42 protein-coding genes are annotated in these 50,039 nt (G+C 64.6%); 25 read left to right on the top strand and 17 right to left on the bottom strand.

Annotated elements, in window-relative coordinates; all coding sequences use genetic code 11:
• Positions 1-127: 127 nt before the first annotated feature.
• Complete coding sequence (locus BH683_RS02370) at positions 128-3,121, bottom strand: UPF0182 family protein (protein ID WP_084834662.1); 2,994 nt, start codon at positions 3,119-3,121, stop codon at positions 128-130.
• A 269-nt stretch (positions 3,122-3,390) separates the two neighbouring features.
• Between BH683_RS02370 and BH683_RS02365 the strand changes: the two genes are divergently transcribed.
• Positions 3,391-4,005, top strand: a complete 615-nt coding sequence (locus BH683_RS02365) for a PPA1309 family protein (protein ID WP_246833151.1) — start codon at positions 3,391-3,393, stop codon at positions 4,003-4,005.
• Positions 4,006-4,027: 22 nt separating this feature from the next.
• On the opposite strand, the gene BH683_RS02360 is transcribed toward BH683_RS02365, so the two are convergent.
• Positions 4,028-5,062 carry a PDZ domain-containing protein gene (locus tag BH683_RS02360; protein WP_084834670.1) on the bottom strand — a complete coding sequence of 345 codons (1,035 nt, stop codon included), beginning with the start codon at positions 5,060-5,062 and terminating at the stop codon, positions 4,028-4,030.
• A 217-nt stretch (positions 5,063-5,279) separates the two neighbouring features.
• Here BH683_RS02360 and BH683_RS02355 point away from each other — a divergent pair, with 217 nt between their 5' ends.
• From BH683_RS02355 to BH683_RS02345, 3 genes are all read left to right on the top strand, one after another.
• Positions 5,280-6,650 carry a zinc-dependent metalloprotease gene (locus BH683_RS02355; RefSeq protein ID WP_084834669.1) on the top strand — a complete coding sequence of 457 codons (1,371 nt, stop codon included), beginning with the start codon at positions 5,280-5,282 and terminating at the stop codon, positions 6,648-6,650.
• Positions 6,651-6,754: 104 nt separating this feature from the next.
• Positions 6,755-7,654 carry a hypothetical protein gene (locus tag BH683_RS02350; protein ID WP_084834660.1) on the top strand — a complete coding sequence of 300 codons (900 nt, stop codon included), beginning with the start codon at positions 6,755-6,757 and terminating at the stop codon, positions 7,652-7,654.
• Between the two features lie 33 nt (positions 7,655-7,687).
• The gene (locus tag BH683_RS02345; RefSeq protein WP_084834659.1) at positions 7,688-9,004 is read left to right on the top strand and encodes an AarF/UbiB family protein; all 1,317 of its coding nucleotides are present in this window, start codon (positions 7,688-7,690) and stop codon (positions 9,002-9,004) included.
• Between the two features lie 79 nt (positions 9,005-9,083).
• Here the strand turns inward: BH683_RS02345 and BH683_RS02340 are convergent, their stop codons facing one another.
• Positions 9,084-9,374, bottom strand: coding sequence for a WhiB family transcriptional regulator (locus BH683_RS02340; protein ID WP_168186946.1), 291 nt, complete (start codon positions 9,372-9,374; stop codon positions 9,084-9,086).
• Between the two features lie 558 nt (positions 9,375-9,932).
• Positions 9,933-12,008 carry an ATP-dependent DNA helicase UvrD2 gene (locus BH683_RS02330; protein ID WP_084834657.1) on the bottom strand — a complete coding sequence of 692 codons (2,076 nt, stop codon included), beginning with the start codon at positions 12,006-12,008 and terminating at the stop codon, positions 9,933-9,935.
• Positions 12,009-12,503: 495 nt separating this feature from the next.
• On the opposite strand from BH683_RS02330, the gene BH683_RS02325 reads away from it, so the two are divergent.
• The gene (locus BH683_RS02325; protein WP_084834656.1) at positions 12,504-12,728 is read left to right on the top strand and encodes a mycoredoxin; all 225 of its coding nucleotides are present in this window, start codon (positions 12,504-12,506) and stop codon (positions 12,726-12,728) included.
• Here BH683_RS02325 and nudC read toward each other — a convergent pair.
• Both nudC and BH683_RS02315 read right to left on the bottom strand, forming a co-directional pair.
• Complete coding sequence (gene nudC / locus BH683_RS02320; protein WP_084834655.1) at positions 12,725-13,663, bottom strand: NAD(+) diphosphatase; 939 nt, start codon at positions 13,661-13,663, stop codon at positions 12,725-12,727. The genes BH683_RS02325 and nudC overlap by 4 nt on opposite strands.
• Positions 13,664-13,727: 64 nt before the next feature.
• Positions 13,728-14,798, bottom strand: a complete 1,071-nt coding sequence (locus tag BH683_RS02315; protein ID WP_084834654.1) for a potassium channel protein — start codon at positions 14,796-14,798, stop codon at positions 13,728-13,730.
• Between the two features lie 113 nt (positions 14,799-14,911).
• Between BH683_RS02315 and BH683_RS02310 the strand changes: the two genes are divergently transcribed.
• The 6 genes from BH683_RS02310 to BH683_RS02285 all read left to right on the top strand — a co-directional run bounded on the left by BH683_RS02310 (position 14,912) and on the right by BH683_RS02285 (position 19,103).
• A complete protein-coding gene (locus tag BH683_RS02310; protein WP_084834667.1) occupies positions 14,912-15,313 on the top strand; it encodes a hypothetical protein in 402 nt (133 codons plus the stop codon).
• Positions 15,314-15,436: 123 nt separating this feature from the next.
• The gene (locus BH683_RS02305) at positions 15,437-16,066 is read left to right on the top strand and encodes a DUF4178 domain-containing protein (protein WP_084834653.1); all 630 of its coding nucleotides are present in this window, start codon (positions 15,437-15,439) and stop codon (positions 16,064-16,066) included.
• Positions 16,067-16,068: 2 nt separating this feature from the next.
• On the top strand, positions 16,069-16,557 hold the full coding sequence (locus BH683_RS02300; RefSeq protein WP_084834652.1) for a DUF2617 family protein: 489 nt from the start codon (positions 16,069-16,071) through the stop codon (positions 16,555-16,557).
• 2 nt (positions 16,558-16,559) lie between these two features.
• Positions 16,560-17,075, top strand: coding sequence for a DUF4247 domain-containing protein (locus tag BH683_RS02295; protein ID WP_084834666.1), 516 nt, complete (start codon positions 16,560-16,562; stop codon positions 17,073-17,075).
• Positions 17,076-17,117: 42 nt separating this feature from the next.
• Positions 17,118-17,531 (top strand): DUF350 domain-containing protein, encoded by a 414-nt coding sequence (locus tag BH683_RS02290; RefSeq protein ID WP_084834665.1) that lies wholly within the window; start codon positions 17,118-17,120, stop codon positions 17,529-17,531.
• A 30-nt stretch (positions 17,532-17,561) separates the two neighbouring features.
• Positions 17,562-19,103: a polyamine aminopropyltransferase gene (locus BH683_RS02285; RefSeq protein ID WP_084834651.1), complete on the top strand. Its 1,542-nt coding sequence runs from the start codon at positions 17,562-17,564 to the stop codon at positions 19,101-19,103.
• A gap of 31 nt (positions 19,104-19,134) precedes the next feature.
• Here BH683_RS02285 and BH683_RS02280 read toward each other — a convergent pair whose 3' ends face one another.
• Positions 19,135-22,512 carry a UvrD-helicase domain-containing protein gene (locus tag BH683_RS02280; RefSeq protein WP_084834650.1) on the bottom strand — a complete coding sequence of 1,126 codons (3,378 nt, stop codon included), beginning with the start codon at positions 22,510-22,512 and terminating at the stop codon, positions 19,135-19,137.
• Entirely contained in the window at positions 22,505-25,813 is a 3,309-nt protein-coding gene (locus tag BH683_RS02275; RefSeq protein WP_084834664.1) for an ATP-dependent DNA helicase, read from the bottom strand. Before BH683_RS02275 ends, BH683_RS02280 begins: the two co-directional genes overlap by 8 nt.
• A gap of 133 nt (positions 25,814-25,946) precedes the next feature.
• Here BH683_RS02275 and BH683_RS02270 point away from each other — a divergent pair, with 133 nt between their 5' ends.
• From BH683_RS02270 to BH683_RS02255, 4 genes are all read left to right on the top strand, one after another.
• Positions 25,947-26,726, top strand: coding sequence for an alpha/beta fold hydrolase (locus tag BH683_RS02270; protein WP_084834649.1), 780 nt, complete (start codon positions 25,947-25,949; stop codon positions 26,724-26,726).
• Positions 26,727-26,739: 13 nt separating this feature from the next.
• Positions 26,740-27,045 carry an MGMT family protein gene (locus tag BH683_RS02265; RefSeq protein ID WP_084834648.1) on the top strand — a complete coding sequence of 102 codons (306 nt, stop codon included), beginning with the start codon at positions 26,740-26,742 and terminating at the stop codon, positions 27,043-27,045.
• A 141-nt stretch (positions 27,046-27,186) separates the two neighbouring features.
• Positions 27,187-28,473: an acyl-CoA dehydrogenase family protein gene (locus BH683_RS02260; RefSeq protein ID WP_084834647.1), complete on the top strand. Its 1,287-nt coding sequence runs from the start codon at positions 27,187-27,189 to the stop codon at positions 28,471-28,473.
• 2 nt (positions 28,474-28,475) lie between these two features.
• A complete protein-coding gene (locus BH683_RS02255; protein WP_084834646.1) occupies positions 28,476-29,834 on the top strand; it encodes a phosphotransferase family protein in 1,359 nt (452 codons plus the stop codon).
• 5 nt (positions 29,835-29,839) lie between these two features.
• Here the strand turns inward: BH683_RS02255 and BH683_RS02250 are convergent, their stop codons facing one another.
• Genes BH683_RS02250 through BH683_RS02240 form a run of 3 tightly spaced genes read right to left on the bottom strand, consistent with a single transcriptional unit; the run spans position 29,840 to position 33,580 of the window.
• Positions 29,840-31,264: an NAD(P)/FAD-dependent oxidoreductase gene (locus BH683_RS02250; protein ID WP_084834645.1), complete on the bottom strand. Its 1,425-nt coding sequence runs from the start codon at positions 31,262-31,264 to the stop codon at positions 29,840-29,842.
• Between the two features lie 28 nt (positions 31,265-31,292).
• Entirely contained in the window at positions 31,293-32,810 is a 1,518-nt protein-coding gene (gene glpK, locus BH683_RS02245; RefSeq protein ID WP_084834644.1) for a glycerol kinase GlpK, read from the bottom strand.
• The gene (locus tag BH683_RS02240; protein WP_084834643.1) at positions 32,807-33,580 is read right to left on the bottom strand and encodes an IclR family transcriptional regulator; all 774 of its coding nucleotides are present in this window, start codon (positions 33,578-33,580) and stop codon (positions 32,807-32,809) included. Before BH683_RS02240 ends, glpK (BH683_RS02245) begins: the two co-directional genes overlap by 4 nt.
• Before the next feature lie 141 nt (positions 33,581-33,721).
• On the opposite strand from BH683_RS02240, the gene glpK (BH683_RS02235) reads away from it, so the two are divergent.
• Genes glpK (BH683_RS02235) through BH683_RS02225 form a run of 3 tightly spaced genes read left to right on the top strand, consistent with a single transcriptional unit; the run spans position 33,722 to position 37,765 of the window.
• Positions 33,722-35,236, top strand: coding sequence for a glycerol kinase GlpK (gene glpK / locus BH683_RS02235; protein WP_084834642.1), 1,515 nt, complete (start codon positions 33,722-33,724; stop codon positions 35,234-35,236).
• Between the two features lie 49 nt (positions 35,237-35,285).
• Positions 35,286-37,022, top strand: a complete 1,737-nt coding sequence (locus tag BH683_RS02230; protein WP_084834641.1) for a glycerol-3-phosphate dehydrogenase/oxidase — start codon at positions 35,286-35,288, stop codon at positions 37,020-37,022.
• Positions 37,019-37,765, top strand: coding sequence for an MIP/aquaporin family protein (locus BH683_RS02225; RefSeq protein WP_084834640.1), 747 nt, complete (start codon positions 37,019-37,021; stop codon positions 37,763-37,765). The genes BH683_RS02230 and BH683_RS02225 overlap by 4 nt, the downstream gene beginning before the upstream one ends.
• Before the next feature lie 180 nt (positions 37,766-37,945).
• On the opposite strand, the gene BH683_RS02220 is transcribed toward BH683_RS02225, so the two are convergent.
• The 3 genes from BH683_RS02220 to BH683_RS02210 all read right to left on the bottom strand — a co-directional run bounded on the left by BH683_RS02220 (position 37,946) and on the right by BH683_RS02210 (position 40,428).
• A complete protein-coding gene (locus BH683_RS02220) occupies positions 37,946-39,202 on the bottom strand; it encodes an alanine--glyoxylate aminotransferase family protein (RefSeq protein ID WP_084834639.1) in 1,257 nt (418 codons plus the stop codon).
• Positions 39,203-39,490: 288 nt separating this feature from the next.
• Entirely contained in the window at positions 39,491-39,949 is a 459-nt protein-coding gene (locus tag BH683_RS02215) for a DUF3237 domain-containing protein (RefSeq protein ID WP_084834638.1), read from the bottom strand.
• Complete coding sequence (locus tag BH683_RS02210; RefSeq protein ID WP_084834637.1) at positions 39,946-40,428, bottom strand: nuclear transport factor 2 family protein; 483 nt, start codon at positions 40,426-40,428, stop codon at positions 39,946-39,948. The genes BH683_RS02215 and BH683_RS02210 overlap by 4 nt, the downstream gene beginning before the upstream one ends.
• Positions 40,429-40,701: 273 nt before the next feature.
• Here BH683_RS02210 and BH683_RS02205 point away from each other — a divergent pair, with 273 nt between their 5' ends.
• The gene (locus BH683_RS02205) at positions 40,702-41,736 is read left to right on the top strand and encodes an NADP-dependent oxidoreductase (RefSeq protein WP_084834636.1); all 1,035 of its coding nucleotides are present in this window, start codon (positions 40,702-40,704) and stop codon (positions 41,734-41,736) included.
• 122 nt (positions 41,737-41,858) lie between these two features.
• On the opposite strand, the gene BH683_RS02200 is transcribed toward BH683_RS02205, so the two are convergent.
• Both BH683_RS02200 and BH683_RS29205 read right to left on the bottom strand, forming a co-directional pair.
• Entirely contained in the window at positions 41,859-42,794 is a 936-nt protein-coding gene (locus BH683_RS02200) for an alpha/beta hydrolase (RefSeq protein ID WP_084834635.1), read from the bottom strand.
• Complete coding sequence (locus tag BH683_RS29205) at positions 42,791-42,937, bottom strand: DUF3237 family protein (protein WP_143695954.1); 147 nt, start codon at positions 42,935-42,937, stop codon at positions 42,791-42,793. Before BH683_RS29205 ends, BH683_RS02200 begins: the two co-directional genes overlap by 4 nt.
• Positions 42,938-43,244: 307 nt before the next feature.
• On the opposite strand from BH683_RS29205, the gene BH683_RS02195 reads away from it, so the two are divergent.
• From BH683_RS02195 to BH683_RS02180, 4 genes are all read left to right on the top strand, one after another.
• Positions 43,245-43,808: a cupin domain-containing protein gene (locus tag BH683_RS02195; RefSeq protein WP_084834634.1), complete on the top strand. Its 564-nt coding sequence runs from the start codon at positions 43,245-43,247 to the stop codon at positions 43,806-43,808.
• Between the two features lie 47 nt (positions 43,809-43,855).
• Positions 43,856-45,361: a CoA-acylating methylmalonate-semialdehyde dehydrogenase gene (locus BH683_RS02190; RefSeq protein ID WP_084834633.1), complete on the top strand. Its 1,506-nt coding sequence runs from the start codon at positions 43,856-43,858 to the stop codon at positions 45,359-45,361.
• A gap of 19 nt (positions 45,362-45,380) precedes the next feature.
• The gene (locus tag BH683_RS02185; protein ID WP_210405148.1) at positions 45,381-45,821 is read left to right on the top strand and encodes a VOC family protein; all 441 of its coding nucleotides are present in this window, start codon (positions 45,381-45,383) and stop codon (positions 45,819-45,821) included.
• A gap of 171 nt (positions 45,822-45,992) precedes the next feature.
• On the top strand, positions 45,993-46,862 hold the full coding sequence (locus BH683_RS02180) for a mycofactocin-coupled SDR family oxidoreductase (protein ID WP_210405147.1): 870 nt from the start codon (positions 45,993-45,995) through the stop codon (positions 46,860-46,862).
• A gap of 114 nt (positions 46,863-46,976) precedes the next feature.
• On the opposite strand, the gene BH683_RS02175 is transcribed toward BH683_RS02180, so the two are convergent.
• Positions 46,977-47,639: a TetR/AcrR family transcriptional regulator gene (locus BH683_RS02175; RefSeq protein WP_084834631.1), complete on the bottom strand. Its 663-nt coding sequence runs from the start codon at positions 47,637-47,639 to the stop codon at positions 46,977-46,979.
• A gap of 345 nt (positions 47,640-47,984) precedes the next feature.
• On the opposite strand from BH683_RS02175, the gene BH683_RS02170 reads away from it, so the two are divergent.
• Both BH683_RS02170 and BH683_RS02165 read left to right on the top strand, forming a co-directional pair.
• On the top strand, positions 47,985-49,475 hold the full coding sequence (locus BH683_RS02170; protein WP_084834630.1) for a long-chain fatty acid--CoA ligase: 1,491 nt from the start codon (positions 47,985-47,987) through the stop codon (positions 49,473-49,475).
• Positions 49,476-49,562: 87 nt separating this feature from the next.
• A partial coding sequence (locus BH683_RS02165; protein WP_210405146.1) for an acyl-CoA dehydrogenase family protein occupies positions 49,563-50,039 on the top strand: 477 nt, incomplete at its 3' end.

The following is a 50,039-nucleotide window of genomic DNA, read 5'->3' as shown; positions in this document are numbered from 1 at the left end:
TTATGAGCCCAGCGAGCTACCGAGCTGCTCCACCCCGCGGCGGTGAACACAACGTTACAGGCGGGCGCATCCGATCTGCAAATCGCTCGCCTGTAACGCCGCTCACCTACCTTGAGCTGCGTAAACGCTAACTCGTCGGTAATGCCTCATATTCTTCGACCGCCGCTTGCAGGTCAGTCTGGGCCTGTCCGTAGGCGGTGAAGTTGCCCGTCCGCAACGCTTCCTGCATCGCACTCAGCGCAGCGTCCATCTTCTGGACAGCCGCGTCCCGCGCAGGAGATGCGGGAACCGCGGGAGCGTTGCCGTTGGCCGGCGGTTGAGCTTGCCCCTGCTGTTCAGTTTGACCCGGAATCGGCTGCTGCCCTTCGGGCGGCGAGCCTTCGGCGCCAGGCACCTGGGTCACCCGTGATGGATCGATCCCCACCCCGGCCAGAGCACCCGCAACGGTCGGCGCATAGCCGATCTTGCCGTCGTACCGCACGATGACACGGAACAGCCTTGGGAACGTGCCCGCGGTGCTCTTCGCCTGTGCGTACATGGGCACCACGTTCAGGATTCCGTTGTCACCCACCGGGAGCGTCAGCAGGTTACCGAATGTCACGTCCGCCGTGTTCTCGAGATTCTTTCGACTCTCGGCCACGCGCCCGTCGGTCTCCATCGCGCTGAACACCTGTTTCGGTCCCTCACGCTGTGGCGTCGCCGGCAGGTCCTTGACGGTGATCCGGCCGTAGTTGCCAGGGTCCGACGACACCGTCAGGTAAGACGCCATGAACTCCTGTTTCAAGACGTTCAGCACTGCGGTGAGCTGGAAGGACGGCCTTCCGGTCTCGGGATCAGATGCCACGAAGTAGTACGGCGGCTGATCGAGTCCCTGCGTGACTGCGGCGCTGTCGGTCGGATCGCTCGGAACCGACCAGAACGCGTCGCCCTGGAAGAACGTCTGCGGGTTGTCGACGTGGTACTTGGTCAACAGCTCGCGCTGGATCTTGAACAGGTCCTCCGGATACCGGACGTGCTCCTTCAGATCGTCGAGTTTGTCGAACTCCGACTTCGGTTCCACGCTGCCGGGGAAGACCTTCATCCAGGTCTTGAGGACCGGATCCTGATCGTCGAACTGGTAGAGCTTGACCTCACCGGAGTACGCATCGACCGTCGCCTTCACGGAGTTGCGTACGTACGACACCTGTTTGTTGACCTGGGTTCGGCCGGTCTGGCCCTGATTCAGTTGCTGTGCATCGGTTGTCGCATCTTCCAGCGACGTCGACTGCGCGTACGGGAACGCGTCAAGCGTGGTGTAGCCGTCGACGATCCACTTGATCGATCCGTCGTCCATCACGGCCGGATAGGTCTTCGAATCGACGGTCAGCCAGGGCGCTGCCTTCTCCACGCGGTCTCGGGGATCGCGGTTGTAGATGATCTTCGAGTCTTTGTTGATAGCACCCGACAACAGCAGGTTCCGCTCGGTGTACTTCACCGCGTACGCGAACTTGTTGAACCAGTTGGACAGTGGCACACCGGCTTCACCGGAGTACGTGTAGGTCGAATCCGGGGTGTCGAACTCGCGGCTCTCCCCGTTGTCCGAACCGACGATCGCGTAGTCGGGGTTCACCTTGGAGATGAGCTCGCCGAAGTAGATACGCGGCTGCGTCACCTTGATGGGCGCGTTCGCCTTGTAATCGTCGCTTTCGTAATTCCTGAGATCGCTCACATAGAACACCGGTTCGCCACCGCCGCTGGCGACGTCGTCGACGTTCGACACAGCTTCGTTGACCTGGTTCGCAGGCGCGGCGATGAAACCGTTGCCGTGCGTGTACACGGTGTGCTTGTTCAGCCAGTTCTGCTGGTTGGCCTCGAAACGGCTCGGATCGAGCTCACGTGCGGCGACGACGAAGTCACGCATCTGGCCATCGACCTCATACCGGTCGAGGGCGAGCTGCGAGGGGAATCCGTAGAAGTTCTGCTGGCGCTGCACCTGGGTGAACGCCGGCGAGATGATGTTGGGGTCCAAGATGCGGATGTTCGACAAGGTCGGCTCGTCCGCGTCGACCAACTGCTGGTTGACCGGTTCGGCGGTCCAGTTGTCGTCGTAGGTCACTCGATCGGGCCCGATCCCGTACGCCTGCTTCGTGGCCGCGATGTTGCGGCCGATGAACTCGGCCTCTTTCTCCGCGGCGTTCGGCTTGACCGAGAACTGCTCCATCGCGGCCGGCCAGCCGACGCCGATCACGAGTGCGGACAGCAGCATCATGGCTGTTGCAAGCGCGGGGATTCGCAGGTCCCGCAGGATGATCCCGGCGAAGAACGCCACCGCACAGATCACGGCGATCGCCATCAGGATCAGTTTCGACGGCAGCACCGCATTGATGTCGGTGTAACTCGCACCGGTGAAGATCTCTTGCTTACGCGTACTGGAGAGCAAGGTGTATCTGTCGAGCCAGTACGCCGCCGCCTTGAGCAACAGGAACGTGCCCGCGATGACCGCCAGCTGGATTCGCGCCGCGTTGGTCAAGGTGCCGCCGCGGCCGGCCAGCCTGATCCCACCGAAGATGTAGTGGGTCACCAGGCTGACGATGAAGGCGATGACCACGACGACGAACAGGAAGTTCAGCACGAAGCGGTAGAACGGCAGATCGAACGCATAGAACCCGACGTCGAGGTTGAACTCGGGGTCCTTGATGCCGAAACTCTCGCCGTGCAAGAACATCTGCACGGTCGACCACGAGCCCTGCGCGACGAGGCCTGCGAGGAGACCGACCAGCACTGTCGGGATGATCGTGAACCAGCGGATGCGGCTCATCACCAGCGTGCGGTAGCGCGCGATGGGGTCGCCTGGGCCACTGGTCGGCACGAACACGGGCCGACTGCGATAGGCCAGCCACAGCGCGCCGAAGATGATCAGCCCGGCGACGACGCCGCAGATGCCGAACAACGCGACCCGCGTCCAGATGATCTTGCTGAAGACGGACCGATAACCGATGTCGTCGAACCACAGCCAATCGGTGTAGATCGAGATGAACCGCGGACCCACCAACAGGACCACGAGAACGATGACGGCCGTTGCGATCAGCGCCTTACTGCGCCGCGACAGCGATGGCATTGCTGCCGGACCACGGATACCCACGAGTGTTACTCCATAATTTTATGCCGGAGCACCGCAACCGGACTTGACCAACACTTTACTTTGCGGCGCCCCGCAGCCTGTGCTGGGCGGTCGAAGGCGGTCAGACGAGTCAGGTTCGACACAACTTTGCGCATTCGCCTAGAACAGTACCGATTGCTACCTGAGAGCCGCCCGCAGCTTGTGTAGCCTGTGCCGGATCATCCGGGCCGGGGGCCTGCGCAGATGGTGGCTACATCGGAAACACCGCGATAGATGCCACTATGTGTGTTGTGACCGAATCGCAACCACCTGTGCTCTCCCCCGACGCGTTGGGCAGCGCGATCCGCGAGGTCGTCGAGTTCGTCGACGCGGCCGGATGGGGCCAACCCCCGCAGTTGTTCGCCCTGGTGCCGACGTCCCTCCTGGCTGATACCCAGCCCGACTGGGTGGACGAGCACGACACCTCTGAGCTGACACTGATCGAACAGGCGCCGCTGCCGGTCTCCCCCGACAGCGGCATGGCCGAGCTCGAACACGTACTCGCCACCACCAGCTGGCCTGCGGAGGTGGCGGGATGCGCGTTGGTGCAGGAGATCATCGTTCTGCCACCCGAAGCCGAGGACGATCTCGACGACGCGTTGGGTCCGCTGCTGGCCGATCCCGACTCCGCCGACCAAGCTGCCCGCAGCGCAGCGGCCGCACATCCGGAGAGCCGCCAGGCCCGGCTCGCGGCCGCGGTGCTGCGTGATGGGCGCAATCTGAGCCTGTTGCAGCTGGCACCGGGGGTCGACGACGTCGAAGCCGACGACGACGCTCCGATCGAACTGCTCTCGCACCCCAACATGGCACCGAATCTCGTCCTGGCGCTCGCGGCGACCCTGGAGAACACCCCCGACGAGGAGTGAGCCAGGTCAGCAGGCCTGCCACTCAACAGCTGGGCGGGGTGCGGCCCTCTCGCAGATCGGCCAGCCCCGCGATGGCGTCATCGAGGGTGTCGACCCGCACCAGCGTCAGACCGTCGGGTGTATCGGATTTCGCTTCGGCGCAGTTGCCGGACGGTACGAGAAATGCGCTGGCCCCGGCCTCCCGGGCTGCCTGCATCTTGTGGGTGATGCCGCCGATCTCGCCGACGTCGCCTGACGAGTCGATCGTGCCGGTACCGGCGATGAACTCGCCGCCGTTCAGCTCGCCCGGGCTCAGTTTGTCGATGATTGCCAGCGTGAGCATCAGACCCGCTGACGGTCCGCCGATCTCGCCGACGTCGAAGGAGATGTCGAGATCGGGGTCACCGTTCTGCTCCGACAACGAGATTCCCAGATACCCCTTCTGTGCGTCGTCGGGGTTGGGCGCCAAGGTGACCGTCGCCGTGGCGGGCTCGCCGGCACGCAGGACATCGAGGGTCACCTCGGTACCGGGCGCGAGGGCGGCAACTGCTTCGCGCAGGGCCACCGAGGTCTCCACCGGTTTCCCGTTCACCGCGGTGATGTCGTCGTCGGGCTGCAGTTGTCCGGCGGACGGACCCTTGTCGTCGACTCCTGCCACGACCAGGTCGAGGGGGCGCCCCAGAAAGGCAAGGGCCGCAATGGTCGCCGAGTTCTCCGAACCCGTCATCTGCTGACGGTTCTCCTGGCTGACCTCTTCGTTGGACTTGCCGGGTGGATACACCCGATCGCGCGGTTGCAGCTCGTCGTCTCCGGACAGCCACAACCCGATCGCCTGGAACAGCGTCAGACCGTCCGTCACCGAGACGGTGGTCAGGTTGAGATTGCCGGTCGTCGGGTCGGTGGGTTCACCTTCGATCGCCACGACCTGCCGATCGTCGACCGATCCCAGGGTGTTGACCGTCGGTCCGGGGCCCAGCGCCACGTAGGGCACTCGGACGAGGGTGCCGAGGAGCACGAACACGACGAGGAAGGCCAACGCGACGAACAGCGTTGCGATACGCCGATAACCCGGTGCGATCCTCCAGCGACGACCCTCGCGAGTCGGCCTGTCCTGTGTCGTGGATTCCTGCCCGTGCTCGGGCCCCGGATCAACAGACTGCTCTTTCACGTCGCCCAGCGTAGAGGTTCGGCGTCGACGACCGATTCACGCTCACCCCGGCAGTGCCGGTCGGCTTTCGCGGAGAGCGGATGAGTTCGATCCGAAATGCGACCCGACCGCCGGTACCGTGGAGGTCATGAATGACTTGCCTTTCGGATTCTCGGCCGCTTCCGGTGATGACGGGGACGGTGACTCGTCCGGCAAGAAGCCCGGCGACTTCGACCCCAACCAGCTGGGTCAGATGCTGTCGCAACTCGGTCAGATGCTCTCCGGCATGGGCGCCGGAATGGGCACCGGGGCCGGGGGCGAACCGGTGAACTACCAGGTGGCCACCCAACTGGCGCGCCAGCAGATCGGTAAGCACAGTCCCGTCAGCGACCGGGAGACCTCTGCGGTCACCGACTCGGTGCGTTTGGCCGAGGTCTGGCTCGACAATGTCACGACGCTGCCCGCCGGCGTCAGCGCGACCGAGGCATGGACCTCCGTGGAATGGCTGGAGAAGACGCTTCCGGTCTGGAAGACGCTGTGCAATCCGGTGGCCGAACAAATCGCCGGAACCTGGACCAAGAATCTCCCCGAAGAGGCGCGAGAACTCGCCGGACCCATGATGGGGATGGTCAGCCAGATGGGGAGCATGGCCTTCGGCACCCAACTCGGTCAGGGGCTCGGTCAGCTCGCCAAAGAGGTGTTGACCTCCACCGACATCGGCCTTCCGCTGGCCCCCTCCGGCATGGCCGTGTTGCTGCCCGAGGCCGTTGCTGCCTTCAGCGACGGGCTCGAGCAGCCGAGCCAGGAGATCATCGTCTTCCTCGCCGCCAGAGAAGCCGCGCACGTGCGCCTGTTCACCCACGTTCCGTGGCTGAAGCAACGATTGCTCTCCACGGTCGAGGAGTACGCGCGCGGCATCAGCATCGACTTCTCGGGGATCCAGGACGCTGCCGCCGGCATCGACCCGACCGCGCTGCTGTCGGATCCGAGCAAGCTCCAAGACCTCATGGCCGGTGGCGCAGCGTTCGAACCGAAAACCTCCCCCGCTCAGGAACACGCCCTCGCCCGTCTGGAAACAATCCTGGCCCTGATCGAGGGCTGGGTGGAAACCGTTGTTTCCCAGGCGCTCTCGGACCGGATCCCCTCCGTGGGTGCGCTCACGGAGACGATGCGCCGACGCCGCGCCACCGGCGGTCCGGCAGAAGAGACGTTCGCCACGCTGATCGGGTTGGAGCTGCGTCCCCGCAAGCTGCGCGAGGCCGCCGACCTGTGGTCCAAACTCCTCGAGTCGTCGGATATCGAGACCCGCGACGGCGTGTGGGCTCACCCCGATCTCGTCCCCGACGCCGACGATCTCGACCATCCTGCGGCGTTCATCGACCGAGTCATAGGCGGCGGCGTCGATCCTTTCGACGACCCGATCGCCCAGCTCGAGAAGACCATCGCCGACGAAGCGGAGAAACGCGGGGAAAAGCCGGGAAACACCGGTGACGACGAGGGCGGGAAGCCGACCGCCTGATTTCTCGGTAGCCGCCGGTCTTCGCAGCTCAGTGCCGATGCGGGCTGTGGATAACCACGGTGCGATGTGCGCGGCACGGGATTGCGCCCTGATTGGGTGACGTCATGGCCGTCACCACCTCCTTCCCTGTGCTCCGTCCCGGCGTCGCAGTCCTCGTCAGGCCCGGTGGACGCATCCAGGTGGGCTGCGACCCGGACACGGCGATCATCGTCGAACCGTCCGAGCGCGTGAACTCCGCCCGGCTCGCGAGGCTGCTGCGATCGATGACGAGCGGGCGACCACCGACGGAGGTCGAGGTCGCGGCCACCGAAGCAGGTCTGTCCGGGCCCGAGCTGGCTGAGCTGCTCGACAACCTCGTCGTCGCCGGCGTGGCGCATCGGGAGTGCGCCGGATCGTCCACCCGGCTACGGGTGCGGGTCCACGGCTCGGGGCCGCTGGCAATCGCGATCTCAGGCGCTCTAGACGGAGCCGGAGTCGACCTCGCGCGATCAGTGCGCAGACCTTCACTCATCGACACCGAGGACCACGATCCAATGGTCCATCAGGACCGGGTGTCGGCCTGGGCGACAGACCTGGTGATGCTGACCGACTACCTCACGCACGACCCGTGGCTGGTGTCGAGCCTCATGCGTCATCGCATTCCTCACCTCATGGTGCGACTGCGTGACGGCGTGGGGGTCATCGGTCCGCTGGTGCTGCCCGGCCTGACGAGCTGCCTGCACTGCGCCGATCATCACCGCACCGACCAGGATCGCGACTGGCCGACCGTCAGCGCGCAACTGCTGGGAACCTGTGGGTGGGCCGGCTCTGCCACCATCGCCGGGACCGTCGCCGTCGCGACAGCGCAAATCGAACAAATCGCCGCGCTTTCTCGCTCGGGCCAGGTGGACCCGCCCCCGCCATCGACCCTGAACACCACGATCGAATTCCGGGCAAACCCGTCATCGATGGTGGTACGGCACTGGCCACCGCATCCGCTTTGCGGCTGCCGGTCAGCCTGGTGAACTAAGCTCGGGACATTGGAAAGGGGAAACTCAATGGCTGAGATCACACGAGGTGGGGCACGCAGAAATGCGAAACTCGCTTCGCTTCCGCTCGGGGTGGCCGGAAGGGCGGCCTCCGGCTTCGGTAAGAGACTCGCGGGTGGGGACCGAGACGAGATAGCCGCCGACATGATGGAGAAGACCGCGGAACAGCTGTTCGCCGTTCTCGGCGAACTCAAGGGCGGCGCGATGAAGGTCGGGCAGGCGCTCTCGATCATGGAAGCCGCGATCCCGGAAGAGTTCGGAGAACCGTTCCGCGATGCATTGACGAAGCTGCAGGCGGAAGCACCGCCGCTGCCCGCAGCCAAGGTTCACGGCGTGCTCGACAACCAGCTCGGGACCAAGTGGCGCGAACGGTTCAAGGAGTTCTCCGACGAACCGGCAGCGTCGGCGTCCATCGGTCAGGTGCACAAGGCACTGTGGCACGACGGCCGCGAGGTGGCGGTGAAGGTGCAGTACCCGGGCGCCGACCACGCTCTGAAGGCCGATCTCAAGACCATGTCCCGGATGACCGGCCTGCTCAAACGCCTTTCCCCGGGAACTGACGTCAAGTCCATGATGGACGAGCTGATCGAACGCACCGAGGACGAACTGAACTACACCAAGGAGGCCAACAACCAACGGGCCTTCGCCAAGGCGTTCGCGGACGATCCCGATTTCGTGGTACCGAAGGTGGTCGCGTCGGCGCCCAAAGTGGTTGTCTCCGAATGGATCACCGGCATCCCGATGTCGAAGGTGATCAGAGAGGGCACGGTCGAGGAACGTAACGCCGCGGCCGCCAAGATGACCGAGTTCGAGGTGAGCTCGCCGAGCCGGGTCGGTCTCGTACACGGAGATCCGCACCCGGGGAACTTCCAGTTCCAGGCCGACGGCCGGATGGCCATCCTCGACTTCGGCGCCGTCGGCCACTATCCCGACGGCCTCCCCGCGGCCACCGGACCGATTCTGCGACTGTGCCGGGACAAGAAGTACGACCAGCTCAAAGAAGAGATGGTGCGAGCCAACTTCATCCAGCGCTCGCACCAGGACAAGGTGACTCCGCAAGATCTCGAGGCGTATCTGCGGCCCTACGTCGATCCGCTCTACAGCGAGTCGTTCCACTTCACCCGCAAGTGGTTGCAGAGGGCGGCAGGAGCAGCATCGGACCCTCGCGGTGATGTCTACAAGACCTCACGAAACCTGAACTGCCCCAAAGAATATGTGATGGTCTTCCGAGTCCTCGGAGGCTGCGTGGGGATCGCCGCACAACTCGATGCCGAGGCGCCCTACCGGGCGATCATGGAACGGTGGGTCACCGGCCTCGCAGAGTGATCCGGCTCTCACACCGATACAAGCGGGCGGATACGAGACTTCTCTCGTATCCGCCCGTTTCGTATCCCTACGGTCGCTGTCATGCAGCCTGGTTCTTCCGCGGCCGGCCACGAGGACGCTTGCGGGCGATCACGACACCTTGGTCGAAGATCTCGCCACCCCACACGCCCCACGGTTCGCGTCGGTCGAGCGCCTCGGCGAGGCATTCCCGTCGCAGCGGGCAGTCGACGCACAGCGCCTTTGCCTGCTCGAGGTCACCTGGGTTCTCCGAAAACCACAGGTCTGCGTCCGCGAACTGGCACGGAAGTTCCATTTTGGCGATGTCCAGTGCGAGACCGCCGCCGATACACGACTCGAGTAACTCGGTCATCAGTATTCCTCCACTGTCGAATGTGCTTGTCGGATGTTGTGTTTGAGACCCGGGCACTTCAGTGGTGGTGGAACGGACAGATGTTCCTAGAACACAAAAGAGGCCACGGGTTCGCTGTCGCGATTCGCCGTGGCCTCGAATGGAGTCTGAATTAGGTCAGATCAACACTCTGTCCACGGGGAACGCTGAGCGGTTTACCGCCGAAATCGCTGGTTTGGGAGCCAGAAATTCCGGCTTCACGGCGACTGCGCGATGATGCGCTTGTCCGGTTCGGGGGCGCTGGGCGAGGGGCAGCGTCCGATGCCACGAACCGCATGCCATGCCGGCATGTTCGACAGCGCTCTCGGCGGTGGTGAACAAATCGTTCATCGGGCCTCTCCCCTTCCTTGCAATCGCGTGCACATTCAGTGCGTGGTGTGGCTGGTGGGCCGATCGAGCAGATCGATGCGACCCCCGCCGTCTTGTTGTCCACAGTAAACGTGGGCGTCCAGATCGCACAACCTATTTTTGACCTGCAGTTTCTCGGATTCCTCGGTCGCCGATCCATCCGGCGTCGAGCTATCCCGTCCCGATGTCCCGGACGAGCGCGAGGACGTCTTCACCGTACTGGTCGAGTTTCTTCGCCCCGATGCCCGGAATCGCCACCAGTGCAGGCACATCGCCGGGCTGTTGCTCGGCGATCGCGATCAGGGTGTTGTCCGAGAAGACCACGTACGCCGGGACCTTCTGTTCCTTTGCGCGACCGGAGCGCCATTCCTTGAGCGCAACCAACAGACCTTCGTCCAGGTCGGAGGGGCAACCCTCGCACCGGCCGAGCAGGGACGCGGTCTTGCCGAGCAACGGCTTGCCGCAGACCCGGCACCGCGGTCCTGACTTCTTGCGTTTCGGTTCCGCGATCCGGGACGCCGGCGAGTTCTCCGGAACCAGATCGACCAGGAACCGCGAGCGCCGCCGAGACGCCCGGCCACCCTCGTTGCGTGACAGAGCCCAGGACATCTGCAAGTGTTCGCGAGCGCGTGTGACGCCGACGTAGAGCAGCCTGCGTTCCTCCTCGATCGCGTCATCGCCTGCCTTGACGGCCTGGTTGATCGGCAGTGATCCGTCGACGAGCCCGACGAGGAACACCGCATCCCACTCGAGCCCCTTCGCGGCGTGCAGCGACGAGAGCGTCACACCCTGCACGGTCGGTGGGTGCCGAGCCTCCGATCGCGCGGACAGCTCGCGCGCGACCTCGGTCAGGGTCAGTTCCGCGTCCTCGGTCAGCATGTCTTCGGTCATCTTCTGCAAAGCCAGCAGCGACTCCCACCGCTCCCGCGCCTGTGCACCTGCGGGCGGTTCGTCGGTGAGCCCCAGTGGCACCAGGATCGCGCGCAGGAGGGTCACCGTGTCGGCGTCGGCGGGCAGATCGTCGCGTGCTGCGGTCTGGTTGATCGACCGCATGGCCTGCCGGATCTCAGCCCGCGAGAAGAACGCCTCGCCACCACGCACCTGGTACGGGATTCCCGCGGCGGTCAGCGCCTGCTCATGGGCTTCGGACTGGGCGTTGATCCGGTAGAGGATGGCGATCTCCGAGCCCGGAACTCCCTGCGCCATCAGCCGTTTGATCGACCTGGCGACCGCGGTGGCCTCGGCGGGCTCATCCGCGTACTCGGCGAAATCCGGCTCGGGCCCGCTGGGGCGTTGCCCGATGAGTTGCAGACGGGTGCCCGCGATTCTGCCGTGCGCCGCGCCGATGACCCGGTTGGCCAGGCTCACGACCTCCGGGGTGGACCGGTAGTCACGCTCGAGGCGCACCACCATGGCCTCGGGAAAGCGCCGGGAGAAGTCGAGGAGGTAGCTCGGGGTGGCGCCGGTGAACGAGTAGATCGTCTGATTGGCGTCGCCGACGACGGTCAGGTCGTCCCGCTCCCCGACCCAGGCGTTGAGCAAGGCTTGCTGGGCGGGTGTGACGTCTTGGTATTCGTCGACGACAAAGCACCGATAGCGGTCGCGGAACTCCTCCGCGAGCACCGGGTGATCGTCGAGAATCGCACGGGTCATCAAGAGCAGATCGTCGAAATCGAGGAGCTGATCTCCCGACGAGGACACCTTGAGTTGCTCGTATCGCTCGTACACGGCAGCGACCTGCTCGGCGGGCAAAGGCGCTTCCCTGCGCGATTTGGCGACCATCGCCGGATACTCGGCGGGCCCGATGAGCGAACCCTTGGCCCATTCGATCTCCGAGATCAGGTCACGCAGCGTATCCGTGGTGGTCGGTGCGCCCGCAGATCTGGCGGCGCGCGAGACCACGGGGAACTTGTTGTCGAGCAGTTCCCACTGGTTCTCACCGATGGCCTGCGGCCAGAAGTAACGGAGTTGCCGCAGCGCAGCAGCATGGAACGTCAAAGCCTGCACCGCATTTCCCTGGCCCGAGATTCCGAGGGAACGCAGTCGAGTGCGCATCTCACCGGCGGCGCGGGCGGTGAACGTCACCGCGAGGACCTGACTCGCGCGGACATGACCGTCGCCCACCAGATGGGCGATGCGACGGGTGATCGTGCGGGTCTTACCGGTTCCCGCGCCGGCCAGCACGCAGACCGGTCCGCGGGGCGCCAGCACGGCGGCCTGCTGTTGAGGGTCCAGTGAGGCGTTCATGGCACCAGTATTCCAACGGCTGCCGACAGAGCTGACCCGGCGGGTCAAGCGCCGCACACAAGACGCCATTTACGGCCCGCTCGGCGGCATAATTGCCACGCTGAACAGCAGGCCACCAAGGGACGGTGAGCAGAGCGAACTCGCCCCGCCCGCGTGCGGCCCGCGTGTTCTGGACGAGGGAGCGAGGGAGCGCAGCGACTGAGCCGACTGAGGAAGAGCACGCGATAAAGGGCCGCACGCCCCGCGTAGCGAAGCGGAGCGAGACAACACAGCCGGCGAGGCAAACAACAAACCTGCCCACAGCAAGAGCACGCTCGACGCACACAAGAGCACGCTCAGCGCACGCAAAGGCACGCTCAGCGCACGTAAAGGCACGCTCGACCTCCACAAGAGCCCGCTCGACGCACGCAAAGGCCCGCTCGACAACTCCATCAGGAACACCTGACCCCACCGTGGTGTTATGTAAGCGTGACTACGGAGAACGCGACTTTGACCATGTACACCACCACCTGGTGCGGCTACTGCAAGCGCCTCAAGATGGGCCTCAAAGGCCAGGGCATCGAGTGGGTGGAGATCGACATCGAGCAGGATCCCGCCGCCGCGGATTTCGTCGGCAGCGTGAACGGTGGCAACCATGTGGTCCCCACCGTCAAGTTCGCCGATGGCAGCACGGCGACCAACCCCACCGTCGCGGACGTGCGCAAGAAGCTGGGTGTCTAACCCTGGTCTCGGGTGACCTGATCGGGGGCCGGGGTATAGGCCCAGGCCCTGATCAGGGCACTGGCGATGGAAATGGACCCGGGCAGACGTAGTCGGGCGTCGTCGACGATGGGTTTGCCGTCCGAACCCATCCACTCTTCTTGGGCTTCGATGGCCGTGATCACCTCGTCGCGGTCGAACCACTCGGCGGCCGCGATCTCGCCGTCGATGAAATCGAGGGGTTGATCCGGGTCTGCGGTCACCTCGAAGCCGAGCATGAGCGACCGCGGGAACGGCCACGGCTGGGAGCCCACGTACATCGGATCCCAGGTGTCGAGCCCGACCTCTTCGTGCACCTCACGCAACACGCACTGCTCGAGAGACTCCCCCGGCTCGACGAATCCGGCCAGTGTCGAGAACCAGCGATCGGGCCATTGCGCCTGCCTGCCGAGCAAGATGCGGTCGGCGCCGTCATGGACGACGGTGATGATCGCCGGGTCCGTGCGCGGGAACTCTTCTTTGCCGCTGATCGTGTTACGCCGGACCCATCCGCCCTTGGCCGGCTCGGTGCGCGCCCCGTCGACCGGTGAGAACCGGGCGTTGTCATGCCAATTGAGGACGCCGAGCGCCGTCGAGAGAATGCCCGCTTCGTTCGCGCCGAGGAGTTGCGCACCGCGGCGCGGGTCGTCCTTCGGTCCGTCGATGATGTCGAAGCGCATCGCCCACATATCGCGCCCCTCTTCGGGGTGCAGACCGAGGAACACCGCTTCCGGCGGCGGTTCGTCGGCGGCGTCCAGGGCCATGATCCAGCCGAGGCCGTCCTCCCCCACCGGATAGCGGCCGGACGGATCGATCTGGAGCAGTAGCGCATCAGGCCACTTGGCCTTCAGCCGCTGCTCGTCGTGCCTGATCTCGTCGGCACGGTCGTACACGGCCCGCGACAACATCGGTGGCATCTCGAACTCAAAGCGCGGCAATCGGTTTCCTCCTGATGGTGCGCGGCAGATGGAGCGGTGGGGACTAGTCCGGCGGGCCTTGCCGAACGTACAGCAATCGGTCACCGTTCTCGATGGCGTCGACCTTGCTGTCGTCGACGCGGTGCAGCTTGCCGTCGCGTACCACGCCGAGGACGATTTCAGGCAGATGCCGAGGCGAACCGCCGACCTCTTCGGGTTCGACGTCCCGTTCGGCGATGGCGAATCCCTCGTCGGGTGTCAGCAGGTCCTCGATCACCTGCACGACAGTGGGTGTGCTGGTGGCCAGTCCGAGCAGGCGGCCCGCGGTTTCGGAGCTGACGACCACGGAGTCGGCGCCGGATTGCCGGATCAGGTGGGTGTTCTCTGCCTCTCGGATGGAGGCCACGATCTTCGCCTTGGGTGCCAGTTCCCGCGCTGTCAGCGTCGCCAGCACCGCCGTGTCGTCGCGGTTGGTGGCGACCACGATGGCCGACGCGTGCTGGGTGCCGGCCAGGCGAAGTACGTCCGAGCGGGTCGCGTCGCCGCGAACCGTCACCAGCCCCTTGGCGGCCGCGTTGTCGAGGACCGTCTGATCGCCGTCGACGACAACGATTTCCGAGGGCTTCTGGCCGTCGGCGATCATCGCCTTCACCGCGGTCTTGCCTTTGGTTCCATAACCGATCACCACAGTGTGGTTACGCACTTTGCTCCTCCAACGCTGGATCTTGAGTGCCTGCCGCGAACGCTCGGTCAGTACCTCGAGGGTGGTACCGACCAAGACGATCAGGAACATCACCCGCAGTGGCGTGATCACGAGCACGTTGATCAGCCGGGCCGACGGCGTGTACGGCGTGATGTCACCGTATCCGGTCGTCGAGAGCGACACCGTCGCGTAGTAGAGGCAGTCGAGAAACGACAGCTCATTGTCCTGCACGTCCCGATATCCGTCACGGTCGAGATAGACGATGAACACTGCGGCGAACAATGCGATGAGCGCGTAGATGACGCGCTTGCTGATCGCGCGTCCAGGGCTCTCCTGCATCGATGGGATGCGCACGACCCCGACCAATGCGTGGTCGGGCATATCCGTCAGTTCATCGTCCTTGAAGCGCCGGCGTAGCCGCCCGCCCGCCATCAATGCCTCCCCGCACGGCCACCGAGGTGGAGCCGCAGTATTTGCTGTCGCACAGTTGGCGACTGTAGCCCTTTTCGGCAGCGGCGGGCGAGGTGATCGTGCAAGGTGTACCCATGAGCAAGCGTGAGCACAAGTTGCGGCAGTTGGTATTTCCCGGCGAGAACAAGCTGGCCGAGCGGATGGGGGCGGCGCTGGTCGGCATGGGGGTGTTGCATTTCGTGGCGCCCGCACCGTTCGACGGGATCATTCCGCCAGAACTCCCCGGTTCGCCGCGCGCCTACACGTATGGATCCGGGGTGGCGGAAGTCGCCGTCGGGGCGGCGATGCTCGCGCCGAGCACTCGCCGGTATGCCGGCCTCGCGTCGGTCCTGCTGTTCATCGGCGTCTACCCCGGCAACATCAACATGGTCCGGATGTTCAAGGACAAGCCGCTGCCCTTCCGCATCGCCGCCTGGGGGCGTCTGCCCCTGCAGTTCCCGATGATCTGGGCCGGCTGGAAGGTCTGGAAGGCGTAGCCGGTCGATTCCGGCCTCTGCGCTGCTGCACGCGAAGGTCGGCAGCGCACGCGCCGGGTCATGTGTCCGTTGTTCGGGCCATGCGTCCGTGTCTAGCCGCGTCGTGTTGGATAGGTTCTTCGCATGGAAGCACTGCTGATCATCATCATCGCCATTCTCGCGATCATCGCGGTGGTGCTGGTGTTCAACGTCATAGCGAACCGGCGTGAGCGCCAGGCACGCGAGGTGCAGGGCGTGCGGGACCGTGCCTATGCGCCGCGTGACCCCTTTTCCTCGGCCGACGACGACGCGGTGCGCGGGGACCCCCGCACCCTCAAGCCCGGCGACCTGGTCGAGGTTCGGGGTGAGACGTTCGCGGTCCGCGGGACGCTGACCCTGTCGCAGAGTGGTTTCTCGTGGACCGAGAACTTCCTGGACACCGGAACCGGCCGTAAGGCATGGGTGTCGGTGGAAGAAGATCCCGACCTCGAGGTCGTCCTCTGGGAAGAACTCTCTGGAGTGACCGCGACCCCCGGCCCGGACACCGTCGACGTCGAGGGCCGCCGATACACCTCTGACGAGGCCGGGTCGGCCCGGTTCAGTTCTCTCGGCACCACCGGGCTGGCGACGGGGAACATGTCCTATCACGACTACGCCGCCGGCGATGATCGGCTGTCGTTCGAAGACTTCGGCTCCGGCTGGGAGTGCGCCCGCGGTCAAGTACTCGCTCGCGCCGAGTACCGCATCTTTCCCGCCGACACCGGACCGAGCTGACCATGCAGTCCATTCTCGCGGTGCCGTACGCAGACACCGGGGCCGATCAACTCTCGCTGTCGTTCGACGAGCCGTTGCTCCCGGCACTGTCCAGTGTGTACTGCGCCTTCGAACGTGTCGGTGTCACACTGCGTTTGCTCGGTGCGAGCCACCAGGTCAGCGTCGTGAATGCAGACACCGAGATCGTGGAGACGCTGGCCTGTCTCCCAGGGCGCTCCCCGGCCTTGCCTCCGAGCATCGACACCGGGAGCATCTCCTTCCGCTCGCGCATCGAGCGGCACGATGCCGCCTCGCTCACCACGCTGACCGCACAGGTGTCGAGCCGGGCCGCCGGGCCGGATTCGTTGATCGGGCACTACCCGGGCCACCCCAACGCCTTCACGGCGATCATCGCCACCGACCTCGGGCACCGGGCGCGGTGGGATACCTGGCATGCGTATCCGCAGACCGGTGATGTGGTCATCACCTCGAGCGTGTTCGAGGCAGCGTGATGATGGCCTCGCAGCACTCCGCCGGGGGCTACGACCGGCGGCCGCTGAACCGGATACGCAACGGGATCATCGCGGTCATCGTGCTCATCGCCGTTGCTCTGCTGGCCTTTTCCTGTGTCTCTGGTACATCAGGCGCCACCGATGCCCGCGCCTACATCCAGCAGAGCTACAACCGTGAGTCGAGCCTCGACGAGTCCTCCGTCGATGCCTACGTCGCCGATGGCACGCCCGAACAGGTGGCGGACGAGATCAGCGCGGTAGCGCAGCCGGTGGACCGGCGTACGGCCTCCGACACCACGACCGGGTCCAGCACCTCCGGACTGTTCTTGCAGTATCCGGACTACCTCGTCGGATTGTTCCCGTACGAGGACAACAAGACTCGCGTGATGCTCAGCGACGATTACGAATCCGGCTACCGGCACTACAGCGGATACGTCGGCCCTCTCTGGGTGTCGCGTCCGAACTACTCCGGTGGCGGCTCCGACTATCGCGGTGGCGGCGGCGGTTCCGGAAAATAGCGCTTCAACAACAGCTGGGAGGCAACAGTGGAGTGGGAAATCATGCGGGACAATTTCGCATCGGCCGCGGCATACAGCTGCGTCGGTGTGTTGTTGATGCTCGTGAGCTTCATCGCGGTGGACGTGGTGACGCCGGGCAAACTGCGGCAACAGGTCTGGATCGATCGCAACCGAAACGCCTGCATCCTGGTCGCCAGCAACGCGTTCTCGGTGGCGATCATCATCGTCGCGGCGATCACGGCCAGCCAGGGCGGTCTCGTCGAGGGACTGGTGTACACGGCGATATACACCCTGCTCGGAATCCTCATCATGGCACTGACGTTCGTGTTGCTGGACGCGCTCTCGCCCGGTGACCTCGGCGAGGTGCTGATGGAGGACAAACCCCACCCAGCGGTGTGGGTATCGGCCACCGTCCACGTCGGCACCGGTCTGATCATCGCCGCGTCGCTGCTGTAGCTCGGCCAGTTGACCACCTCCATCACGCCCATGCCACCGCTGCGGCGGGCGGCACGATCTGCGCTGCTCGCAGTGGTGTTCATCTGCGCGGCGTGCGGACTCGTCTACGAGCTCGCATTGGTCACGCTCGGCTCGTACCTGATCGGCAACACGGCCACGCAGGCCGCAATCGTGTTGTCGGTCATGGTGTTCGCGATGGGCATCGGATCCTTGGCCGCCAAACCGCTCCAGAATCACGCGGCCGTCGGTTTCGCCGTCATCGAGCTCGTTCTCGCGCTGCTCGGTGGACTGTCGGTGCTGATCCTGTACGGCGCGTTCGCGTACATGTCGCTCTACACCCAGTCGCTGATTGTCGTGGCGTTCCTGCTCGGGTTGTTGATCGGCGCCGAGATCCCTCTGCTGATGGTGATGCTGCAGCGCATTCGCGCACAATCGGCGGGCTCGGCGGTCGCCGACCTGTTCGCTGCCGACTACGTCGGCGCGCTGGTGGGCGGTCTGGCATTCCCGTTCCTGCTGCTGCCCTTCCTCGGTCAGATCCGGGGCGCGTTGGTGGTCGGGATGATCAACGCGGTCGCGGGGGCAGCGCTGGTTCTGGTCGTGTTCGGACGCGACCTCGGGCGCCTGCAGAGGGTGGCCGTCGGCGCAGGATCTGTCGGGGTGATAGCGGTGCTGGTGGCAGCGATGTTCTACGCGAGCACCTTCGAGGTCAACGCCAGGCAGGCACTGTATCGGGACCCGATCGTGCTCGCCGTCCGGACCACGATCCAGGACATCGTGATGACCAGCCGTTCCCTTCCCGGCAACGGCTCCGACACCAGGCTCTACCTCAACGGCGATCTCCAGTTCTCCAGCGTCGACGAGTACCGCTATCACGAAGCCCTCGTTCACCCCGCGCTCGCCGAGAAGCGGGAGCGGGTGCTGATCCTGGGTGGTGGCGACGGCCTGGCGTTGCGGGAAGTGCTGAAGTACACCGACGTACGGTCCGTGCAGCTGGTCGAACTGGACCCACGGATGACCGAGTTGGCGGCCACCGACCCGAGACTGACCGCGCTCAACCGTAATTCCCTTGCCGACGAGCGGGTGTCCGTGGTGAACGAGGACGCGTTCAAATGGCTTCGGCACAACGCCGAGATGTACGACGCCGTGATCGTCGACATGCCGGATCCCGATGAAACAGCTACGGCCAAGCTGTATTCGGTCGAGTTCTACGGCCTCATCCGCGCCCACCTGGCGCCCGGGGCCAGGCTCGTCGTGCAGGCCGGCTCACCGTATTTCGCTCCACGTTCCTTCTGGTGCATCGGCCAGACCATCGCCGAGGCGGGGATCACCACCGAGGCGTACCACGTCGATGTGCCCTCGTTCGGCGACTGGGGTTTCTTCCTCGGGGCCGCAGGCGACAGACCCCCGGCAGTCGAGGTCGACCCGGCAATTCCCCTGCGTTTCCTCTCGCCCGAGGAATTGGTGGCAGCTCGTACGTTTCCGCTTGATCGGCCGCCACTGCGGATGCCTGCGTCGACGCTGATGCAACCGCGAATTCTCGAGTACTCGCAATCAGAGTGGTCGGCGTACTGACGTCGCCTGGCCCGTCACCCCGAATTCCGCGTCATCCCGGGTTCACCTGCGACCATTTCTCCCGGCGGATCAGGGCAGCCAGCTGGGCACGATCCGGGAGGTTCGCAGGTTCCAGCGTGGTGTTGGACCGGACGTAGTGGAATGCGGCCCGCACCTTCGACAGCTCGGTGCCGGTCAACTCCGCCCAGGCCAACCGGTACGCAGCGAGCTGGACGAAGACCGAATGCTCCTGTGCAGCAGTGGGCCTGGCGCCCGTCTTCCAGTCGACGACGGTGTACCCGCCGTCGGGTTCGGAGAACACCGCATCCATCCGGCCCCGGATGATCGTGTCGGCGATGACCGTCTCGAACGGCACCTCGACCTCGATCGGGTTCCTGGACGCCCAGGCGGACCGCAGGAACTGCTCGCGCAAGACCTCGAGGTCGGCGTCCGATCCGCCCTCGGCATCGGCGGCGCCGGGGAGCTCGTCGATGTCGAGCAGTCGGGTGGCGCCGAACCTGCGCTCGACCCAGGCGTGAAAGGCAGTTCCCCGCCGCGCCAGCGGATTCGGCTTGAACGGCAACGGCCGCCGCAGCCGCCGGGCGAAGGCGTCTTCGTCCTTGTCGAGTTCGACGAGTTGGCTGACCGACAGGTGCTGCGGCATCGTCACCTCGATCTCGGTTCCGTATTCGCCTGCGCGTTCGGCGAGCAGCACCGCCAGATCGTTCGCCCAGTCGCGGACCTGGGGATCTTCTTCCAGCAAGGTCGGCTCGCCGTCCTCCCCCATGTCGAACAAAGCCGGCTCACCCCGCGACCGCAGTGCCGCCCGGACCAGGTCTGCGCCGCGTTCGGTCCCCGCGCGACGGGCTCCGAGCGGATCGGCAGGCCAGGGCACCCCGGTCGTCAGCATCGCCAGCGGGTTCTCGGCCCCTTCCTCGGGTGCGTCCGCCCACCCCGCGATGGTCATCCCGGGTGCGCCGTCGGAGGAGGTCTCGATCAACCGGCAGGCGATGTCGTGCAGTTCGGTCAGGAAGATGGACGGGCCCCGCGGTTTGTCGCCGCTGTCAGACCAGTGGTGACCGGAGATGAGCAGCGCCCGTTTCGTTCTGGTCAGTGCCACGTAGAGGAGCCGGCGATCCTCCTCCAACTTGCGGTTGCGCAGGGCTTCCTTGTGGCCGTCGATCGCCTCCTCGAGTTCTTTGCGGTTCTCGAGGTCCCCGAGATCGAGCGGCGGGAATCCCTCCGCCCCGACACGCTCGGCCAGATCGCCGCGCAACTCGGGCGGTAGTTCACGAGCACTGCCGAGCCAGGTGCCGTCGACCTTGCCTCCGGGAAAGATGTTGGCACACAGGTGTGGGATGACCACCACATCCCACTCGAGGCCCTTCGCCGCATGTACGGTGAGGATCTGCACGCGGTCCTCGGCGATCTCCACCTTGCCCGGTTCGAGCCCCTTCTCGATGTCGGCAGCCGATTCCAGGAAGGCCAGCAGGCCGGGCAGCGTGGCCGCGGACCGTTCGGTGTAGTCGGCGACATACTCGGCGAATGCGTCGAGATGTTCCCGCCCGGTGATGTTTCCACGCAGGTCGCGGGCCCGGATCTGGGCCTCGACGTCGACGCCGGTGACGCGTTCGACTTCTGCGACGAGCTCGGGCAACGGTTGCCCGATCCGCGCCCGCAGGACCGTCAACTGATGGCCGAAAGACTTGATCCGGCGATACCCGTCCGGCGAATACCGCTGTGCCGGTCCGGGATCGGCCAGTGCGTCCCCGAGCCCGGCCTGATCGACGGTCTCCGTCGGCACCGCAGAATCGAGTGCACTGTCGAGCTCCTCGAGACTGGTCATCGCACCGGTGACGATGTTGGTCCCGGCCGCGAGGTCGCGCGCCCTGGCCCAGAGCGCCGCGAGATCTCGCGCGCCGATCCGCCAGCGCGGCCCGGTCAGCAGTCGCACTGCGGCGGTGCCGGCCATCGGATCGGCCATCAGCCGCAACATGGCGACCACGTCCTGCACTTCGGGCACGCCGAGCAGACCACCGATACCGACAACTTCGGCCGCGATGCCGCGGTCGGTCAGCTCCGCCGCCAGCGGAGCCGAGTCCTCGTTGCGGCGTACCAGGATCGCCACCGTGGGCGGGACGTCACCGGCCGCGTTGTACTCCCGTTCGATCTGGTCGACGATCCAGGCACGCTCCTGGACCACCGTCTCGGTCAGGGCAAGGTCGATGGTGCCCGCAGGCGCGTCATCACGTGGCCGCAGGATGCTCACCGGGACACCGCGACGCCGGAGTTCCTCGGACGCGGCGTTGGCCATGTCGAGCGCATAGCGGGCATTACGCCAGCTGGTCAGCAGTTCGAGTCGCTGCGCCTGTGTGCCGTCGCTGCACCGGAAGTCGGTGGTGAAACGAGGCAGGTTGGCCGCGGAGGCACCGCGCCACCCGTAGATCGACTGGATCGGGTCCCCGACCGCCGTCACGGCTATGCCGCTGCCCGAGAGAACCCCTGGCGGCGTACCGAAGAGGTGCGAGAGCAGAACACGCTGAGAGTGCCCGGTGTCCTGGTACTCGTCGAGCAGTACCGCACCGATGGCGGCGCGTTCGGTCTCGGCCACTTCCGGATGGGTCGCAACGAGTTTCGCTGCCAGCGACATCTGACTGCCGAAGTCGAGGACGTTGGCGTCGCGCATGGTCTGACCGAGCGCGGCGACCAGCGGGATCAGCTCACGCCGCTCATCGATGACGGCTTGAATGCTCCGGAGTTTCTGAGGAGGCTCGGGACGTTGTCTGCCGGTGGGCGGCAAGGTGTTGATGAGTTCGTACAGATCGTCACCGGCCGCGGCGAGCTGGTCGAGGCCGACGAGGTGCTCGGACAGTTCCCCGTAGAGCTTGAGTACCGATTCGGTCACTCCACCAGGGGTTTTGGGGGTGTTGAGATCGTCCGACCATCCGGCCACCACCGAGAAGGCAAGTTGCCAGAGCTCGGTCTCGCTGAGCAGGGTCGCCGAGGGTTCCACCGGCAGCAGGAGCCCGTAGTCGGCGATCAAACGGCCCGCGTATGCGTGGTACGTGCTGACCTGCGGGTCGGCGGACCGCAATTGGGCACGCAGGGTGCCCTCGGGGTCCCAGCGACCCATCGCCGACGACCCGGCGAGCATCGACAATCGTCTACGGATACGCGCTGCGAGCTCTTGCGCCGCCTTGCGGGTGAACGTCAGCCCCAGGACGCCGTCGGGCTCGACGAGCCGGTTGGCGACCAGCCACACCACCCGCGACGCCATCGTCTCGGTCTTGCCCGCACCGGCGCCCGCGACCACGAGCACCGGCTCCATCGGCGCCTCGATGACCTCGACCTGTTCGTCGGTGGGTGGCGGCAGGGCCAGAGCACCGGCCAGGACGCGCGCAGAGATCCTGGTGGTCGTCGCGTCAGCCATCGGTCACCGTCCGCCCTTCGAGCTGGGCGGGACAACTCGACTTGAGCGAGCAGTGCCCGCACCCGTCGTTGACGGTCGCCACGAAGTTCGGTCCGATGCTGCGGTGTGCGGCGGCGCGGACCACGGCGAGCCATTGGTCGACCTGCTCGGGACCCAAGGGTTCCTGATCTCGCTGAGCTGCACCGGTTTTACCGTTCGAGTTGTTGACGTAGACGAGTGCGCCGCCGCCCGGTTCCACCGGCCCCAGCTCAGGCACGCCACCGAGACTCAATGCAAGCTGATAGGTGGCCAGCTGCGCGTGATCCTGACCGGCCTGCACCGAGATGGTGCTCTTGCCCGTTTTGACGTCGACGACGACCGGACGACCCTGGGAGTCCTTCTCGAGCCGGTCGATGCGTCCGCGCAGACGGACTTCGGGCATGTCGATGATCTCGCCCTCCGGATCGGCCACCCGGGCGGCCTCGATACGTGCGTCCACGTCCATCTCGACGCCGACCTCCGTCAGCCCGCTGCGCGAGAGTTTGAGCCACTGACGGAAATTGGTGAGCATCTCCTCGGTGCGTTCGAGTTCGCGCCGGGAGAACCACGGCGCACCGACGTCGACCTGATCCCACACGCGCCGCAGCGCGGCCGTCACGTCATCGGGTGGGATCTTCCCCGCCACGGCCTGCACCAGCGTGTGTACGAGCGTGCCGGCGACGGCGGGTTTGGAATCGCCGTCGCGGCCCCCGTACCGTTCCAGCATCCAGCGGAGGGAGCACGCACCGAGCGCTTCGACGCTGGATGGCGAAAGAGTCAGCGGCCCGGATGATTCCGACCACAGCGGAATGTCGGAGCTCGGTCCGGCGAGGCCGTACCACTCGTCGGGGTGCGCGCCGGGGACTCCGGCGTCCGCGAGTTCGGCGAGCATATCCGCGGCCGCCTGCGTACGCGGCCCGGGTTCGCCCGGCGAGGCGCACACTTCGGCGCGCAACGCCGCCACCAGTGAGGACAGCGACAGCACCCGCCGCAGCCCTGGTTCGATCGGGAGTTCCAGCTCGGTGGGCTCGGCGTCGGGATCATCGAGGTCACCACCGACCACCGCGGCGAGTTCGCCGACGAAGCGTGACGGAGCCGCATCGCCGCTACCGTCATCGACCGCGCTCACCATCAACCGGCCCCGGGCCCGGCTGCACGCGACGAGCAGTAGCCGGCGTTCTTCTGCCAACGCCATCGCGGTCCTGGAGATCGTGTCGAGCGCGTCGGCGTCGACCCCGTCGAGCAGATCCACCAATTGCCCGGTCCCGAGGATGCTTCCACGACTGCGCAGACTCGGCCACAACCCGTCCTGTACGCCTGCGACGGCCACCACCTCCCACTCCCGGCCTGCCGCCGCGTGCGCCGACAGAACGGTCACCGCATCCGAGGTCGACTGCGCCATCCTCGATTCGGTGGGTATCTGCAGTGCGCTGAGGTAGTCGACGAACCCGCCCAGGGTGGCCGCGGGCAGACTGTCGGCGAAGTTGGCGGCGGCGTCGAACAAAGCGACCATCGCATCGAGATCTCGATCGGCCTGCGCGCCGCCGGGGCCGTGGTCACGGCGCATCACCTGATTCGACCAACGCTGCCCGAGGCCGGTGGCCTGCCAGGCCTCCCACAAGATCTCTTCGATGCTGCGGCGCGCGGCATCGGCCGTCCGGGCGGCATCGATGACTGCCAACACCCTTGTCAGCGGTCGCTTCTCGATGTCGGTGAGGCCGTCGAGGTAGTCGGTCACATCGAGCTGATCCGGCGCTTCTGCGGTCTCCGATCCGCTCACCAGGTCGGCGATCACGGTGCCGGAGTCGCGGTCACGACCGGTCTCGGTCTCGATGCGCCGCACCCCGCGACGCAGTCGCCGCAGCGCCGCAGGGTCGGCGCCACCGATCGGACCCGCGAGCAGTTCGAGCACCTCGGCCGGTTCGAGCGGTCCGTCCACCGCGCGCAGCGCCAGCAACATCGCAGCCACCGACCGCTGCCGCGCCAGCGGGATCTCGCTCGCCGGGGTCATGACGGGGACCCCCGCCGAGCGCAGCGCCCTCCGCAGTGGTGCCATCGCCCGCGGTACCGAACGCACGATGACCGCCATCGACGACCACGGCACGTCGTCGTACAGATGCGCGCGACGCATCATGTCCGCGATGGCGGTGGCTTCTTTCGCGGCGGAACCATAGATACGGACAACCGGCGCAGGAGCGTCGGGGGCGTCTGCCTCTGAACGACGCCGCCGCGGACCCGGGAGCCGGGCCGCAATTGATCCCCCGAGATCGCTGATGGGCTTGGTCGAACGAAAATTGTTGTCCAGGAGAACGTCCCGATCCGGATCAGCGATGTCGTCGAGGAATCGGGAGCTCGCGCCACGGAAGCTGTAGATCGATTGATCACCGTCGCCCGCGATGACCGCCTGCGCGGCTCCGGCACCGATCAGGCGGACCAGCGTCGCCGCCTGGGGATCGAGGTGCTGAGCGTCGTCGACCAGCAGATAACGCACCCTGGCGCGCTCACTGCGGAGCAACTCCGGATCGGTCGCGAACGCCGTGAGGGCGGAACCCACCAGTTCGGCGGCATCCACAGCAGGCGCTGTGGCCTGCGGGGCCTCCAAACCGACGGCACCCCGCAGCAGCCCTCCCTGCTCGTACTGCCGGTAGGCCTTGCCGACGGCCTGCCACTCGGGGCGTTTGTGCGTGCGCCCCAGCGCGATGAGATCTTCCGGGCCCACCCCTCGCTCGGCTGCGCGCATCATCATGTCGCGCAGCGCCTGAGCAAAGCCGTTGGTGCCCAATGCCGGCCGCAATCGCTCCGGCCAGTACTCGGCTCCGTCCTCGATGTCGCCCGCGAGCAGCTCGCGCAGGACGGCGTCCTGCTCGGCGCCGGTGATCAGCCGAGGCGGCGGGTTGTCATGTGCGGCGGCCTGCAGCCGCAGGACAGCAAAGGCATAGGAGTGAATCGTCCGGACGATCGGCTCTCGGGTCGCCCGCGGAGCGCGTCCGGTTGCACCCGGTGTCTGGGCGAGCAGCCGGGCCGTGATCTGCTCACGAAGTTCGGTGGCCGCTCGCCGGCCGGAGGCGAGGACCAGAATCGACTCGGGGTCGATGTCCGGATTGCTCAATCGCGCAACCGCGATGTCGACGATCAGCGACGTCTTGCCGGTGCCGGCTGCCCCGTGTACCCGGACAGGGCGGAACCCTGGAGGCGTCTCGGTCACTCCGTCGATGAGCTGGGCTGCCGCCGGGGGCCAGCTGCGTGTGGGTGCCGGCACGACCGGCGCCGACACCAGCCGCATCGTCAATGCGGGCACACCCACTCCTTTCCTTGGCTACGACGATGGTGTCACGGAGGACCGACACGGCCGTTCGCGCGGCGTCGGGTCGGTCTCGGCAGGGCCGCTCGGCCGGCGGTCAGGCACGATTGTCGTCATGTCTACGTTGAACGTCGAGGTGTTCGGACCGGCAGATGGCCCGTCGGTGCTTGCAGTGCACGGGCTGACCGGACACGGTAAACGCTGGGTAGACCTGGCCGCGGCGCTTCCGCAGGCCGGGATCGTCGCACCCGACCTGCTCGGTCACGGCTGGTCGCCGTTCACCCCACCGTGGTCCATCGAGGCGCAGGTCGACGCGCTCGCGGACGTGGTCGAGGAGTACATCGCCGGACCTGTGGTGGTCGTCGCCCACTCATACGGCGGCGCACTCGCGCTGCACCTGTCCCGGCGGATGCCGGACCGCTTCCGGCGCCTGATCCTGCTCGACCCCGCCATCGGCCTCGAACCACAGTGGCTGGCAGACGTGGCGACCAGCTACATGTCGCACTACGACTACCCCGACGAGGCGGCGGCACGGGAGGGCAAACTCGGCGAATCGTGGGCGGAACTGGCGCCGGAGGTCTTGGATCGCGAAATCGCCGATCACCTGATCGACGTCGGCGATCGGGTCAACTGGCGCATCCACCCGGGAATGGTCGTGACCACCTGGAATGAGTTGAGTCGCCCATTCGTGCTGCCGCCGGCAGACCTTCCGGTCGATCTCGTCCAGGCGATGCACGTGCAGCCGCCCTATGTCACCGCCGACTTCCGCGCGGCCCTCTCGGCTCAGCAGGGCGACCTCCTGACAATCTTCGAGGAGGACTGCGGTCACATGGTGCCGTTCGCCCGGCCAGAACTCACGGCGAAACTCGTGTCGGAAGCGCTGGCCGGACAGTAAAGTCGGGCTGATCATGGCGCAGATCACCGAAGAACAGGTCGAACGGGTTCGCGAGATCGTCGCCTCGGTACCGGTGGGCACGGTGACCACGTATGGGGATGTGGCAGCTGCGGCGGGACTCTCGAGTGCCCGCATCGTCGGCTGGATCATGCGCACCGACTCCGCCGACCTCCCCTGGCACCGAGTGATCGCGGTCAGCGGCAAACCCGCCCCACATCTGCGGACCACACAGCTCGAAAATCTCCGGGCCGAAGGAGTGCCCGTCTTCGACGGTCGCGTCGACATGAAGGTCGCGCGCGTCGATCTCGATGAGGTGTGAGTCCGAAGAGCCTCGCAAACAGGTGGGACGTCGGATGTTGGTCATCAATCGGACAGGTCTCATCGATTCGCACATCGGACGTCGCTCAACGGATACGGTCGTGCTGAACGATTGTTCAGAGCAACCGGAGAGAGGCCATCGATGGACTACAACCTGCCCGAGGACATCACCGAGATCCTGCGGGAGATCGACGAGTTCATCGACGCCGAAATCCGGCCGCTGCAGGAGTCCGACGACAACAACCGGTTCTTCGATCATCGGCGGGAGTGGGCGCGTACCGACTTCGAGGGCGGCGGCGTGCCACGGCAGGACTGGGAAGAGTTGCTCGGTGAGATGCGCAGGCGTGCGGATGCGGCCGGTTGGCTGCGCTATGGCCTGCCGGCGCAGGTCGGCGGCCGCGACGGTTCGAGTTTCGACATGGCCATCATCCGAGAACACCTCGCCCACAAAGGATTGGGTCTGCACAACGACCTACAGAACGAGTCCTCGATCGTCGGAAACTTTCCTTTCGCCCACATGCTCATGAACTTCGGCACCACCGAACAACAGGACGAGTTCCTCGAGCCGATGATCCGCGGGGAGGCACGGATCGGATTCGGACTCACCGAACCAGACCACGGCAGCGACGCCACCTGGATGGAGACCACTGCCCGCAAGGTGGGCGATTCCTGGATCATCAACGGCGGCAAACGCTTCAACTCCGGCATGCACAACGCCACCCACGATGTCGTCTTCGCCCGAACCTCGGGTAACGACGGCGACGCCCGCGGCATCACCGCGTTCTTCGTGCCCACCGATCGACCCGGCTTCTCCGTCGACTTCCAGTGGTGGACCTTCAACATGCCCACCGACCACGCCGAAGTGACCATCACCGACGTCGAGGTGCCGGACTCCGCGATCTTCGGCGCCGAAGGCGAAGGTCTCGCGGTGGCGCAGTCCTTTGTGCACGAGAACCGGATCCGGCAGGCCGCCTCCGGCGTCGGCGCAGCTCAGTACTGTATCGACCAGAGCGTCGAATATGCCCGAAGCAGAAACACTTTCGGCGCGCCACTGGCGACCCGGCAGGCAATCCAGTTCCCGCTCGTCGAACTGCACACCGAAGCCGAACTCGTCCGCGGCCTGGTCCGCAAGACCGCGTGGGAACTCGACCGCATCCCCCACATGCAGATCAGCGACCGCGTCTCCATGTGCAACTACCGCGCGAATCGCCTGGTGTGCGACGCCGCCGATCAGGCCATCCAGGTCCATGGCGGCATGGGATACACCCGCCACATGCCGTTCGAACACATCTACCGCCACCACCGCCGCTACCGCATCACCGAAGGTTCCGACGAGGTACAGATCCGCAAGATCGCCGGGTACCTCTTCGGCTTCGCCGGACCGGGCAAGCGTCGCTCGGGCGGCGCCGCCGACGCGGGCGATCAGTAGGCATGATCGATCAGAGCGAGATGGCCCGTCTGCTGGCTGCACGACTGACCGAAGTGTCCGGACACGACACGCAGGTCACCGACCTCGTCCGCCTGACAGGCGGCGCCAACAGCGAGACCTGGTCATTCGTGGCAACCACCGCCGGTGGCGCACGCCGGCTGATACTTCGGCGGCAACCGGGTGATCCAAACGGGCCACTCGGGATGGCTCGCGAGTCCAGTGTCATCGCGGCAGCCGAGCGAGCAGGCATCGCCGTGCCCAAGCTGGTGGACTTCGCGAGCGCGGACAGCACGCTGGGCGCCCAGTACCTGATCTGCGAACACATCGACGGTGAGACGATTCCGCGAAAGTTGCTGCGCGACGAACGATTCGCACAGGCCCGACGCGGTATGGCCGCGCAGCTCGGCCGAACCCTCGCCCAGATCCACGCAATCCCAACCGACTCCGTGCCGGAGCTGCGGACCGTACCGGCCGGCGGCGTCGAGGATCTCCGGGAGCGATATCTCGAACTCGACGTCCCGTCCGCGGTCACCGAGATCGCCCTGGCCTGGCTGACCGCGCATCAACCCGACCCCGTTGCCGAGGCGGTGGTCCACGGCGACTTCCGGAACGGAAACCTCATAGTCGCCGAATCGGGCCTGGCGGCTGTGATCGACTGGGAGCTCGCCCATATCGGCGATCCACGCGAGGACCTCGGCTGGCTGCTCGTGAAGTGCTGGCGATTCGGCACCGAACCCGAGGCCGGGGGTTTCGGCAGCATCGACGAGCTCCTGGACGGGTACGCCGAGGTGGCCGGACATCGGCCGGATGTGGACGCGGTGCGCTGGTGGCAGCTCTATCGCACGGTGTGGTGGAGCATCGGCTGCGCCCAGATGGTCGCTCGACACCTCTCCGGCAAAGAGCGCTCGGTGGAGCTGGCGACGATCGGACGTCGGGTGTGCGAACAGGAACACGATGCGTTGCTGCTGCTGGGATACCCTGCCGACCCGGAAACACCCGCTCCACTCCCGCAGAACGAGGCCGATCTGCATGGCCGTCCCACGGCCGCCGAACTGGTCGATGCGGTCGCCGAGTTCCTGCGCGACTCCGTGGTGCCCGGCCCCGACCGCGAGGTGGGGTTCAAAGCCCGCGTTGCTGCCAACGCGCTGGACATCGTCGGCCGCGAGCTGACAATCGGCAAGGGTCAAGTCCAGGCCGACCGAGAACGATTCGAAGCACTCGGCTTTCGCTCCGAGACCGACGTGGCGCTGGCCATCCGAACCGGAAAGATCGCGGCCACCGACCCCGCGATGACTGCAGCAGTCCGGGCATCGGTCACCGATCGCCTGGCGGTCGCCAATCCCCGCTATCTGGCTCAGTAGTCAGGTCATGCGTCGAGGTTCGCCCGCTCCTTCAGCGCCGACGTCGCGGCGTTGAATCCACACAGTCCGTGAGCCCCCGCTCCTGGCGGGGTGGCAGCCGAACAGAGGTACACACCGTCGATACCCGTGAAGTAAGGGTTGAAGGCCAGGCGCGGCCGAAAGACCAGCCGCCACGGTGTATTCGCCCCTGTCACCACGTCACCGCCGACAAAGTTCTGATTGTCCGCCTCGATGCGTGCCACCGAACGGACACGTTTCGCAACGACACGGCTACCGAAACCTGGTGCGAAGCGCTCGATCTGGGCTTCGATTGCCGCGGTGGCGTCACCCGTCCATCCCGACGGCACGTGTGCGTACAGATCGATCGGATGGACATCCCCGTTGGATCTCCCGGGATCGGCGAGGTACTGCTGGCCGACCAGCACGAATGGTCGACTCGGCATGACCCCACGGTAGACGTCGCGCTCGGCTGCGGCGATGTCGTCGAAGCTGCCGCCGACGTGCACGGTGCCTGCCGACCGCGACGCGGCGTCGGCCCACGGGATGCCCTCGCGCACCGCGTATGAGATCTGAAAGGCCGCTGGTCCGTGCCGAAAGCGGCGATACGCCCGGCTGATTCGACTCGGCATGGCAGCACCCGCGATCTCGGCGGCAGCGCCGGGTGCGGTGTCGAGCATGACGATATCCGGCGAATCGAGGTCCGCCAGCGACCGCACCTGCACACCGGTCTCGATACTTCCGCCCAGGTCGACCAGCGCTGCCGCCATCGCTGTGGAGATGGCTCCCGATCCTCCCTCTGCCACTGCCCAGCCATAGGTGTGCGCGGCGGAACCGAGCGCCACTCCGATGGCCGCAGACCCCACTGTTCCGAACGGTCGAAACGCATGGGCGGCAACACCGCCGAAGAGCGCTCGGGCTTCCTCGGTGGGAAACAGCCGGGCCAGCAGGGATGCAGGCATGGCGGCGAATGCACCGAACCGGGCCAGTTTGATCGGATGCGCGGGAACATGAAGGATCGGCTTGGTGAAGTCGGTGCTGATGTCCGCGAATCGATCCGACACCGCGCCGAACACCCGGTTCCACGCAGGCCCGGCGGCGCCCAGCTCATCGGCGGTGCGCGACGCCGAGCGATACGCCCCGACCCCACGTCCGCCGTCGAGGGGATGTGAATACTCGATGTCGGGCGATCTCCACGTCAACCCGTGACGGCTGAGGTCAACGCTGCGCGTGAAGGCATTGTCGAGGGCAAGCGGGTGCGCGAACGAGCACTCGTCGTGCAGCACGCCGGTGTCGGTGTAGTCGCCGCTGCGGGCGCCACCACCGATGACCGGAGCCGCCTCGAGGACCCGGACCCGCACGCCGGCGGCCGCCAGGGTTACCGCGGCCGAAAGCCCGTTGGGACCGCTACCCACGACCACTGCGTTCGTCATCCGTCCACCCCTTTACGCTCGTCCCCGCTCAGGCCGGGTCCCACTGCGACGCCAGCTCGACGGCCATGGACCAGTTCGCGACCCGGCGTTCGCGATCGGCAGGGTCGATGCTCGGCTGCCAGACCGCGCCGGTGTGCCAATTGCGACGCAACTGTTGCTCATCGGTCCACAGACCCACACTGAAACCGGCGGCGTACGCGGCCCCGAGCGCGACGGCCTCGGCCATCTGCGGACGCTTGACCGTCACATCGCAGATGTCGGCGATGGTCTGCATCAAGGTGTTGTTGGCCGTCATGCCGCCGTCGACCACAACTTCGGTCAACGACATCTCTACGCCTGCCGCAGCCAGGTCGTCATTGAGCGCCGCGACCATCGACCTGGCGGCAAAAGCGTTGGTTTCGAGCGCTGCCCGCGCCAGATGACCCCGCGTGATGTACGACGTCAGACCCACGATGAGTCCTCGGCTCGCGGACACCCAGTGCGGCGCATGCAATCCCGAGAATGCCGGGACAATGTAGCAGCCACCGTTGTCATCGACGGTCGACGCCAGGGTCTCGATCTCGGCCGGGGTGCCGATGATGCCGAGATTTTCCCTGATCCACTCGACCAGTGCACCGGCCGTCGGATTCGATCCCTCCAGTGCGTAGCGGATCGGTTGGCCGTCCATCTGGAAGGCCACGGTGGTGATCAGACCGTGTCTGGATCGGACCAGAGTCGTACCGGTGTTGAAGAGCAGGAACCCTCCGGTGCCGAGCGTGTATTTGGACTCACCGGCCTTCAACGCCGTCTGTCCCACCAGGGCAGCCTGCTGGTCTCCGATCATCGCGCTGATCGGAATTCCTGGGACCGGGGACACCGTTGCCCCCACCTTGCTCAACGACGGCCTGATCTCGGGCAGGATCTCGGCGGGAATGTCGAACATCTCGAGCAGGTGCGGATCCCACTGCGCGGTTTCGATGTTCATCAGCATGGTGCGGCTCGCGTTGGTGGGATCGGTGAGGTGGAGCCCTCCGTCCACCCCGCCGGTGAGGTTCCACACGAGCCAGCTGTCCATCGTCCCGAACAGGACAGTGCCCTGGGCGGCCGCCGCGCGAGATCCGGGGCATGCGTCGAGTAGCCAGCTCAGGCGCGGCGCGCTGAAATAATTGGAGAGCGGTGCCCCGGTCCGGTGCTCGACGTCGGCCCCGATCCCCTGTGCCCGCAGCGACTCGACCATCTCGGTGGTCCGGGTGTCCTGCCACACGATCGCCCGATGTAGCGGGATGCCGGTCGTTCGGTCCCAGATCACCGTGGTCTCACGCTGATTGGTGATACCCAACCCCACCAGCTGGCTCGCGTCGATACCGCCCGAGGCCAGGGCCTCCGGGATCAACCGCTCCACCAGATTCCAGATCTCGAGCGCGTCGTGCTCGACCCAGCCGGGCTCGGGAAAATGCTGTGTGTGCTTGCGCTGGGCCATCGACACCATGACGCCCCCGCGGTCGTAGATGATGCACCGCGTCGAACTCGTTCCCTGATCGATTGCCGCAACGTACCTGGTGGTCATGACAGCTGCCCGTGACCCATCGCACGGGAGATCGAGCGCGCCGATCCGATGATGTTGTCCAACAGGGGTGCACGCGGTACGCCGCCCCGTCCACACAGCTCGTCGATCGCACCCGAGACACCCACCGCAGCCATCACGACTCCGCCCTGATCGCGAACGGGCGCAGCGATCGTCGCCACCTCCGGGTCGAGATCACCACAGCCGCACGCCCATCCCCTGTCCCGGACCTCGGCGAGTTCGTGAGCCAGTTCGGCGCCGTCGGTGATCGTGCGGTGCGTGTGACGATCGAGTCCGCTCGCGACGAGCTCCCGGGCGAGACGCACATCGAACGCGAGGTGGATTCGGCCCAGCGCCGTCGCGTGCGCGGGCACGATCTGACCGGTTCGCAGCGACGCGAGTCCGTCGCCGCTCGCCGACAGTACGTCGTGCACGATCCGCACCTGCTTGCCTTGGAGCACGCTGATCTGCGTCGCCATCGCTGTCCTGGCCGCGAGAGCGTCGGTCCAATTCATAGCCCGGGCGCGAACCTCGTTGAGATCCCAGCGGTTCTTCCGCGCCCCGAAGGGGTCGTCGGCAAGCCAGTATCCGGCGGTATCCGGCGTCTGCTCGACGGCGCCGACAGCGACCAGGGTGCGCACCAGTCCATGCGCCGTCGTCTTGGCCAGGCCGAGTGTCGATGCGATCTCTGCCAGACCCACGGGCTCGGACCGAGTCGCCAGCAGATGCAACACCGCGGTCGCGCGCTCTACCGACTGGATCAGACCTGGCACTCTTCGGACGCTACTCCCACTGCGATCGGTGCGTTCGACATTGTCGAACGGACGCCCTCCTCAGCGGTTGGCTGCATGCATAACGTGGATTGCGGATGAGATACGCATCACCCTCAGGACCCTTCGACGAAGCAGGGATACATGACGAAATACATCGGTGCCATCGATCAGGGAACCACCAGTACCCGGTTCATGATCTTCGACCACGCGGGCAACGAGGTCGCCCGCCACCAGCTCGAACACGAGCAGATCATGCCGCAGGCAGGCTGGGTGGAACACGATCCGATCGAGATCTGGGAGCGCACATCCTCGGTGCTGCAGAACGGTCTCCGCAAGAAGAACCTGAAGGCCGGCGACCTCGCAGCGCTCGGGATCACCAACCAGCGTGAGACCACTGTGGTCTGGAACAAGCACACCGGTAGGCCGTACTACAACGCGATCGTCTGGCAGGACACCCGCACCGACAAGATCGCGTCAGCGCTCGAGCGCTCCGGCGCCGGCGACACCATCCGCACCAAGGCAGGCATCCCGCCCGCCACCTACTTCGCAGCCGGCAAGGCGCAATGGATCCTGGAGAACGTCGACGGCGTGCGGGCCGACGCCGAGAACGGTGACGCCCTGTTCGGCACAATCGACACCTGGGTGATCTGGAATCTGACCGGCGGCGTCAATGGTGGTGTGCACGTCACCGACGTCACCAACGCGAGCCGCACCATGCTGATGGATCTCGAGACCCTGGACTGGGACGACGAGCTCATCGCACTCTTCGGCATCCCCAGGCAGATGCTCCCCACGATCGCGCCATCGTCGCCCACGGAACCCTACGGTCACACCACCACGACCGGCCCGCTCGCCGGGGAGGTACCGATCGCGAGTGCGCTCGGTGACCAGCAGGCCGCGATGGTCGGCCAGGTCTGCTTCTCGGCCGGGCAGGCCAAGAACACCTACGGCACCGGAAACTTCTTGCTGCTCAACACCGGCGAGAAGCTGGTCCGCTCGGACAACGGCCTGCTCACCACCGTCTGCTACCAATTCGGTTCGCAGGCACCGGTCTACGCGCTGGAAGGATCGATCGCCGTGACCGGCTCGGCGGTGCAGTGGTTGCGCGATCAGCTCGGCATCATCTCTGGTGCGGCACAGAGCGAGTCACTGGCGAAAGAGGTCGCAGACAACGGCGGAGTCTATTTCGTCCCGGCGTTCTCCGGCCTGTTCGCCCCGTACTGGCGGTCGGACGCCCGCGGAGCGATCGTCGGCTTGTCCCGCTTCAACAACAACGCTCACATCGCGCGGGCGACATTGGAGTCGATCTGTTACCAGAGCCGCGACGTCGCCGATGCGATGGAGAAGGACTCCGGAGTGAAGCTGGAGGTCTTACGCGTCGACGGTGGGGTCACCGCCAACTCCCTGTGCATGCAGATCCAGTCCGACGTCCTGGGCATCCCGGTCAGCAGGCCGGTCGTTGCCGAGACCACGGCGCTGGGCGCTGCCTACGCGGCCGGGCTCTCCATCGGGTTCTGGGAATCGACCGAGGAGCTGGAAACCCACTGGAAGGAAGATCGCCGGTGGGAGCCCGAGTGGTCCGAAGAAGTGCGGGCCGAGAAGTACGGACTCTGGCAGAAAGCCGTCACCCGCACGCTCGACTGGGTCGACGTGTGACCGGCCGCCCCGAACTCGTTCCATCCCTTTCGAACTCGAGGAGAACCTCATGACATTGCAACCACTCGCGATCAGCCCCGAATCGCGGCGCGCCGCACTGGAATCCATGACCGAAGGCGAGCTCGACGTGCTGGTCATCGGCGCAGGTGTGGTCGGCGCCGGAGCCGCCCTCGACGCCGCCACCCGCGGGTTGCGCGTCGGCATGGTGGAAGCCATCGACTACGCGGCCGGTACATCGAGCCGGTCGTCGAAGCTCTTTCACGGCGGACTGCGCTACCTCAAACAATTGAACTTCTCACTCGTCTTCGAGGCGCTGCGAGAGCGGAAGTTGATGCTGAACACCATCGCCCCGCATCTGGTGCGGCCGGTGGAGTTCATCTTCCCCCTCGTCACGCCTGCCTACGACCGCGCCTACGCCGGTGCAGGTATCGGTTTCTACGACCTGCTGGGCGCAGGTCGCGGTGTTCCCCACCACCTTCGGCACATCGGCAAGCGCCGGACCTTCGACATCTTCCCCGGCGCCAAGCGTGGCAAGATCCGCGGCGGCGTCCTGTTCTACGAGGGACAGGTCGACGATGCCCGGCACACGATGATGCTCGCGCGGACCGCGGCGAGCTACGGAGCACTGTGCGCCTCGAGTGCCCGGGTGTCCCGCTACCTGCGCGAAGGCGACCGCGTCGTCGGTGCCCGCATAGAGGACCTGGAATCCGGTGAACACGTGGACGTCCGCGCCAAGCACGTGGTCAACGCCGCAGGTGTGTGGACCGACGAGCTGCAAGAGATCCTCGGCGAGAAGGGCAAGATGCGCGTCAAGGCATCGAAGGGCGTCCACATCGTCGTCCCCCGCGACCGCATCGACTCCGCGGTCGGGCTCATCACGGAGACCGAGAAGAGCCTGCTGTTCGTCATCCCGTGCCCGTGGAGCGAGGACTTCTGGATCATCGGCACCACCGACACCGAATGGAATCTCGACCTGGCCCACCCTGCGGCGAGCAGTGCCGACCTCGACTACATCCTTGCCGAGGTCAACGTCATGCTCGAGAAACCCCTTGTGCGCGATGACATCGTCGGCGTCTATGCCGGGCTGCGCCCGCTCCTGGCCGGCGAGTCAGATCAGACCAGCAAGCTGTCGCGCGAACACGCCGTCGTCTCGGCCGCGCCGGGTCTGACCGTGATCGCCGGTGGCAAGTACACCACCTACCGGGTGATGGCGGAAGACGCCATCGACGCCGCGGTCGACGGTGTGCGCGGCGTGGAACCCTCACGTACGGCAAGCGTCCCGCTCGTCGGCGCAGATGGCTTCGACGACCTGTGGGAGGCACGGGTGCGCTTGGCCAACGAGCACCGCCTGCCGGTGAAGACGATCGCGCACCTCCTGCGCCGCTACGGCAGTGCGATCAACGAGATCTTCGAGATCATCGCTTCCGACCCGGAGCTGGGAAAGCCGCTGGCCACCACCGACGACCGCTACCTCGGCGCCGAGATCCTTTATGCGGTCACCCATGAAGGTGCCCTGCACCTCGTCGACATCCTGGCGCGCCGCACCCGCGTCTCCATCGAGACGGCCGACCGGGGCAAGAGCGCCGCGGTCGAGGTCGCGGACATCGTTGCGGCAACCCTCGGATGGGACGACGCGCAGCGGCAGCGCGAGATCGAGAACTACTGCGCCCGTGTCGATGCCGAGATCGAGTCCCAGCGGCAGCCCGATGACCAGACTGCGGATGCGGCTCGCATGGGCGCACCCGGCGTTCGTGGATCGGCGGACGTCGCGGACGTATCGGCATGACTCCCACCGATGCTCAGATCTGGCTCTGGGAGATCGTCGGTACCGCGGTCCTGATCCTGCTCGGTGCAGGCGTCGTCGCCGGTAACCAGTTGCTCAAATCGACGGTCCACAAAGGTGGCCCGTTGATGATCAACATCGGCTGGGGCTTCGCAGTGTTCGCCGGTGCTTCGATTGCCTGGAAGTCCGGCGCCCACCTCAACCCTGCGGTCACGTTGGGGCTGGCGGTCGCCGACAAGACCGAGTGGTCGCAGGTTCCGATCTACATCTGCGCGCAGTTCATCGGCGCCTTCATCGGGGCGATGTTGTGCTACCTGGCATTCAAGAAGAACTTCGACGTCGAACCGCATCCTGAGGACACCCGCGGGATCTTCTGTACCGGACCGCAGGTGAAGAACTACTTCTGGAACGTGGTCACCGAGGTGATCGGAACTTTCGTCCTCGTGTTCTGGATCCTGCAATCACCCGCGATCTCGGGAAGTGGTGACACACTCGACCTCGGCAACTCCGGACTCGGTTACGCCGGTGTGGCATTCGTCGTCCTCGTCATCGGCAACAGCCTCGGTGGCCCCACCGGGTACGCGATCAATCCGGCGCGCGATCTGGCACCGCGCATCGCGTACGCCCTGATGCCGATCAAGGGCAAGGGCAGCCGCGAGTGGAACTACTCGTGGGTCCCGGTCGTCGGTCCGGTGATCGGCGGCATCCTGGCCGGATTACTGTTCGCCGTGACCAAGAACGTCTGACCCCCGACACCGAAAATGGTGGGTTTTGGCGAGGAAAACCCCAGGTGGGCCTCACCAGAACCCACCATTTTCGGGGTCATCGGATACAGGTGGGAGCCCTTTTCCGATACAACGAAATCGAGTTGGCGCCGACTGCTTCTGCAAGTAGACGTCCGGATACAAGATGTCCAGGGATACAGATCAAGGCTTCGCAGATATGTAGTGATGGATGGCTGCATCGCTGCCGCCACCAACGGGGACCTTGACCCCGTGGCGGCGGAGCACCGACTCCAGGGACGTCAGCGTGGTCAGGACCGCGTCGCGACGAGCGTTGTAACCCATTGTTCCGATCCGCCAGATCCGTCCGTGGAGAGGCCCGAACGACGTACCGATCTCGATGCCGTAGTCAGTGAGCAGGTCGGCGCGTACCGCCTCGCCGTGCACCCCTTCCGGAATCTGCACTCCGACAACGTTCGTCATCTTGTACCGCAGGTCGCCGAACGCGCTCAACTCCAGTCCTTGAACTCCGGCGAGCATCGCTTCGCCGTGCACGCGGTGCCGCGACAAGCAGTTGTCCAGCCCCTCGTCGAGTAGCACGCGTGCGCATTCGCGCGCACCGTAGAGCATGGTCGTCGCTTCGGTGTGATGGTTCAGCCGCTTCGGTCCCCAGTAATCCAGAATCTGACCCAGGTCGAAGTAGTTGGATTGGACCCGGTTCTCGCGGACCACGCTGTCAGGGTCACGAATACCGGCCTCGATGCTCTTGCGTGACTCGATCACCTCAACAGCCCTGGGAGACAGAGTCACTGGCGCGCTACCCGACGGGCCGCCGAGACACTTCTGCAAACCGGCCGACACAGCGTCGATGCCCCACTCATCGGTCAACAGACGGTTGCCCGCAATGCTGGCGGTGACATCGCAATAGAACAGCACGTCGTACTCGCGACAAATCGCTCCGAGCTCGTCGAGCGGCTGAGCGATCGTCGTCGAGGTATCGCCGTGGACGATGGCGAGCAGCTTCGGGCGCACGGCTTTGATTGCGGCCTCGATTGTTTCGGCGTCGAAGGCGCGGCCCCACTCGACATCGATGGCGTGAACCTGCGCCCCACAGCGTTCAGCGATCTCGACCAGCAGTTGGCCGAAGCGGCCGAACCTCGGCACCAGGACCCGGTCGCCAGGGGTGATCAACGAGACCAGCGCGGCCTCGATGCCGGCCCGTGCGGTGCCGTCGACGACCAGCGTCGCATCGTTGGAGGTGACAAACACCTCGCGGTACAGGGCCTGCACTTCGTTCATGGTCGTGGTCATGAACGGGTCGTACTGACCGACCAGCTGAGCAGACATCGCCTGCAGCACCCGCGGATATGCCGTGATCGGGCCGGGCCCCATCAACAGGCGGACAGGAGGATCTATCGGTCCGAAATCAGCCGAGAGTTCAGACGTGGCGCGGGTGGTCATAGGTGGACCGTAGCAACCCGAGCGTGAAACTGTGCGCACTTCTATTCACCGTTTGTCTCGTCGTGTTCGCGGGCGAACGGGTGCCAATCCACTGTCTCGGAACACCTCTCAAGCCCATACCGGGCACGGCCAGGAGGCTGCTGGTGATGATGGTGTTACTCCTTCGCGAGGGTTACGAGTCGCTGGGCCGCCGACCTACTACCTGGTCGGCGGCCCAGACTGCAAGATGACGCCTACTGCACGAATTGCAGACCGAACTACAGATTCCTCACCTTGCAATACACCGATCTATGCGACGACCCGGAACACTTGGAATTCGACGACGGGCCCGGGTCGGACACGTCCTTGGCCGACGAAAATGCTCTGATTGACCCAGGTGTACTTGGCGTCGCCACACTCCAGACGCGGTGTGGTAACGAAATAGTGATCGCCGAAGTCGGTACCGGTATCCCCGCCACCGAGCGCGCCGGCAGCAGCTTCGGTGACCTCCACCAAACCCAGGTAGTTCATGTAGATGACCGCTCCGTCATCGGTATAGAACTGCGCCCGCACATCCAGGCGACCAAAACCATCATCGCCGGCCAACAGCCAATCACCACCACCAGGCGCGGCTTTTCCGCTGATGCGGTCACCAGTGACAGTGCCACCGGTGACGGCGAGAACCTGACGCAACCCGTAGGGCCCCGGCCCGACAATTTGAGGTGCAGCAAGCTCCGCAGTATAGGTGAATTCAGGTTCGAGTTTCACTGACCAACCCCCACTCCGGCAGCAGCCATCACTGTCGACATTCCCTTTGCTATCTCATCACGTCCGAAGGCCTCGACTACAACCTCGGGATTGAAATACTCACGCAGAAGAACGATTTGGCCATCGTGAATCCGCATGTGCGTGCAGTAGGTGTTGGCATAGATCTTGCCGGTCTGGGAGACAGTCGCCGTTCCATGCAGCTCCAGGATGAACAGCTCGGGGTCCGCTGTGTCGTGGATCGTCAGCGAATCGATGCGCAGGTCCGGCACCGACTCAAAGAACCAATCGATGAAGTGACCGATGAGTTCGCCGCCCGGAACTGCTTGCACCAGGGGCTCGGGCGCGAACGGCATTTCCCAGACAGCGTCATGTGCAAAGAACTTCTTCCACGCCTCCAAAGCCGATCCGCTCGGCGGTCCATCATCCAGGGCCCCCCAGAACTGTTCCACCACCCGGCGGTTGTCAGATTGTGCATTCATTCGCGCCTCCAATGTTCGCTTCCGGCGGCTGTGACACAACCACCCGTCAGTCGAACATGCACCATCTGTCGTTAATAGTCAACACCCTGTCGATAATGAAAATGGTTGCTACGCAGAGACCTAACACGGAGTTCAACAAATAGCCGACATGCTGTGGACAATAATCAACACCACGTTTAGACTGATTCTGTCGGTCCCCTCGCATACAGCGTGTACGGGATCGCTAGTGGCGACTCTCGCCTTCCTCTATCCCCCTGACTCTCAGGAGTTGTCATGACTACATCCATCAATCGTCAGTTCCGTCTGCGTAGCCGACCGACAGGCGAGGTCACCGAGCATGACTTGGAGTGGCTCGAAGAGCCGCTTGCCGACATCAAGGAGGGGCAGGCGTTGGTTCGGACCCTCTATTTGTCACTGGATCCAACCAACAGGGTCTGGATGAGCCAGATTCGCTCGTATATCGCACCGGTCGAATTGGGGTCCGTCATGCGGGGGCTCGGCGTCGGACAAGTCGTTGCGAGTCGGCGGGCAGACCTTCCGGTCGGCGCGTTCGTGGTCGGTTTCACGGGATGGCAGGAATACTGCATCGCGGACGACTCGACTCTCGAAATTCCCTTCACGATACTTCCACAACCACTGCCGGCACCACTTCCCGCGTTCTTGGGAGTGCTTGGTCATACCGGCATCTCAGCCTTCCTCGGTGTGGAGCTCGGCGACCCCCAGCCCGGGGAGACCTTCGTTGTCTCGGCCGCTGCGGGGGCAGTAGGTTCCATTGCCGGGCAGTTGGCAAAACAGCGCGGTGCCCGAGTCGTTGGTATCGCCGGCGGCGCCGCAAAGTGTGAGTATCTGGTTGAGGAGATCGGGTTTGATGCGTGCGTCGATCGTCATTCCGATGACTGGCGCGAACGACTCGACGACGCAACTCCTGAAGGCATTGATGTCGACTTCGAGAATGCCGGGGGGCCGATCATGGACTACGTCCTCGACAGGTTGAATGTAGGCGCACGAATCACCCTGTGCGGTTTAATATCTGAGTACAACGATTACAGTGACCAAGGTGCCCGTCCGGGTCTGCAGAATGTCAGCCAGTTACTCATGCAACGAGTGACCCTCCGGGGGTTCATCGTCACCGACCATGTCGATCGATATGGCGAAATCATCGGAGAACTCGCCAAGGCACTGGGTGGCGGCGCGCTCCAGTATGCCGAAACCATCGTCGATGGTCTAGAGCATGCCCGCGAGACGCTCAACAGCGCGCTGTCCGGCAACACTCAAGGCAAGGTAGTGGTCAAAGTCGCTGACCTGTAACGCGCATCGATCGGCCGTCTAGGCGCTGTCGTCTAGGCGGTTCGATTCGATGAGAACTGTGCGGGAGATCCTCCGACGGCTACCGCCGGTTGCGGTACCGAGCTGGTCTCGCACACTCGTTCCTACCGGAGTAGGCCGGCCAGCCCAGAGGCGAAAGATGCTATGGCGTGTTCACCTTTGTCCAGAACGCCTGCGAGCAAAACAAAACTGTGCGGCATCCCCGGATACTCCTCGCTGTGAACACTCACTCCTGCCGCGGTCAGTTTCGCACTGTAACGGCGGGCGTCGTCGGCCACAGGATCAACCTGCGCACTGATGATGACCGCCGGCGGCGACCCTTCCAGACTCCGTGCCAGCACCGGCGACGCGAGTGGCGACTGGCGGTCGCCCGCGTTGGGCACGTAAAGGTCGTACGACCACTGCAGAACCTTGCGGGTGAGGAACGGGCCCTCGCCATACCGCTCGATCGAGTCACTGCCCATGGTGGCATCGAGCGCTGGACACAGAAGGCCCTGCGCCTTCACGGGCACACCCTGGCTTCGACGGGCATTCGCGACAGCCACAGCCAACGAAGCCCCAGAGGAGTCTCCTGCAACGGCGAGTGAGTCTGCGTCGATGCCTAGCTCGATGGCATGGTCGGTCAACCATGCGAAGGTGTCGAGGGCGTCATTGTGCGCTCGCGGAAACTGATTCTCCGGAGCCAGGTGATACGCGACCGAGACGACAATGAGGCCACCCTGAACACACAGTTCCCGGCAGAGTCGGTCGTGAGAATCCAGGCTACCGCGAACGAATCCGCCTCCGTGGGTGTACATGACCCCGGGTAGCCGTTGAGTGGTGCTGCCCGACGGCCGATATCGCCGTGCAGCGACCGACCCTTCGCGAACCGGAATGATGATGTCGTCCACCGCGCAATGTTTGTTGAGCGGCCCCGCCAAGGCGACGAGACTTTCACCAGCTTGCCGATAGTCCGCGATCGACACGTCCCCCGGCTGGGCTCGCGGTCTAGCCGCGAGGTCGTTCAACAGCTGCGCCACTTGAGGATCGAGCGCGGTCATGGGACGACTCGAACGACTCGGACCTCACCAGAGACAGTGCCCTCAGTGGCAGCGAGAACCCGACGTGACCCGTAGGGCCCAGGCCCGACAACCTGGGGTGCAGCAAGCTCAGCAGTACAAGTGAACTCAGGCTCGAGTCTCATAGACCAACCTTCTCCGTCTTATGCGGGCAACACACGCGCGTGGCGCGCTTCCACCACCGAGAATGAACTAACGGTCGACAATAGTCAACACTAAGTCGATTTTTCCGGCCGCGCCTTCTGCCACGAAACCTCCCTCCCTTCAAACAGTTTCAGCAAACAGCGGCCCGGCCCCGCCGCGGCCTGGCGGACGCTCACGTCTCATCACCGAAGTCGACACACTGTTGACTATCACCAACTGTGAGTCTACTCTCACTTTCAGTTGCCGCTTCCCGTCCGGCGAACGGCACCTCGACACGAAAGGATTGTCATGACCATCAATTCGGATGTAGACCAGATTCAGCCCTCGACCTCGCGCGACGGCGAAAGCTACGTTTCACACCGCGACCAGATCCACTTCAACATGACCGGGGATTTCATGACCGGTGTTGATTTCTGGATTCACGCGACCGGCGAGACAACCAACGGCCAGCTCATCATCATCGAGACCAACTGGGTCCGCGGCACCGAACCGGTCTGGCACATCCATCACCGCGAGGAAGAAGGTTTCTTCGTCATGGATGGGGAGATCAAAATCCACACCGAAGCCGGTTCCTACAACGCGAAGAAGGGCCAGTTCGTCTGGGGACGCAAGGACCAGAGGCATACATACGAGGTCGTCGGCGAGGAAGCTCGGATCCTCGTGATGTTTGTGCCCGGACCTGATCGTGCGGGTTTCGAACCCAATACCGGAATCGACAAGTACTTCTACGAGGCACGGGATCGCGAGCTCCGCACGCCCGAGCAGGTCCAGGCAGAGGTCGAAAACCTCAAGGTCAACTATGGCCTCGAAATGTTCCCCGAGCTGCCCCACCCGCGCGAGCAGAAGGCCTGAGTGCCAGTGCATTCGATCAAGTCGAGTACATCAGACATGGAGCAGTAGTGACTATCGACGTATATCTTGACGCCGTGCCGCACTGGATCGGCGGCGCAGCCGTTGAATCCTCAGACGGCCCACGAACCGACATCCACGACCCTGCCACCGGACGTGTGTTGCGATCGGTCCTCCAGGGGAGTGCCGAAACGGTCAACGACGCTGTGAACGACTCGAGAAGGGCTGCGGACGCCTGGGCCGATACCCCCGTCCCCGCACGTGCTTCGGTACTCCACCGATTTCGGTCACTGGTAGTCGAACACACCGAAGAGCTCGCGTCGATCATCACATCAGAGCAGGGCAAGACACTGCCAGATGCGCGAGGCGAGGTAGCACGGTCGGTCGAAGCAATCGATGTATCGCTGTCGGCTGTCCAGCAGCTCAAAGGTGAGTACGCCGATCAGGTGGCCAACGGGGTGGACACGTACTCCTTCCGTCAGCCGCTCGGTGTGTGCGTTGGCATCACGCCGTTCAATTTTCCGATCATGGTTCCGGTTTCTATGTTCGCGGCCGCCATTGCCTGCGGCAATGCATTCGTACTCAAGCCCAGTGACCGCGTCCCATCGGCAGCAGTTCGCCTGGCGCAGATGATGAGTGAAGCTGGACTACCCGACGGTGTCCTCAACGTCGTCCAGGGCGGTACCGAGACAGCCGAGGCACTGCTGGATCATCCAGACGTAGCAGCCGTGTCTTTTGTGGGTTCCACGCCCGTGGCCCGGGAGATCTACCGGCGATCAGCCCAAACGGGCAAGAAGGTTCAAGCTCTCGGAGGTGCCAAGAATCATCTGGTGGTGATGCCGGACGCTGACCTCGACGCAGCGGCTGATGCTCTGGTGTCGGCGGCCTATGGCGCTGCAGGGCAGCGGTGTATGGCTGTGACCATCGCGGTGGCCGTTGGCGACGCCGCAGAAGCACTCGTCGAGAAAACCGCCGAACGCGCGCGCGCATTCAAAGTCGGACCCGGCGCCGAGACGGAGATCGACATGGGGCCTCTCATCTCACAGGTTGCGATCAACCGCGTTCGCGGAGCACTCGAGCGTTCCGTCGAAGACGGGGGAAAGCTGGTCGTAGACGGACGCGAACGATCCGCACCCGGTGACGGATACTTCATCGGACCGAGCCTGGTCGACAACGTGAGCGTAAAAAGCGACCTCTATCGCCAGGAAGTGTTCGGGCCAGTCCTCGGAGTTGTCCGCGCCTCCAGTCTCGAGGAGGCCCTACGGATTGTGAACGACAATCCATACGGCAACGGCGCGACCATTTTCACCACCAGCGGGCCCGCTGCGCGTCGGTTCACGCGGGGGGTCTTGGCCGGCAGCGTCGGAATCAATGTCCCCATTCCCGTGCCTATTTCGTGGTTTGGATTCGGTGGCTGGGGAGACTCCCGTTTCGGAGACGACGGCCTCAACTACGACGCATACCGCTTCTACACCAGGTCCAAGGTCGTCACACAGCGATGGATCGAACCTACTCAGGGCCTGGCTCCCCACTTCGTCGCTGCCGGTAACCAGTAGCCGAACAGAAGGATCAGCGATGGACCCGCAGAACCCAGCAGCAGAGGCCATTGACGACCTCCCCTGGCTCGACCATATCGGGGTACTCGTTCGCGATCTCGACGCAGCTATCACCCACTGGACCAAGAGGTTTGACGTCAAGGTCGCCAGGACTTTCAGTGCTCCCGCGATGAATATCGTTTCGGTATTCCTCAACACCGGCGGCGCACAGATCGAGCTGTACACCGTTGAGGATCTGTCTGCTCTCGACGAAGCTCTCGGAGACGCGACATCAAAACTCGATCACATAGCCCTCCGACTGCACCGCGCAAACGGACCTGAACTCGTCGGATGCGGCATTCGGGGTCCCGGTCGCCGTGACCCCATCGCAGCGCCCATAACTATCGGTGAATCGGCACATGTCTGGACTGAACCCCCTGGAATCGATGTTCTGCTCCAGCTGATCAGACCCGGCGTCTGAAGTCGCGGGCCGTCAGGCCCACTGATCACCCAGCCCCACACCGCCACCCGCACACTGCGGAGAGATCCATTCATCCGGCGGTCGCGGGATTCTTCACAAAATAGTAATTCCTGCCGAGTTGGCGGGCCTCTAGACCCATACCCCAAGTAAATCACTCAAGGAGGAGTAGTCATGGGACAACGAATGGAAGGCAAGGTCGCGCTGGTCACCGGCGCGGCACGAGGGCAGGGACGAGCGCACGCCATCCGCCTCGCAGAAGAGGGCGCAGACATACTTGCGTTCGACTGCCCGGCCGATGGCAGGGTGCCGTATCCCGTAGCCACGTCTGACGAACTGAAGATCACGGTGAAAGAGGTTGAGGCTCTTGGCCGACGGATCATCGCCCACGAAGGTGATGTCCGCGAGCAAGCGCCACTCGACAACTTGGTTGCCGAGGGCGTCCGCGTTTTCGGCGGCGTCGACGTTGCAGTGGCCAACGCCGGCATCTGGACTGTGCATCCGTTCGCAGACATTCCCGAAGACGAGTTCGCCGACGTGCTGAACGTCAACATCATGGGCGTATGGCGCACCCTGAAGGCTGTGACTCCCGCGATGAAGGCGCGTGGTGGCGGGTCGGTGATCATCACCTCGTCCGGCAATGGCGTCGAGGGATCTCCTCACTACGTCCACTACGTCGCATCGAAACACGGCGTCCTCGGGCTGGCGAAGGGGGCCGCGCTGGAGTTCGGCCAGTACGGTATCCGGGTCAACTCCCTTCTTCCCGGGCCTACCGATACCCCCGCCTTGGATTGGCAGGGCGGCTACGACCTGTGCGCCGGCAAGGGCCCAGGCCAGGGCACCAAAGAGGACTTGCAGGGAGCGAAGTACTGGTCGGCCCTTCGTGACGTGGGCCTGTTGCCGCCACGCGCCATGAGCGAGGCTGTCCTGTGGCTCGCATCCGACGAATCTCAATGGACAACCGGTCTGGAGATGCTGGTCGAAGGCGGACACATGCTCATGCCGGGACTGAACATGACCAAGGTTGCTGCCGACAACCCCTAGAACCGAGGTTTCAGGCCTCGGTGGGTGCCCGAGGACATCTGCCCTCGGGCACGGTGGTGTCATTGCTCGAACTACGAGCGATGACACCACCTTTCGGTCCCTGACGTACGCTGCTCAGCGAGGTTTCCACTCCAGACCGTAAACCGTGCGCAACCAGACTGTTGTCACGGTTTCGACCATGTCTTCCAGAGGGATTGCGTTGGCACTGCGTGCACTCATCAAAGCCAGATTACGTTCGCCCATCCACATCAAGGCAGCGGCCAGCGATCTTGCCGGTGGTCCATCGATAGCCACACCAGTAGCCCTATCGCGGTCGATTCCTGCCGCAGCGGCGTCTATGAAGCGGCCAAGAATGGTGTCCCATTGCGCCTGCAATTCCGCTTCACCCGCAGCGGCATCTCCCACTTCACGAAGAACGTGGCCATGCTGTTCCCACACTTGAATTACTTCCGATACTGCGTGCTCGATCGCAGCCTCGGGCGACATTCCGGCCGGCCGCTCGAAAATCAGCTGTGAGGCACTGTAGACATCAGACGTCACCCGTGACAGCAAGGCGGACAGTACCTGCCATTTGGACTCGTAATAGAAGTAGAACGACGACCGGGACAGCCCGGCCCGTTTGGCCAGATCATCTATCGAGATGCTTCGCATCGACACCGTACGCAGTAGTTCGTAGGCACCCTCAAGGATCGCCTGCTCGCGCATATCTCCTTTGGAATTGCGCCGGCCAACCTTCGCTTCCGACGAGCCAAGGCCGTTCAAGGATGTAGGCACCATGGGTACATGGTAGGACACGAGCACGTGCGGAGCGTGTGACACAAAGCAGATGTGATGGGTGCTCGACCAGGGCCTGTTGCTGCGTCGATACACGCAGTATCCGTGGAGGTCGGTCCGACCCCCAGCATCTCGCTCAACCAGGGCCGAACCGTCGCATGACTCAGTTTCAACATTGTGTTGACAATAGCGGACAGACAGTCCATCTTGGAGATAGCCATCCACCACGTCGCCGGACCAGTGCTGTCGCGCGATCCGACTAGGTCGGTACAGACGGCGTTCACCATCGCTCGATGTCACTCGCACGCCACGAGAAATTGGCCGAACAATTATTACCAGGAGCCGGTTATGTCCAGTCTCGCCGACAATTTGATCGCATCCGCGGAAAAGCACGGCAATCGACCAGCAGTACAGCTGGATGAATATGTGCTCAGTTATGACCAACTCCTTCACCGTGCAGGGGCGGTAGCGGGTGATTTGCGCGCGCGGGGGGTTCAACCCGGTGACCGGGTGGGTCTCGTGCTACCGAACGTTCCTGCTTTTCCGGTGCTCTTTTACGGAATACTGTTGGCCGGCGCGGTCGCAGTCCCTATGAATCCCTTACTCAAGGCACGCGAAGTCGAGTACTACCTCACCGATTGCGGCATGGCGCTCATCTACGGGCTGTCCGGCGACGAGGACACCGTCTTGTCAGCAGCATCAACGGTCGGTATTCCAGCAGTACTCGTTCCGCACTTGGGACCCGAGGGCCTGTCCGGAAGACCGCTGCTTGCCGCCACAGACCGAGCCGACGATGACACTGCCGTCATCCTGTACACCTCGGGGACCACTGGCAAACCGAAAGGGGCCGAACTCACTCACCGCAATATGTCAACAAACGCGGCGACCACTGTAGATACCTTGATCGAGATCGGCCCCGAGGACGTGATCATGGGGTGCCTTCCTTTGTTCCATGTCTTCGGGCTCACCTGCGGACTCAACGCGGCGGTCAGGGCGGCCGCTCTGCTTACGCTCATTCCCCGCTTCGACGCAGTCCAAGCGCTCAATGTTGTCGCTCGCGACAACGTCACGGTCTTTGAGGGGGTGCCCACCATGTATGCCGCGATGCTGCATTCCATTGAAGCCGACAATGCGGACATGTCTTCACTGCGTACGTGCATCACCGGTGGCGCGGCCATGCCCGTTGAGGTCCTGAAAAATTTCGAGCGAACGTTTGCCTGCGAGATTTACGAGGGGTACGGGCTGTCCGAGACAGCACCCATCGCCTGCTTCAATCAGCCAGGCCTTGAACGCCGACCCGGCACCATCGGAGTGCCCGTGCGCGGATGTCACCTACGGATAGTTGACGACGCCGGCACTGACGTTCCTGACGGCGCCGCGGGAGAGATCGCCATCCAAGGCGAAAACGTCATGAATGGGTACTGGAACCGACCCGAGGCGACCGCTGAGGCAATACCAGACGGCTGGTTCCGCACGGGCGACATCGCTACGCGCGATACCGACGGCTACTACACCATCGTCGACCGGAAGAAGGACCTGATCATCCGCGGTGGATACAACGTTTACCCACGCGAAGTCGAAGAGGTTCTCTACCAACATCCCGCGGTTGCCGAGGCAGCAGTTGTTGGCATCAAACACCGAGAACTCGGCGAAGAAGTTGGTGCCGCCGTTGCACTGAAACCCGGAGTTCAAGCGGCATCTCATGAACTCAAGTCATTCGTACGAGATCGAATTGCCGCATACAAGTATCCGCGCGAAATCTGGCTCGTCGACTCCCTACCCAAGGGTCCGACCGGCAAAATACTCCGGCGCGAGGTTCACCCTCCAAGTTCCAACTGACTGATCGGCCGTTCTGCATCACCGGCCGAAACATTTAGCCCTGCGCAACTTCCCGTCCCAGCGAGTACACGAAAGAACATATAAACCATGGCCGGCAATCCCGATTTCGATCTGTTCAAGCTCGGTGAGGAGCACGACGAACTGCGTGCTGCGATTCGGGCGCTCTCGGAGAAGGAGATCGAGCCGTACGCGGCCGACGTGGACGAGAACTCCCGGTTTCCAGAGGAGGCCCTGGCGGCCCTGACCACCTCGGGGTTCAACGCGATCCACGTGCCCGAGGAGTACGACGGTCAGGGCGGTGACTCGGTCGCGGCGTGCATCGTGATCGAGGAAGTCGCGCGCGTCGACGCGTCAGCGTCGCTGATCCCGGCGGTGAACAAGCTGGGGACGATGGGCCTGATCCTCAAGGGTTCGGAAGAACTCAAGCAGCAGGTGCTTCCCTCGATCGCCTCGGGTGAGGCGATGGCGTCGTACGCCCTCTCTGAGCGCGAGGCCGGGTCCGATGCGGCGTCGATGAAGACCCGCGCGAAGGAGGACGGCGACACCTGGGTGCTCAACGGCAGC

Source organism: Williamsia sp. 1138 (assembly GCF_002095435.2).
GTDB lineage: Bacteria > Actinomycetota > Actinomycetes > Mycobacteriales > Mycobacteriaceae > Williamsia.
Note: the sequence above shows the minus strand (reverse complement) of the source record. Positions and strands in the feature narration are given on the sequence as shown.

Excerpts from the sequence above, each read along its gene's own strand:
- BH683_RS02220 (WP_084834639.1), bottom strand. The coding sequence starts at position 39,202 with ATGACCACCCGCGCCACGTCTGAACTCTCGGCTGATTTCGGACCGATA.
- BH683_RS02305 (WP_084834653.1), top strand. The coding sequence starts at position 15,437 with ATGGAAGCACTGCTGATCATCATCATCGCCATTCTCGCGATCATCGCG.
- BH683_RS02350 (WP_084834660.1), top strand. The coding sequence starts at position 6,755 with ATGGCCGTCACCACCTCCTTCCCTGTGCTCCGTCCCGGCGTCGCAGTC.
- BH683_RS02225 (WP_084834640.1), top strand. The coding sequence starts at position 37,019 with ATGACTCCCACCGATGCTCAGATCTGGCTCTGGGAGATCGTCGGTACC.
- BH683_RS02175 (WP_084834631.1), bottom strand. The coding sequence starts at position 47,639 with ATGGTGCCTACATCCTTGAACGGCCTTGGCTCGTCGGAAGCGAAGGTT.
- BH683_RS02185 (WP_210405148.1), top strand. The coding sequence starts at position 45,381 with ATGGACCCGCAGAACCCAGCAGCAGAGGCCATTGACGACCTCCCCTGG.
- nudC (WP_084834655.1), bottom strand. The coding sequence starts at position 13,663 with ATGCCACCGATGTTGTCGCGGGCCGTGTACGACCGTGCCGACGAGATC.
- BH683_RS02275 (WP_084834664.1), bottom strand. The coding sequence starts at position 25,813 with ATGCGGCTGGTGTCGGCGCCGGTCGTGCCGGCACCCACACGCAGCTGG.
- BH683_RS02290 (WP_084834665.1), top strand. The coding sequence starts at position 17,118 with ATGCGGGACAATTTCGCATCGGCCGCGGCATACAGCTGCGTCGGTGTG.
- BH683_RS02200 (WP_084834635.1), bottom strand. The coding sequence starts at position 42,794 with ATGACCGCGCTCGATCCTCAAGTGGCGCAGCTGTTGAACGACCTCGCG.
- BH683_RS02180 (WP_210405147.1), top strand. The coding sequence starts at position 45,993 with ATGGGACAACGAATGGAAGGCAAGGTCGCGCTGGTCACCGGCGCGGCA.
- BH683_RS02345 (WP_084834659.1), top strand. The coding sequence starts at position 7,688 with ATGGCTGAGATCACACGAGGTGGGGCACGCAGAAATGCGAAACTCGCT.
- BH683_RS02285 (WP_084834651.1), top strand. The coding sequence starts at position 17,562 with ATGCCACCGCTGCGGCGGGCGGCACGATCTGCGCTGCTCGCAGTGGTG.
- BH683_RS02315 (WP_084834654.1), bottom strand. The coding sequence starts at position 14,798 with ATGGCGGGCGGGCGGCTACGCCGGCGCTTCAAGGACGATGAACTGACG.
- BH683_RS02230 (WP_084834641.1), top strand. The coding sequence starts at position 35,286 with ATGACATTGCAACCACTCGCGATCAGCCCCGAATCGCGGCGCGCCGCA.
- BH683_RS02325 (WP_084834656.1), top strand. The coding sequence starts at position 12,504 with ATGTACACCACCACCTGGTGCGGCTACTGCAAGCGCCTCAAGATGGGC.
- glpK (WP_084834642.1), top strand. The coding sequence starts at position 33,722 with ATGACGAAATACATCGGTGCCATCGATCAGGGAACCACCAGTACCCGG.
- BH683_RS02340 (WP_168186946.1), bottom strand. The coding sequence starts at position 9,374 with ATGACCGAGTTACTCGAGTCGTGTATCGGCGGCGGTCTCGCACTGGAC.
- BH683_RS02260 (WP_084834647.1), top strand. The coding sequence starts at position 27,187 with ATGGACTACAACCTGCCCGAGGACATCACCGAGATCCTGCGGGAGATC.
- glpK (WP_084834644.1), bottom strand. The coding sequence starts at position 32,810 with ATGACCACCAGGTACGTTGCGGCAATCGATCAGGGAACGAGTTCGACG.
- BH683_RS29205 (WP_143695954.1), bottom strand. The coding sequence starts at position 42,937 with ATGAGACTCGAGCCTGAGTTCACTTGTACTGCTGAGCTTGCTGCACCC.
- BH683_RS02265 (WP_084834648.1), top strand. The coding sequence starts at position 26,740 with ATGGCGCAGATCACCGAAGAACAGGTCGAACGGGTTCGCGAGATCGTC.
- BH683_RS02255 (WP_084834646.1), top strand. The coding sequence starts at position 28,476 with ATGATCGATCAGAGCGAGATGGCCCGTCTGCTGGCTGCACGACTGACC.
- BH683_RS02355 (WP_084834669.1), top strand. The coding sequence starts at position 5,280 with ATGAATGACTTGCCTTTCGGATTCTCGGCCGCTTCCGGTGATGACGGG.
- BH683_RS02270 (WP_084834649.1), top strand. The coding sequence starts at position 25,947 with ATGTCTACGTTGAACGTCGAGGTGTTCGGACCGGCAGATGGCCCGTCG.
- BH683_RS02295 (WP_084834666.1), top strand. The coding sequence starts at position 16,560 with ATGGCCTCGCAGCACTCCGCCGGGGGCTACGACCGGCGGCCGCTGAAC.
- BH683_RS02300 (WP_084834652.1), top strand. The coding sequence starts at position 16,069 with ATGCAGTCCATTCTCGCGGTGCCGTACGCAGACACCGGGGCCGATCAA.
- BH683_RS02280 (WP_084834650.1), bottom strand. The coding sequence starts at position 22,512 with ATGGCTGACGCGACGACCACCAGGATCTCTGCGCGCGTCCTGGCCGGT.
- BH683_RS02250 (WP_084834645.1), bottom strand. The coding sequence starts at position 31,264 with ATGACGAACGCAGTGGTCGTGGGTAGCGGTCCCAACGGGCTTTCGGCC.
- BH683_RS02310 (WP_084834667.1), top strand. The coding sequence starts at position 14,912 with ATGAGCAAGCGTGAGCACAAGTTGCGGCAGTTGGTATTTCCCGGCGAG.
- BH683_RS02210 (WP_084834637.1), bottom strand. The coding sequence starts at position 40,428 with ATGAATGCACAATCTGACAACCGCCGGGTGGTGGAACAGTTCTGGGGG.
- BH683_RS02170 (WP_084834630.1), top strand. The coding sequence starts at position 47,985 with ATGTCCAGTCTCGCCGACAATTTGATCGCATCCGCGGAAAAGCACGGC.
- BH683_RS02205 (WP_084834636.1), top strand. The coding sequence starts at position 40,702 with ATGACTACATCCATCAATCGTCAGTTCCGTCTGCGTAGCCGACCGACA.
- BH683_RS02195 (WP_084834634.1), top strand. The coding sequence starts at position 43,245 with ATGACCATCAATTCGGATGTAGACCAGATTCAGCCCTCGACCTCGCGC.
- BH683_RS02330 (WP_084834657.1), bottom strand. The coding sequence starts at position 12,008 with ATGAACGCCTCACTGGACCCTCAACAGCAGGCCGCCGTGCTGGCGCCC.